The sequence below is a fragment of the Pseudomonas segetis genome (assembly GCF_900188155.1).
In the GTDB taxonomy this organism is placed as follows: Bacteria; Pseudomonadota; Gammaproteobacteria; order Pseudomonadales; family Pseudomonadaceae; genus Aquipseudomonas; species Aquipseudomonas segetis.
Genome location: NZ_FZOG01000009.1, coordinates 57,672 through 112,013 on the forward strand (window position 1 = coordinate 57,672; position 54,342 = coordinate 112,013).

The following is a 54,342-nucleotide window of genomic DNA, read 5'->3' on the forward strand; positions in this document are numbered from 1 at the left end:
TTATCCGCAGGGTGAGGAACTGGCCCATGTGGACATCCAGGAATTGGTTCCGGATTACCCGGTCAATCTGGTGTGCATCGACCGCCATAGCCTCACTGCGCCCGCAGAAGAGCTATTCCATGAGCTGAAGGCACGCTTGTTCGCCAATCCCCAAGGCTGACTGACAGAGGCAACTGTTGTCCTTCTAGGCTGAATCGGCTCCAGGACCCTGAACATTTTGTGAAGAACTGATTGTTAATTTGTTCATGCTATGCCAAACAGTTAATTGAATTTTGCCTGGCACTTGTCAGCTGGGTTTATATGACTCATTAACGGCTGGGTAGCGTGAAGGATGGAAACCGATTCCGCGGCGCAAGCCTGTCGAGCGCTGGGCCAACTTGGGGCGCGGGCCTTGCCTTGTGCGTATTATGCGCCGCAATGCAGCAAGCTAGAGCCTTTTTGCCCGAGCAAGTTAACTAAAAGCTAATCCCTGGCCGAATGTGCATGTGTATTGTTTTTCCGTTTACCAGATAGTGATTTCACAACAACTACGGTGATGGAGATAGGCACTTATGCAAGCGCAAACACTATCAGTCACGGGTGTCGACAGTCCGGCTGCACCGGCACGCCAGCGCGAGAGAAAAGCGGTGATTGCGTGTTCGCTCGGTAACGCGCTGGAGATGTACGACTTCACGATCTACAGCTTCTTTGCGGTATTAATCGGCAAGCACTTCTTCCCGTCCGAGTCGGCAGTGGCCTCGCTATTGTTGTCGCTTACGACATTTGGCGTGGGGTTCCTGATGCGCCCGGTCGGTGCGGTGTTGATTGGCCGGTTTGCCGATCGCAAAGGGCGCAAGTCGGCCTTGAGCCTGACTATCGGCCTGATGACCCTGGGCACTGCGCTGATCGCCTTTGCGCCGACCTATCAACAGATCGGGCTTTTCGCCACAGTGATGCTGGTCTGCGGGCGCTTGATTCAGGGCATATCGGCGGGGGGTGAAATCGGCACTGCGTCCGTGTTCCTGATGGAGTCCGCCCACACTTCCCGGCGTTGCCACATGGTCAGTTGGCAAGCGGCCAGCCAAGGTTATGCTGCTTTGCTCGGTGCAGGGTTCGGTTTTACCCTGAGCCAAGTATTGGATACTTCGGCGCTCGAAAGCTGGGGCTGGCGCATTCCTTTCATCTTTGGCTTGTTGATCGGCCCGGTCGGCTGGTACATCCGCACCCGCTTGCCTGAAACCCATGATGATCAGGCCCCGGCACCAGCAGCTGACGGCTTTGCAGCCTTGTGGCAGCGCATAGCCTTGGGTATCGGGCTGATGGCCAGCGCCACAATCGGCATGTACTTGTTCGTGTTCTACATGCCGACCTACTTGATCACTGCATTGAATTATCCGCAGAGCAGTGCCATGGCCATCGGCTGCCTGGCAGGCGGTTGCATGGCGATTATCACGCCGTTGGCCGGGCGCTTCGCCGATCGCTATCAACTGCGTAAATCACTGCTGGGCTGGACGGTTGCGCTGCCGGTGGTGCTGGTGATCCCGGCTTTCTATGTGCTGGGCCATACCACCCAACTCTATGTGGCCATGCTGGTGGTCGCCGCTTTGGTATTACCTAGCTGTGTGGGTGCCGGCGCATTTTTCTCGCTGATCATGGAAGGGTTTTCCAAGGAGAACCGAGCCCTTGGAACCTCGGTCAGCTATAGCTTTGGGGTGACGTTGTTCGGTGGTTTTTCACCGCTGATTGCAGCATCCCTGACGGCTGCTTTCGACAGCCCAATGGCTCCGGCGTTCTACCTGGTGGCCGGTGGTGTCGTCAGTTTGATTTGCCTCAAATACTACCCAGAACATAAAGGACGTGAGTAATGAATATGCATGCCCTGCACAAGACGTCTGCAACGCCAGACACTGCATCTTTCATCGATATCCGCCGCCAGATCCACGCAGCCCCCGAGCTAGGAGGCGATACGCCTCACACCGCTGCGCTGGTTGCCGAAATGCTTGAGAGCTGGGGCTACGAGGTACATCGTAATATCGGGGGGCATGGCCTGGTTGGCGTTTTGCGTAATGGAGATGGCAGTCGCACCCTGGGCATTCGGGGTGACATGGATGCGCTGCCCATGGATGAGAAAAACCAGTTCGCGCACGCAAGCCGTGTGCCCGGGCGTATGCATGCCTGTGGCCATGACGGGCATACCACTATCCTGCTTGCCGCCGCCGCTCAGCTCGCGGCCACGCGTCAGTTCAATGGGACGCTCAACCTGATCTTCCAGCCCGATGAAGAAGGCCTTGCAGGCGCCAAAGCCATGATCGACGATGGATTGTTTGAGCGATTCCCCTGCGATGCGGTATTTGCCTTGCACAATATGCCCGGTATTCCTGTGGGAACTTGCGTGGTGCAGGCCGGGCCAACCATGGCGTCCTCCGAACGGGTCAAGATCAACATCACCGGCAAGGGCGGTCATGGTGCCATGCCGGAATTGACCATCGATCCCGTGCCTGTCCTGGCCAGCCTGATCAATGCCATCCAGACCATCAAGTCGCGGGTGTTGGCAGTGGAGGAATATGCGGTGATCAGCATCGGTTCAGTGCAGGCAGGCACGGTCTACAACATCATTCCCGATGAAGCCTCGATGCTGATCAGCGTGCGTACCGATACCAGTGAAACCCAGCAGAAAATCAATAATCGCCTGACTGAAATCGTCAAAGGCCATGAGCAGACCTTTGGCGTAAAGATTGACCTGAGCATGGTGCAACTGGCGCCAGCGCTGGTCAATCATGAGCGGGAAACCGAAATCCTGCGCCAGAGCCTCAGCCCGCTTTTCGCTGAAGGGCAGTTGCTATCGAAGATGCCGAAGAAAGTCATGGGCACCGAAGACTTTGCCTACATGCTGGAAGAGCGTCCAGGCTGTTATTTCATGCTGGGCAACGGCACCGGCGAGTTTCATGGCTGTTCGGTGCACAACCCGCATTACGACTTCAACGACGAACTGATCGAACTGGGCGCACAGTGCTGGGTCAAGTTAGCCGAGCATTATCTGGCGTAGCTGTTTGGACGCCTGGAGTTTGGGTTGTCTAGCGTCCCACATTGGCTGAAATCGCCACGGCGGCTGCCGCCGTGCGCGTTTCCACGCCGAGTTTGACGTAGACGTGTTCCAGGTGTTTGTTCACCGTGCGCGGCGATAGGCCAAGGATGTCGCCGATGTCGCGGTTGGTCTTGCCGCAGGCGACCCAACTGAGTACCTCGACTTCGCGCTCGGTCAGGGAAAATCGCGCAGACAGGGTTTCGTAAGCCGTCTCATTGCTCAGGCTGATATCCCGTGGGGCAGCGGCCTCCCGGGCAGACTTGAGGATTTGCGCAGTGCGCAGGTGTGAGGCGACACGGGCGATCACCTGTTCGGGGTGAATAGGTTTGGTGACGTAGTCGATGCCGCCTGCAGCAAAACCCTCTATTACGTGCTCGCTGTCGGTCAGTGCAGTCATGAACAGCACCGGAATATCTGCCGTCTGCGCCTCGGCTTTTATCCGCCTGCAGGTTTCAAAGCCATCAAGGCCGGGCATCATGGCATCTAGCAGGATCAGGTCCGGGCGTCGGCGCTGGATACGTGACAGAGCGCTGAGACCGTCGAGCGCCACCAGCACCATATAGCCCGCATCATCCAGTGCATCGGAAAGCAGGGCCAGGTTATCCGGGGTGTCGTCCACAATCAGGATTACCCCGCGTGTGGCGGCCAGATGTTCATGGGGTGATGTCAGCGCGTTCATGGTCGGCCTCCTTGAGTTGGCGGGTGAGTTCGTCGAGCCGAAAGTTTTTCACCAGCAGCCGCAAGGGCGCGGTGAAGCCGATGAACTCGGGTGACTGACGATCAATATCATCGAGTTTTTCCTGTAGGCCACGCACATAGCCGAGCGCTGCCAGCTCATGCAGTGCCTCCAGGTCGCTGGCTGTCGGCAAGCGTGACGGTTTGGTTTTGGGGGCATGCGAACTGCTGGCGCGATGAAGCCACTGCAGGTCCAGTTGCTTCTGGATGCGCTCCAGTAGCTGCGGTGTATGCACCGGCTTGGCCAGGTAATCGTTGCAGGCACTGGTTACACTGCGCTCTCGATCATCGGCAAATGCGTTGGCGGACAGTACGATGATTGGCGCCTGCGACAGCGCATTTCGGCGGATCAGGCGGCTGGTTTCCCAGCCATCCATCTGCGGCATCGACAGGTCCATGAAAATCAGGTCCGGATGCAGCAGTGCGACTTGGCGAATCGCTTCGTGACCGCTGCCAGCCTGGGCGATGTGGAAGCCCAGCGGTTCGAGCATGCCAGCCAGCACGCGGCGATGCTCGATATGGTCATCGACCACCAGAATCAGTCGGCGCGGGCCTTGATAGCCGATGATGTCGTGCTCCACATGCACCACCGCCTGGGGCACGCGAACTTCGGAAAGGAACAGGCGGACCTGAAAGCTGGTGCCTCGGTCGAGTTCGCTGCGCACTGACAATTCACCGCCCATCAACGATGTGAGCATGCGGGTAATGGTCAGGCCAAGTCCTACGCCGTTGTCTTGGCGCATCAAGTCACCACGTTCGAATGGCTGGAAAATCCGTTCGATCTGTTCGGGGGCAATGCCGATGCCGGTGTCGATAATCTCGAAATTTGCCGTCTCGCGCAGGTAGCTGACGCGCAGGCAGACTTCGCCGCTGTCGGTGAAACGCACGGCGTTACCCAGCAGGTTGATCAGTATCTGCCGCACCCGCTTCTCATCACCACGTACGACACTTGGCATGCGCCCTGTGGTGTGCAGGCGAAAGCGCAGGCCCTTTTCCTCGGCTTGGGGGGTAAACATGCGTTCAAGTTGATGAATGAATTCAGGAAAAGGGATTTCCGAAAGCTCAAGGTTGAGCTTGCCAGCCTCAATCTTGGCCACATCAAGCAAGCCATCAATCAACGACAACAGGTGCGAGCCACTGCGAAAAATGGTGCCAAGCGCATCTTTATGCTGGCTGGGCATGGCGCCATCGCGTTGCAGTATCTGGGTATAGCCGAGAATGCTGTTGAGTGGCGTGCGCAGCTCGTGGGATAAACCGGTGACATAGCGGCTCTTGGCAGCGTTGGCGGCTTCACTGGCTTCCTTGGCCTTTTGCAGCTCCTCGTCGGTACGCCGGTGTGCTTCGATTTCCTGCATTAGCAACAAGGTTTGCCGGTCTGATTCCTTTTGCGCGACATGACGACTTTCGCGGGTCAGCACCACCCACCAGGCCAGAATCGCCGCGAACAATGAAAGCGTTAGCAAGGCCTTGAGAAAAGTCTGGTACAGGGTTTCCAGCATTTGTGGCGAATGGGGTACCAGGCCATGGGAAATCTGCCCGTAGATCAGTGCCAGGGCGCCGCTCAATACCAGGACCAGAACCGTCAGCAGCCCAAGGTATTGCGCAAGCCGGCTGTGCAGGCGTGGAATCGAGCCTTTGGGCAAGAGCCAGCGGGCAAAGTCATCCATCTGTTCACTGAGGCGCGCCTGCGGTTTGCAGGCATCGGCGCAGCGTGCATCCAGCGAGCAGCACAGTGAGCAAATCGGCGTGCTGTAAGCCGGGCAGAACGCCATGTCTGGCGCCTCGAAAGCATTGTTGCACAGGCCGCATTCCGAGGTTGCCTGTGGCCCGCTAGGGTAGAGCAGTTGCGGCACGCTGGAGCGAGCGATGTAGTAGCGGCCCTGGGTGAGCCAGGCAATCAGCGGGGCAAAGATGCAGGCACTGCCCAGCGCAACCATGGGCGAGGCGGCTTGCGCCATGGCACCAAACAGACCGGCGTAGGCCAGCCCCGACAGTAACGAGGCAATCAGCATGGCACCGACCCCAACCGGATTGATGTCGTACAGGTGGGCGCGCTTGAACTCAATCCCCTTGGGCGAAAGCCCAAGCGGTTTGTTGATGACTAGATCAGCCACCAGGGCGCCTATCCATGCGATGGCAATATTGGCGTAGAGGCCCAGCACCTGCTGGATGGCATCGAATACGCCGAGCTCCATCAGCATCAGTGCGATGGCAACGTTGAACACCAGCCAGACGACCCGGCCAGGATGACTATGAGTGACACGCGCGAAGAAATTCGACCAAGCCAGGGAGCCGGCGTAGGCATTGGTCATGTTGATCTTGATCTGCGAAATGATGACGAACAACACCATGGCCCCAAGCGCCCACTCAGGTGAGCTGAACACGTAATTGAACGCGACCAGGTACATCTGCGTGGGTTCGGCGGCGCGTTCGATGGGGATTTCATGCTGCAGCGCGAGAAACGCGAGAAATGCGCCCGCGAGCATTTTCAGTGCGCCTGGAATGATCCAGCCGGGCCCGGCCATGATCAAGGCTGCCCACCAGCGCTTGCGGTTGGCCTTGGTTTGTTCTGGGAGAAAGCGCAGGTAGTCGACCTGCTCGCCAATCTGGGTGACAAGCGACAGCGTCACCGTGCAGGCCGCGCCGAAATACAGCAGGTTGAAGGTGCCGCCCTCGCCGACCCGGCCGCCAAAGCTGGTGAGGTCGCTGAAGGCATCCGGGTTTTTCCACATCACAAAGAGGTAAGGCACCAGCAACAACAACAGCCACAAAGGTTGAGACCACATCTGCAGGCGGTTGATCAGGGTGACGCCGTAAGCCACCAAAGGAATGACGATGATCGAACAGATGACATATGCCAACGCCAGCGGGATCTTGAAATACAGCTCCAGGGCCAGCGCCATGATTGCCGCTTCCAGGGCAAAGAACAAAAAGGTAAAGCTGGCATAGATCAGCGAGGTAATGGTCGAACCGATATAGCCAAAGCCCGCGCCACGGGTCAGCAGGTCCATGTCGACACCATAGCGGGCAGCGTAGTAGCTGATGGGCAAGCCGGTCAGGAAAATCACCAGTGCCACCGCCAGCACCGCCCAAAGGGTATTGGTAAAGCCGTAGCTGATGGCAAGCGCTCCACCTATGGCTTCCAGCGCGAGGAAAGACACGGCACTCAGCGCCGTGTTGGCAATGCGCAGTTCCGACCATTTGCGGAATGACTTCGGGGTAAAGCGGAGCGCGTAGTCCTCCATGGTTTCGTCAGCGACCCAAGTGTTGTAGTCGCGGCGAATCTTGACGATGCGCTGGGTGCCGGTTGGTTGCACGACGCGGTTTCCTTGAGTAGCTGTGCGAAGGTTGTGCGGTCTGTACTGTTGCCAGCTGGAGCAGATGAGGGCTTGCAACAAGCATGCCCCGGGCCTGCAAGGGCCAGCCCACGCGCGCGAGCTTCTATCTGACCGCTTTCCAGGCGTGATCTTGCACCAGTGCGGGGCGTTTGCCTGTACGTCAGACGACGTATGCGCTTACGTCAAGCTGCGTATACCGCCACTGCTCCCCGAACCGCATGCTTGTTGCAACCCGACCCGGTACCCGCAAGGCGAGCCGGTGCGGCAACACCACAACGAGGAGCAAGACCATGGACTTAAGACTGACGGGTGCGAAACGAATGCTTCCCCGGCGCCTGACCCTGGGGGCTGCGGCGCTTTCATTGCTGGCCGCGAGCGTGCTCGGCCAAACCGCCATGGCGGATGACGCCAACACCACCGGCTTGGCGGTGACCGATACCACAGTAACCGTCGGCCAATTGCATTCGGCAACTGGCACCATGGCAATCTCGGAAACCGGCTCTATCCAGGCAGAGCGCCTGGCGATTGACCAGATCAACGCCTCGGGCGGTATCTTGGGCCGGCAAATCAAAGTCATCCAGGAAGACGGCGCTTCAGACTGGCCAACCTTTGCCGAGAAAGCCAAGAAACTCCTTGAAAGCGACAAGGTTGCCGCTGTCTTCGGTTGCTGGACTTCGGCATCGCGTAAAGCCGTATTGCCGATCTTCGAAAAAGACAACGGCCTGCTTTACTACCCGACCTTCTATGAAGGTTTGGAACAATCGAAGAACGTGATCTACACCGGCCAGGAAGCTACCCAGCAGATCCTTGCGAGCCTTGACTGGATCGCCAAAGAGAAAGGCGCCAAGACCTTCTATCTGCTCGGCTCCGACTACATCTGGCCGCGCACCTCGATGAAAATTGCCCGCAAGCACATTGAAAACGTGCTCGGCGGCAAGGTCGTCGGCGAAGAGTACTACCCGCTGGGCAATACCCAGTTCGGCTCGCTGACCAACAAGATCAAGCTGAAAAAACCTGATGTGGTGTTCGCCGCAGTCGTCGGTGGCTCCAACGTGGCCTTCTACAAGCAATTGAAAGCCGCAGGCATCACCTCCGACAAACAAACCCTGCTGACCATCTCGGTAACCGAGGATGAAATGCTCGGTATCGGCGGTGAAAACATGAAGGGTTTCTATTCGTCTATGAAGTACTTCCAGACCCTGGATAACCCCAACAACAAGAAATTTGTTGAGGAATTCAAAGCCAAGTACGGCAAGGATTCGGTCATCGGCGACGTGACCCAGGCGGGTTACCTTGGCCCATGGTTGTGGAAGGCGGCGGTTGAGAAAGCCGGTAGTTTCGACGTCGACAAAGTGGTCGCGGCCTCCCCGGGCATTGAGTTGACCACCGCTCCTGAAGGCTACGTGAAAGTCCATGACAACCATCACTTGTGGAGCAAGGCGCGCATCGCCGAGATCCAGGCTGACGGTACCTTCAAGGTGGTTCATGAGTCCGAGCTGATCGAGCCGAACCCATTCCCGAAAGGCTACCAGTAAGTCGCAAGCGCGGCGATGGCGGTTGGCGCCATCGCCGCCGCCTTTGCCCGCAGCGATTGTCGGGCGAAGGTTTATCTCCCTGTTTAATTGTCTACCCGCGGGAGCCTTCCAGATGGACGTATCACTCTCCGAATTCGGCGCGATTGCCGTGATGCAAGGCTTTAACGGCCTGTCGGTATTCTGCGTACTGCTGCTCATGGCCCTGGGCTTGGCGATTATCTTCGGCCAGATGGGCGTGATCAACATGGCTCATGGCGAGTTCCTGACCGTTGGGGCCTACACCACTTACGTGATTTCATCAGTCACCTTGCAATACTTCCCGGCGCTGCAGCCGTATTATTTTTTCTTCGCCATTGTGGCTTCGTTCCTGATTGCCGGAGCGCTGGGCTGGCTGGTCGAATGGTTGATGATCAGCAAGCTTTATCACCGACCGCTGGACACCTTGCTTGCCACCTGGGGCTTGTCGCTGGTGATGCAGCAGGCGTTTCGTTCGATTTTCGGTGCGCGTGAAGTTGGCGCAGAAATGCCGGAATGGATCATGGGGTCCTGGGCGCCTTCGGCAGCTATCGATATTCCTAAGAACGGCTTGTTCGTGATGGGGCTGACGGTGCTGTTGACCGCCACCATTTTCATCATGTTGTACCGCTCGCGCTGGGGCTTGCAGGTGCGAGCGACCATGCAGAACCGGGTAATGAGCCGGGCAGTTGGCATCAACACCAAAAAAGTCGACCGCATGACTTTCGCCCTGGGTTGCGGCGTGGCTGGTGTGGCTGGCGCGGCGTTTACCACTATCGGCTCGACTGGCCCAACCGCCGGTTCGCTGTACATTGTCGACACCTTCCTCACTGTGGTTTTCGGCGGCGCAGCCAGCCTCGTCGGGACCATCGCCTCGGCGTTCACCATTGCTCAAGCACAGTCGATCATGGAGTTCTTCCTGTCCGGCTCAATGGCCAAGGTGCTGACCTTGTCTGCGGTCATCTTGATCCTGATGCTGCGCCCGCAAGGGTTGTTCTCGATCAAGGTGCGCAAGTGATGCAGATGTCGCTTTTGAAAGGCGCCAGTGCGCTGGCGCAGGAGCTTGCAGTGATCCGCAGGGTCAGTGCAGGCGTGATGCAGAGCCGTAGGAGCCGTCCATGAAAAATGCATATGAAAGCCTGCTGGGTGGCAAGCAGGGGGCCATTGGCCTGCTGGTGCTGGCCGCATTGATTCTGCTGGTGTTCCCGCTGATGCTGGACACTTTTCGCCTGAATATGGTCGGCAAATACCTGACCTACGCATTCGTGGCCGTGGGGCTGGTGCTTTGCTGGGGTTATGGCGGCATTCTAAGTCTTGGCCAGGGCATCTTCTTCGGGCTGGGTGGCTACTGCATGGCGATGTTCCTCAAGCTTGAGGCGTCAGATCCCGAGAGCACCAAGATCCAGTCAACGCCTGGTATTCCGGATTTTATGGATTGGAACCAGATCACCGAACTGCCGATGATGTGGCAACCCTTCCACAGCTTCAGCTTCACCCTGCTGGCGGTGATTGCAGTGCCGACGCTACTGGCCTTGATCATTGGCATCGCCATGTTCAAGCGGCGGGTTGGCGATGTTTACTTTTCTATCGTGACCCAGGCCATTGCCGCGATCCTGACCATTCTTATCATCGGTCAGCAAGGCCTGACGGGAGGGGTCAACGGTATCACCGACCTGAAGACCTTGCTTGGCTGGGATATTCGTCCCGACAGCTCCAAGGTCATCCTCTACTTCGTCAATGCCTTCTTGCTGCTCGGCTGCGTATTGCTGGGGCGTTTTATCCTGACTTCGAAACTCGGTCGACTGTTGATGGCCATGCGCGATAAAGAAGAGCGTGTGCGCTTCTCCGGCTATGACGTGGCCAGTTTCAAGATCTTCGTGTTCTGCGTGGCAGCGGCTTTTTCGGCGATCGGTGGGGCGATGTTTGCTCTGCAGGTTGGCTTTATGTCGCCGAGCTTTGTCGGCATCGTGCCGTCGATCGAGATGGTCATCTTCGCCGCTGTTGGCGGACGCATGTCGTTGCTGGGGGCGGTGTACGGAACCTTGCTGGTGAGCTTCGGCAAGACCTACTTCTCCGAAAGCTTCCCCGAACTGTGGCTGTACCTGATGGGCGGGCTGTTTATTGTCGTGGTCATGTATTTCCCCAACGGCATTGCCGGCTTGTGGGAAAGCCATGGGCGTCGATGGCTTTCCCGGTCGTCGCTGGGCAACAAGCTGTTTGGTCGCCCAGAACCCAAGGTGCGGATGGCAAGTAAGGCCGCTGCAGTGCAACCCGTTCGTGAACTGGAGACCACGCCATGAATAGCCCAGCAGGATTTCAGGCTGCCAAGCCGGTACTGGCCGTTGAGGGGCTGACAGTATCTTTTGATGGTTTCAAGGCGGTCAACGACCTGAACCTCTATGTCGATCGCAACGAGGTGCATGTGGTGATCGGGCCGAACGGCGCTGGTAAAACCACGGTGCTTGACTTGATCTGCGGCAAAACCAAGTCAACCGCTGGCAGCATTGAGTTTGATGGTCGCGAACTGACCAAAATGCGCGAGTACGACATCGTCCGCGCCGGGGTCGGGCGCAAGTTTCAGAATCCGTCGATCTACGAAAACCTGACGGTGTTCGAGAACCTGGAGATGTCATATCCCAAGGGCCGCAATGTCTTCAGCGCGCTGTTCTTCAAGCGCACCGCGCAAGTGGTCGCACGGGTCGAGGAGGTCGCCGCTGAAATCTTCCTCAGTGACTTTCTCGATAAGCAGGCCGACCTGCTCTCTCACGGCCAAAAGCAGTGGTTGGAGATCGGCATGTTGCTGATGCAGGACCCCGCGCTGCTGATGCTCGACGAGCCGGTTGCCGGAATGAGCGTCAGCGAGCGGGTGCAGACCGCACAACTGCTCAATCGCATCAGCCAAGGGCGCTCGGTGCTGGTGATCGAGCATGACATGGAGTTCGTCAAAAGCATCGCTAACCGCGTCACTGTGCTGCACCAGGGCAAGGTACTGGCCGAGGGCAGCATGGAAGCGGTGCAGAGCAATCCGAAAGTAATCGAGGTGTACCTCGGCCATTGAGTGCCGGACCAAATTATCGACCAAGACAATCGAGCATCGGCTGGCCACGCCTTGCGTTGGACAGTTGAGCGTTACAGGGGATAGCCATGTTCACAATCAGTAACCTGGTGTCTGGTTACGGCCAGAGCCAAATCCTTCATGAACTTAGCCTGGACGTGGCGAAGAAGGAAATTGTTGCCGTCATGGGGCGTAATGGCATGGGCAAGACCACATTGTTCAAGAGCCTGATGGGCGTGCTGCCGCAGTGGGGTGGGCAGATCAGTATCGACGGCCAGGATGTGTCCAGGCTGGAAACCCATCAGCGAGTCGAGCGAGGCATTGCCTATGTGCCGCAGGGGCGGATGATCTTCTCGCACATGACCGTCCTGGAGAACATCCAGACCGGTCTGCCAGCCTCGGCCAAGGGCAAGGTGCCCGACGACCTTTATGCACTGTTCCCGGTGCTGCACGAGATGCGTTCGCGCAAGGGTGGCAATCTTTCAGGAGGGCAGCAGCAACAGCTCGCAATTGCCCGCGCGCTGGCAACAAATCCCAAGGTACTGTTGCTCGATGAACCGACAGAAGGCATTCAGCCATCGATCATCAAGGACATCGCCCACAAGCTCAAGGAGATTCGCAATTTGCGTGACCTGACCATAGTGGTGTCCGAGCAAGTGCTGTCGTTCACCCTGGAAGTTGCCGATCGGTTCCTGGTGATAGAAAAGGGCAAGTTTGTGATCGAGGAAACCCGCGACAAGGTCGACGAGGCAACCATCAGCCGGTATTTGTCGGTTTAACCACTGAACTCCGCGGTCGATCGTCGTGCCGGCACAGCTATGTTGTGCCGGCTTTTCTGCGTGGCCTGGTTTTGCCCTTGAAGCCCGGCGCAGTGCGGGTTTTGCCCATACGTCATTCAGCGTATTTCGTCATTTTCGTCGACGTTTAAGACTAGCTCCGTGTCAGGCGTTTTAGCGCTAAACCCTATCAATGGTCCCAGGAGTTCTGTCATGACCGAAACACTCATCAAGGTCGACCTCAACCAGCCAGCCACCGAGAACGAGCAAATTCATAACCGCTGGCATCCGGATATCCCAATGGCCTGCTGGGTTAAACCGGGCGACGATTTCATCCTGGAAACCTATGACTGGACTGCTGGCGCGATCAAGAATAATGACGATGCCAGCGACGTGCGTGATGTTGACTTGTCCACCGTGCATTACCTGTCGGGTCCGGTCGGCGTGCACGGTGCCGAACCCGGTGATTTGCTGGTGGTTGATTTGCTCGACATTGGCGCCAAGGCTGAGTCCATGTGGGGCTTCAATGGCTTCTTCTCCAAGAACAATGGCGGCGGCTTTCTTACCGACCACTTCCCAATGGCGCAGAAAGCCATCTGGGATTTCAAAGGCATGTTCACCAGCTCGCGACATATCCCGGGTGTGAACTTCGCGGGCTTGATTCACCCTGGCCTGATCGGTTGCTTGCCGGACCACAAGATGTTGGCCGACTGGAACAAGCGCGAGCAGGAGTTGATTGATACCGACCCGCACCGCGTACCGGCGCTGGCCAACCCGCCAATGGCGCCCACTGCGCATATGGGCAAGATGAAAGGCGAGGCGCGTGACCTGGCCGCGCTGACTGGTGCGCGCACTGTGCCGCCGCGCGAACATGGTGGTAACTGCGATATCAAGGACCTGTCCCGTGGCTCCAAGATATTCTTTCCGGTTTATGTCGATGGCGCTGGTTTGTCGGTCGGCGATCTGCATTTCAGTCAAGGCGATGGTGAAATTACCTTTTGCGGTGCCATCGAAATGGCCGGCTGGGTGCACATGAAGGTCGAGCTGATCAAGGGTGGCATGGCCAAGTACGGCATCAAGAACCCGGTGTTCAAGCCAAGCCCGGTTGTGCCGAACTACAACAACTACCTGATTTTCGAAGGCATCTCGGTTGATGAAGAAGGCAAGCAGCACTACCTCGACGTCAACATCGCCTACAAGCAGGCGTGCTTGAATGCCATCAACTACCTGACCAAGTTCGGTTATTCACCTGCGCAAGGTTATGCGCTGCTTGGTTCGGCGCCGGTGCAGGGGCATATCAGTGGGATTGTCGATGTACCAAACGCCTGCGCCACCCTGTGGCTGCCGACAGAAATCTTCGACTTCGATATCAACCCGAACGCCAACGGCCCGACCAGGTTCCTTGACGGCAGCATCGATCTGCCAATTGCGCCGGATCTTTAAACCATCGATCAACAAGCCGGTGTCGACCCGGCAAACGAGTTCTCCCCCCTGGCAGGTCTGGCGCTTTGGACGGCGGCCAGGCTTGTCAGGGAGGTGAACACTGAGTATTCAGGAGTCGTGCATGCCAATTTATGAATATGACTGCGTCGGTTGCGGCGATTTCACCATGTTGCGACCCATGGCCGAGCGTGATCAACCCTGTGATTGCCCATACTGCGGAGCCATAAGCAAACGGGTGATTCTCAGTGCGCCAGGCCTGGCAACCATGCCCGGCACTCAGCGTCGCGCCATTGCGGCCAATGAACGCAGCGCCAATGCCCCGCAAACCCTTGATGAATACAAGCAAAGCCGCAAGCACCCAAAGGGCTGTGGTTGCTGCACGCCGAACAAGCCACTGGCGCCAACCAAGGCCAACCCCCATGCCATGAAAGGCAAGCCTGCGGGGCGGCCCTGGATGATCAGCCATTGAATTTCAGCCAGTACAGGCGTTCAAGCGCCACCGCGAAAGCAAGACAATCCCCAGGCCGTGAGCTTAAAAGGCAAGTGGTAATGCTGCTGGGGATCGTCCAGCCCGAAGCGATAGACCAGCACATCCAGAAAAGGCACCTGCGGTAGCTGGATGCCCTGCGCCCGGTAGAAATCCGCTACGTCCAGACAGACCTCGTACTGGCCTGGCTCGAACATTTCGCTGTGATCCGCCAGCTCAGCGAACAGGCCATTGGCAGCGATCTGGCCTGCGCAGGTCAGTTCCCGGTTCCCGTCTTTTAGACGCTCGACGCTTACGGTCAATCCTTCGGCGACCTTGCCCGTTGCGACATCAACCACATGGATGGAGATGCCAGCATTCATTGCCAAAATCCCTGGTGTGGCTTGGCCGCTTCTTCTTCCAGCATCGGCCCCAATACCTCAACCTGGCGCTGGCCGCGGGCAAAGACTTCACGACACGGCAAGGAGAAAGTCGGGTTTTCCGGATGGTCGCCGGTCAGGCTCAGTAATGCGTGCTCGGAAAGGGCATATACCACTCGGCCGATACCTGTCCAATAGATGGCGCCGGAACACATGCAGCAGGGCTCGGCGCTGGTGTACAACGTACATTTGGCCAATTCATCAGGGCTCAGCAGCCTGGCCGCCATGGCCGCTGCAGCCAGCTCTGCGTGTTGGGTCGGGTCGCCTTCAGGCGGCATCGAATTGTTACCGGCTCGGGCAATGACATTGCCATGCTGGTCTGCGACCAGAGCCGCGAAAGGATGACGACCACGCTGCTTGGATTCTTCGGAAAGCTGGATCGATTGACTCAGCAGGTCCAGGTCGAGCGTGGAAACATTGGGGTTGGTCGAGCTAGTCATAGCGATTCCTGTCGTGATGGTTGGGGCTTCCTCTTGGCCAGGTGCAAGAGGAAGCTGGGCTTACTTGCTTGGCTCGGGTTGGGTATCGAGTACTGCTTCGTGCTCACTGTGCGGATTGCCGTTGAGCAATAGATTGAGAACAATCGCGGTGATTGCACCCAGGAAAATGCCGCTTTCCAAAATCAGTTTCAGGGTGCCACCGGCATGTTCGAACAAGGCTGGGAATGACATCGGCAGCACGCCAACACTCACGGATACCGCCACGATAATTGCGTTGCGCGTGCCCTCGAACTTGACCCGCGAAAGCTCCTGGATGCCGGCTACCGTGGTCATGCCGAACATCACGATGGCGCAGCCGCCCAGCACTGGAGTCGGTACTGCGGCGATCAGTGCGCCGAGCTTGGGGAACAGGCCCATGAGCACCATGATTGCGCCCGCCGCCGCGACCACGAAGCGACTCTTGACGTTGGACAGGGCGATCAAACCGGTATTTTGGGTAAAGGCGTTGTAGGGAAAACTATTGAACAGGCCGCCAAGCATGGTTGATAGGCCGTCGGCGCGAAAGGCGTTGGCCAAGGTCCGCTGAGTGGTCGGTTTGCCGGTCAGCTTGCCGATGGCCAGGCAGTTGCCGGTGGTTTCAGCCATGATCACCAGCATTGCCAAGGTCATGATCAGAATCGGCATCAGCGAGAATTCTGGCGCGCCGAAAGCCATGGGTGGACTCAGCTCGAACCAGGCCGCCTCGCCCACGCGGTTAAAGTTGGTCATACCGAAAGCCGCTGCAACCAGGCTGCCCAGAATCAGGCCGATCAACACGCTCAGGTTGCCGACGAACCCGGAAAACTTGGCGTACACAACCAGGGTAATGGCGACCGTCACCAAGCCAAGCAACAGGTTGGCAGGCGCGCCAAAGTCCTCGGCAGCAGGGTTGCCACCGCCCAGCCAGATGGCGGCGGCCGGCATCAGCGAGATGCCAATGATGGTAATCAGGCTGCCAATCACCACCGGCGGGAAAAAGCGCAGCAGGCGGCTGAAGATTGGAGCAAGAAAAATGGTGATCGCGCCAGCCGCGATAACTGCGCCGAATATCTGGCTGAGGCCGTACTCCTTGCCAATCATGATCATAGGGGCCAGCGCAATAAATGAGCAGCCTTGGATCAGCGGCAGGCGGGCGCCAAATTTCCAGAAGCCGATTGTCTGGATCAGGGTCGCCACGCCTGAGGTCAGCAAGTTGGCGTTGATCAGCAATATTACTTGGGCCGAGGTCAGCCCCAATGCGCTACCCAAAATCAGTGGAACGGCCACAGCCCCGGCATACATCACCAGAACATGCTGCAAACCAAAGGTGAACAATTGGCGGATGGGCAGAACCTCATCGACCGGATGGACTCGTGTGGCTTTCATTAGCGTGTCTCCTGAAGAGGGCAGCTTTATTTTTATAAGGGCCGGGCACGCTATCGGTTCTTCGACCAATTAGTGACTCTGTGCTGGCGAAGTTGATCTTCCCCGCTTGATCTCGATGGAACAAATGAATAACCATCGTTATTACCGATGGGTTAGTTGGACGATGCCATGCGTTTTTCACTGGATCAGCTACAGGTTTTCAGCCTCGTAGTGCAAGCGGGTTCATTCTCTGCGGCTGCACGTAAAATGGGGCGTACCCAGTCAACCGTGAGTGCTGCAATAGCCAATCTGGAAACCGATTTGGGCGTCGCCTTGTTTGATCGTTCAAGTCGAATTCCGACCTTGACTCCCGCTGGCCAGAAAATGCTGTTGCAAGCTGAGGCCGTGATCGAGCGTTGCCTGGCGCTGGAAAGCCACGCCGACGGCATGGCCGAGGATGTGGAACCCTGCTTGACGCTGGCCATTGAAGTGCCTTACACCACGGTGATGCCGGTTCTTGTTGAGTTCGAGCAACAGTTTCCTTCGGTCGACCTGATTGTCCGTCATCCTGTGGATGGCGATGTCCGCCAGATATTGCTCAAGGGTGATGCCGCCCTTGGCGTGGCATTTTCGCAACCTGACTATCCCCGTGATCTTGAGTTTATGCAGCTGGGCAAATTGATCATGGTGCATGTCACTCATAGGAATCACCCGCTGGCCCGGCACAAGCAAGTCAGCTTTGCCGAGTTGCATGCCCATCGTCGGCTGGCATTCAGTGCCCACGCCGACAAACTACCAAGTACGGAATACCTGCGTTCCACGCAAATGTGGCAGGCCGAAAGCTACATGGCGGTGATGGAAATGGTGCGCGCCGGATTAGGGTGGGCCACCTTGCCGCGCCAGCTTATCCTGCGTGAATTGAACAATGGTGAATTGGTCGAGTTACAACTGGCTGCATACCCGCACACCGACTGGTTGGTAGGTGTCGATCTGGTATGGCCGCGCCAGCTACGCCGAGGCAAGGCCGAGCGCTGGCTTAAACAGCGTTTGATGCAGAGCAAGGTGTTTGAACTGGATCGCAACGGCCAGTCAACCACGCTGTAGAGCATCCGTGGTTGCTGGGCGATTGCCAGGCCCTGCAATCGACTAACCACTGAACTTTAGCCTGCGGCCATTCTCAGAATCTCATACACCCACTGGCTTTTTAGCATCATGCTGGCACAGGTGTTTGCCTCATCCATCAGGCCGCGATGCATGCGAAAGCTTCAAGGCGCAAGGAGATTCAGGCATGAGTAACCCCCACAAACAGGCAACCATTTATCGAATGGTCATGGATGAGCACCTGTGTCCGTTCGGGCTAAAAGCCCTTGACCTACTCAAGAGAGAAGGATTCGAAGTCGAAGACAACTGGCTTCGTACGCGGCAAGCAACCGATGCATTTATGGATAAACACGGGGTCGAGACCACCCCGCAGATCTTTATCAACGGTGAGCGCATTGGCGGTTTCGATGCCTTGAGAAGACAGCTGGGCAAACCGGTTAGCGATCCGGACGAGGTGACTTACCAACCAGTTATCGCCGTATTCGTCACGGCTGCGCTCATGGCTTTGGCTGCCAGCTGGCTGGCCTTTGCTAGCCTGTTCAAGCTCCAGGCTGTGGAGTGGTTCGTGGCATTCAGCATGTGCATGCTGGCTTCACTCAAGCTACGCGACCTTGAGAGCTTTACCACCATGTTTCTGGGCTATGACTTGCTGGCGCAGCGGGTGGTTCGGTATGCCTATGCGTATCCCTTTGCAGAGCTGATTGCAGGTGTGCTGATGATCAGCGGCTCGCTGGTTTGGCTGTCTGCTCCCTTGGCACTCTTTATCGGCACTATCGGCGCCTATTCCGTGTTCAAGGCGGTTTATGTTGAAAAGCGCGAGCTCAAGTGTGCCTGTGTCGGTGGTGACAGCAATGTCCCGCTGGGGTTTATATCCCTGACCGAGAACCTGATGATGGTCGGCATGGGGCTATGGATGCTGATCGCGCATTAGGCACGTCCCGCCTATGTGCCCCGTGTCTTGTGCACACCCGTGCGAAAACGCCCTGGGGAAATATCGAAAAACTCGCGGAAGCATCGGCGGAAATGAGAAATGCTGATAAATCCGCTTGCCACTGCGATATCGGCGAGCGACCTGTTGGTTTGCTGGAGCAACTGGCGAGCATGGGTTAAGCGCAGCTCAAGGTAATAGCGGGGTGGCGTAACATTGACATGGCGACAGAACAGGCGCTCAAGTTGACGTCTGGACATACTCACATGAGCGACGATTTCATCAATCGTCAGGGGCTCTTCAATATTATTGTGCATCAACTCCAGAGCCAGTTTGAGCGGTTGTGGCAAGGTCAGGTTGTTGTCTAGCGTCAGTGCCGAAATATCCAGGGTTTCTTTGGTCTTATCGCAGCTGAGTACTTCCTCTATTGCATGGACTAAGCTGTCGCCATGCTCAAGCTTGACGAATTCGAGCATCATGTCCAATGAGCTGTTAGCGCCTGCGCAGCCTATCCTGTTGCGATCCAACACCAATGAGTGTTTTGAAAGCTGAACTTTAGGGAAAAGCTCAGCCATCATGGCCCGGCCGTCGGGATGAAAGGCGCAGTCGTATCCATCCAGGAGGCCTGCCTCAGCAATAAAATACGACCCATTCCAAAGGCCGCCAAGCGTTACCCCGGCAGAATCGGCTGAGCGTAACTTGGTCCTGATACCCTGTTGTGCCTGTAATGCAACACGAAATCCACCGCAGACCAGGATGAGGCTTTGTTGACGTTCATCCAAGTCACCTAAGCTGCAATCTACTGAGATCGAGATACCAAGGTCGCTGACGACCAGGTCTTTACTCCCGACCACCAATATTTCATAAAGTGGAGCCGTACTCATCAGGTTAGCCGTGACGAGCGCATCCACCGCACCGGTAAACGCCATCATCGAGAAATGATCGAGCAACAAAAATGCAACGCGTTGTACCGCCTTCTCCCGAGCGTCATCGATCAAGCCGTTGAGGTGCAAACGGTTTTTATCTTTCAGGACGCTCTCGAACGACGATCTCATTATTTTGCTACTCAATAATTGCTGTACAGCTTGGTCGGAGCGGTATTGATGGTGCGGATAATCATATTGATCTGTACCGCCTACGAAAATAGCAGTGCAATCACTCCAGCAGTCGGTAGGTTTGAGTCGCCCTGGCGTAAAGGCGCACGCCCACCTACGCTCGCCCTCAACAGCTAATGCTATTTGTCACTGACAGGCACCTTATCCCCACTTTTCCGCTTTGTAACGGATATTTTTCGCTGCACAGAAAAAGCCAGGTGCTCGACAAATGTTGGTTTGTCGAGTTTCGGTAATAAACCCTGGTGTGGTGTTTTTGCCTAGGCGAGTCGGGCTTGGCTTGTGATCAGATGCGCGGGGAGATCCGTCACGCCGCAAAGAGCCTGCCTTGGCATCTGCGCTTTATCAACGGGCTTGTTCCCCTTGCTCGAAACCTTCCCGGGTCGACAGGGGCAATGTCGTCCTGCAGCGGTGCATGGGTAGCTAACGCCAAGGTACAGGGCTTAAGTCCCAGTGAGACGCATACACAGATGCGCAACCTGTGCTGGACCATTAATTGAGTGGTTTTTTTGAGGTCTCAGGCAGCGCGAGGCCACCGATAAGGGCGAGCAGAGCAATAACGATTAAATAATAGGCAGGCGCCATTTGGTTGCCCGTCTCTGCAATCAGCCATGTGGCAACCAGGGGCGCCGTTCCACCGAACACCGTGTAGGCCATGTTGTATGTGAAGGCTGATGCGGTATATCTGACTTGGGTTGGAAATTGTTCGGATAAGAGAACCGCTGTGACCACGCCGCATATCACCGCCCCGATTGCAAGCAGCGAAGCCCCTAGGATCAAGTAAACCAACTGTCCAGAAGCCGCCATTGCAAACGCCGGATACACCGAGCCGATAAGGCAAACACAGGCGGTCATGATCGTTTTTCTGCGCCCGACATAATCCGAGTACCGACCAACAAACGGGCACAGGCAAGCAGCAAAGATAAGGGCAGAAAATACCGCGAGCAATGCGGTTGATCGACTAGCACCCCCTACAACTTGCATGTAAGTGCTTAAGTAGGTTGTGAACATATAGAAAGAAAGCGCGGTAGCGGAAATAAAAGCCATTAGGCAAGTAATGCTCTGCCAATGGTTTTTAAAGGTGTCTTTTAATGGTGAATGCTCTGCTACAGGCTGTGATTTTAATGCTTTAAACGCTGGGGATTCATCTAGATGCAAGCGCATGTATAAACCAATTAGGCCTAGTGGCGCTGCGACCAGGAACGGGATACGCCATCCCCACTGGCTCATGTCGGCTTCAGATACGAAAAAATTAAGGCCATAAACCAATGCTGCAGCCAAGGCGAACGCAATGAAGGTAGAGACCGGAATAAAACTCCCGTACCTGGGCTTTTGCTCCACTGGCGCATGTTCTATTACATAGGCGCATGCACCTGCATACTCACCACCTGCGGAGAAGCCTTGCGCACACCTTGCGAGTGCCAAAAGCACTGGCGCATATATGCCTATGGCGGCATAGGTGGGTAATAGGCCTATCATCGCTGTTGCGCCAGCCATCATAAGAACTGTAATTGCTAAAACACGCTTTCTGCCGATCTTGTCGCCAAGGGTTCCGAAGAAAATGCCACCGAGCGGGCGTAGTGCAAAGGACACCGCAAAGACAGCAAATGTTTGCAGTAATGCTAATGCTGCGTTGCCGGCAGGAAAGAAGAGACTGGCGATAGTAACAGCGAGAAATCCATAGACCGCGAAGTCGAACCACTCGACAAAGTTCCCGATTGCAGAGGCTGCGATTACCTTCTTCAAGGTCGCGATGTCTACAAGTCGTGCGCCTGTTATCTGTTCATGGCTTGTCATGGATTACCTTGTTTTTGTTCGTTGCCAGCTTATGCAAGTCAACTTTCAAAATACCCACCCCATGGTTTGAGCAGGGGTACTCCTTTCGCCAAAAAACTACCCATACACGACGTCTAGGCTGCCGGTTTAGAGCCGGAAGAGGGCTCAGGTTAGCTGTGTCTTTCGTGCAGCATTCGTCGCCAATAGTGGTGACTGCTCACATTGGGCCGTGGAGGATGATCGGTAGGGACTAGCAAGTAATAGGCAGAGGACAGGGGCGGGGCGTAATAACAACTTACCCAGGAACAGGCCTGGACTAGGCCTTTCACTCGGTGGAAAGACCCTTGGATTTCCAGTACATAGACCCCGCAGCGGCGAGGCAGTCGCTTTAGTCTGCGGGAGGGAAATCAGTACGGTTTTGCAGCCAATGACCGGGGCTTGTTGTAAGTCCCTACACGAAATACTCGATCGGGCCTGGGCTGGATATGGACAAGCCTGTTACGCCTCGCGCACCAGGCTCATGCGGTTGATGACTGGTATTTTCGCAAGCAAGCGGAAAATGGGCGCGGTGGCTTTAAGCCACAGGCTGCTGGCAATGGCTGCAAATGGCGTGTAATAGCCCCAGCCCAGGGCGAGAAATGCGATTAACAGGCCGCCGATGTAATCGTCCTGGCCCCAGTGAGCTCCTGCGACCAACCGTGGCAGCATAAACAGCAGTGCCAGTCCCCAGATCAACACACGCTGCAGCAGTGTGCGGCTGAACACTGACAAGAACATTGCCCAAATGAGCAGCACCGAAGCATGGTCGCCCGGAAAGCTCTGGCTGGAGCGATCCTTGAGTTCCCAGGTTTTTTCCAGAGTCGGAAAAATGTCACTCAAATGCACTGCGCCTTCAAGCACCATGGAGGGGCTGTCATGCTGAAGGCCGGAATGGTCAAGCCATTTGGAAAACAGCGTGCGGATAATCAACAACAGGATCAGGATCGAAACAAATCCAAACATCGCTGCCCGCACCTGCGCAGCCTTGAGCACCCAGTCTCCCTTGATCAGCAGCGCCAGCAGGATCAAGCCGACCAACACATCGAAAGGCCGCAGGCTGGCGACCGTCCAGATATGCAGCCACACCACATTGTGTCCAAGCGGACGATTAAGAAGATGAAAAAACCAGGTATCAAACTGGTTGAACAGTGCCTGGCCGGTCGGCCAGACCCAGACGCCAAGAAGCCCTAAGGCTATAAGGTTGCACAGCAACAGCCTGCGGATACTCCACTTGGCGTGAAAGAGGGTCTGATCGGCCATAAAAGCTCCAGGTTACATGCGGTTGCGCCACTTCCTTGGGGCGCGTAGCGGGGCTTTATAACGCCTTGAAACAACTTTGTCATCAGCGCTGGCAGGCTTTTGGGACAGGTTTTGCGCCATCGCAGGCGGAAGCAGAACAGGCTTGGCATTCTGCTGGCAGGGGCATTTGGCGCGAAAGTGAAGGGTTGCGGCGGGCTGTGCAATAGCTGTGAGTTAACGGGAGTATTGGCACAGGGGGAAGTGGGCCGGAAGAAACCGGGGGAAAACGGAAGACCCCGGATCGCGGGGCTTGTATCGCGAGGATCGCTAGCAAGTTGTGCCAAAGACTTGCAAACACGAATTTCATGAAGAGCCCGCTTTTTGCGGGCTCTTTGGCACTTATACCCAGCCGCCAGCCCAGACTACGCGACCGACAATTTGTAGCTCGGCCAGGCGATCCTTGGGAACTGTCATGGGTTGGTACTCCTTGTTGTGGCTGATGATCAGAACTGAGCCGTCGAACTGGCGCTGCAGGCGCTTGGCATAGAGATGATCATCGAGAAGCACAACATAGACACCCTCACCCTCTAGGGTGTTGCGGCTCTGGTCGATCATCACCGTGTCGCCATCTTCAAGCAGGCCCGTCATTGAGTCTCCATCCACGCGCAAGCACGCTAGGTCGCTTGGAGAGAGGCCCTTTTTCCGTAAGCTGTAGCGGGTAAATCCTAACTGCACCAAAACCTTGCAGCGATCATTCCAGGCCCCATCACCGGCACTACAACGGGCATCGTATAAGGGGACATAGGCATATATGTCGTCTTCGATAATCGAGGTGACGCCAAACGCTAGCCACATTGGATCGACGTTGTTTGCTTGGGCTATCTGAGCAAGGCGGTCAAGAGTTGGAAACGTCTCGCCACTCAGATAACTGCGTATAGCCCCCTCAGAAAGTCCGCTAGCCCGCGCAAATCCGCGCGCACCAGCTCCGGACATGATCTCTTTAAGCCTGTCTTTGAAGCATCCGATTCCACCAAGGGGAATCGGATGTTTGGCAGTAGGATCATCCGATTCGTCCGATTCTATGTAAGTCATTGATTTATATAGCCCCGCTCTTTTATACGAGCAAGTAGTTCATAAAATTGAATCGGATACGCTTTTTTCTGTTTGACATACATTTTTTTAAGCGTATGTTTATCCGTAACAGGCAGTTAGACAGCCTAAAAAAACCACCCGCCAAGATGGTTGTTACCGATGAACATCACCGAAATGCCAAAAGACCCAGCTCAGCGCTGGGAATGGATCAAGTACCAATTACGTATCCATGGTTGTTCGCCAGCCGAACTGGCTCGCCAACTCGGTATTACCGACCGAGCTATTCGCGCAGTGAAGCACGCGCCGTACCCACGTATAGAACGCGCTATTGCCAAAAAGTTGGGCGTGTTCCCAATGCAATTGTGGCCAGAGCGTTGGAGCAACGACGACACCCCCCTGCGGCAGCGTCCGAATCGTGCGGAATCCTTACAGCGTAGCACTGACAAGGATAACCGTTACTCTCCTGTTTCGCACCGTATAGCCAGCGCGGAGGTGTGAACATGCGTCACGGAAAAGACGATAAAACCTTCGATTTATTCGAAGTTCCTCAGCCGACGTTGGCCGCTCCTGGTCAAGGCAACTACTCAGTGCAGATCAGCGAGCTGGTCGGTGAGCTGCTTAAAAGCAGTGAGCACGATCGTTATGAAGTGGCCGCACGGATGTCACGCCTTTCGGGTGACGACGTGAGTAAGGCCATGCTTGACGCATGGTCGAGTCCCGCTCGGACTGATCACAACCTTCCTTTATATAGAGTGCCGTTGCTTGAGGAGGTGTGCGCCAGTCACCTGTTGACCAATTGGCTGGTTGGCTTGCGCGGTGGCCGGGTTGCCTATGGACGTGATGCGCTGCTTGCCGAGTTGGGTCGCTTAGAACGCACCCGCGACGAATCGGCGCGTAAGGCACGTGAACTAAAACGGCAGATGGGTGTGCAGCAATGAGAAAGCTGGCGACCATGCACAAGTGGTTCACCGCTAAAGAGCTGGCAGGATTGCCCGGAATGCCGACTACTGATCGCAATGTCAGGTTGATGGCTGATCGTGAAGCCTGGGAAGGCCAGCGGCGCATAGGCTCTAAAGCTCTCGAATATAACTTTGCTGTGCTGCCAGCTGAGACACAAACAGGGCTACTGGCCCGTTTAGTACAGCAAGAAGAACCCAGTCAAGCCGAAACTCAAGTTGTAACTCATTCGTTAAATGAGCCTAAGCGTGATGCGATTTCCGCGTCACGCTTAAATGATGATCAGCGCTCGGTGATGGGGGCAAGAGTTTCGATCGTTCGCGAACTTGAGCGCATGAGTCAAATGGTCAGCCAACAACGGGCGATCATCACTCTTGTCGGCCTGGCACGTGACGGAAAATTAAGCCCGTATCTGACCGATAAGGTTGAGCGGGCCAATGATCGTAAAACTGCTGACCGAAGCTTAAGCGAGCGCACCCTCAAGCGCTGGCTGTCGGACTTTCGCAAGCACGGTGAAATTGCACTGGCCCCGGCCCGCCGCAAGCCAGACATGAGCATGCCCGCTTGGGCTCCTGTCTTTCTCAGGCATTACCAGCGCCCACAAAAGCCAAGCGCAGAAGCGGCTTACTCTGCATTCAGTGCTGAATATCCGGGCTGCCCAAGCATTCACGCGGTGCGTCGGTTTCTTGCCAAGCTGAGCCCCGAGGCCCGCGAAGTTGGCCGTATGAGCCCGCAGGAATTGAAGTCATTGAAAGGGTTTAATCGCCTTAGCAGCGACCACCTGTGGCCGAACGATGTGTGGGTGGCCGACGGTCACGCCTTTGACGCGGAAGTACTCGACCCCCGGACGAATAAGCCATTCAGGCCAGAGGTCACCACATGCCTGGACTGGCGTACTCGCCGCATCGTTGGGTACGCCATCAACTTGGCAGAGTCAGCGCTGGCCACGCTGGACATGTTGTGCAGCGGTATTTCCCGGTGCGGCATGTTCCGCGAGTTCTATGTCGATAACGGATCTGGTTTCGACAACGCCCAAGTGCGCGAGGTGATTGATCGCCTCGGTGGCTCCATGACCAATGCATTGCCTTATAACTCACAGGCTCGCGGCATTATCGAGCGTTCACACCGATCTGTTTTGGTACGTCTGGCGAAAGAATTCGATAGCTATATCGGCGCAGACATGGACAAACATTCGGGCACACGGGTGCACAGGATCACGCGTAAGGCCCTAAAAGCAGGCGAACAGCCAAAAGAAATCCCGACCCTATTTGAGTTCTGGACACGCTTGGCAGGCGCGCTGGATGCATACAACGACACGCCACATCGCAGCTTGCCGAAAGCACGTGACCCGGAGACAGGAAAATTACGCCACCAAACTCCAAACGAAGCTTGGGCGGGAGCGCTGGCCGAAGGCTTTGAACCGCTAATGGCATCGTTCGACATCACTACGTCGCTAACCCGGCCGCAGGATGTACGACGCACCAATCGTGGTGAGGTGCGCATTAACGGCGGGATTTACTACCTAGAAGAACTCGTGGCACTGCACGGCGAACAGGTGAAGGTTGCTTGGGATTATCGGGACGCTAAGCAAGTGGGCATCTTCACTTTAGAGGGTGAGCACGTTGGCGAAGCCAAGCTGGATGGCAATGCTCGAAAAGTCTTCTCTCGCTTGGAGAGGGACGAAGACAAGCGCGTTAAAGGCCAATTGGCCCGACTCGGAACCAAAGGCGAAACGCTCACAGGTAAAGAGGTCGAGGTTCGTGTGGTTGAGCGGCCAACATCCGACGATGCCGTGTACCAAGATCGCCTGCTTGAAGCTCAACAGTTCACCGCTCGATTAGTCCAGGCCGCGCCAGCCTTCGAAGTTCCTGGTGATGACATGGCCCGTTACCGCTTGTGGCAGAAACTTGATGCCCGCCTGCAGGCTGGTGAATCCCTCTCTGATGACGAAGCACGCTGGCATGACCGCTATCCGGCTCACCCTAGCTATGTCTCGATTAAACGCATGTATGACTTCGTGGGCGAACAACAGGCCCGCGCTTGACCTTGGGAGCTACAACAATGAGTGTTTCTAAAATCGTCCCCCTGACCAATATCGGTCTGCTCTCTGCAGCGGTTGACCGCGCATTGCAACGCCCCATTGGCCTGCCCGGTTTGGTGGTCATGTACGGGCCGAGCGGCTTGGGTAAATCTGTATCAGCAGCCCACACGGCCAACCAGCACCGCGCCTACTACGTGGAATGCCGCGACACTTGGAGCAAAAAAGCTTTCCTGCTCGCCATCTTGCGTGAGATGGCCATTACTCCAGCTCGTACTTTGTCAGAGATGGTTGATCAGGTTGCCGAGCAACTCAGCCTTAGCGGCCGCCCGCTAATCGTTGATGACGTGCAGTACCTACTGGATAAGAGCGTGGCCAATATATTGACCGATCTCTACAACGCCAGTCTGGGCACCATCATATTGATCGGTGAAGAGCGTGTGCCGAGCACTTTGGGCAAGCTGGAACGTTTGCATAACCGGGTGCTTGAGTGGGTGCCAGCACAGCCAGCCACTCTGGATGATGTGCAGCAGTTGGCACGCAGCGTCTACCCAAGCCAACACATGGCAGATGATTTGCTCGATGACTTGCGCAAGGCAACCCGTGGCTGTCTGCGTCGCATCGCCGTGAACCTTCACCGAGTACACAGTGAGTCTCAGGCCCTGTGTCTGGATGCCATCGATTTGGCTACTTGGGGTAATCGCGGCTGGTTCACAGGCCAGGCCCCAGTACGGAGGGACCGCTAATGGCTGCAGGTCGCAAGCAGATCCACCTTGAAATGCAGGGCGGAAAAGGTAACCGCCAGCGTATCTGGGAAGCGATCCGGGCCAACGCGCAGGGCTTCAGCGCCTACGTTGTTGCTCGCCATGCCAACTGCCATGACGAAACCGTGCGCAGTTACCTGCAAGCCCTGATCAACGGCAAATATGTAGAGGTACTCAGCGGCGGGCAGTTCGAGACGCAAGAGCTGCGTCTGATTAAAGACGTAGGTGCCGAAGCGCCAAGCATCACCCGCAAAGGTAAGCCCATTACCGCTGGTAAAGGCACCGAGGCCATGTGGCGCACCCTGCGCATTCTTGGCGAGGTTGACGCCGACGAACTGGCGCAGCAAGCCTCTGTCGTCGTCAGTACCGCCCGCTGGACTGCGCGCTCCTACCTAAAATGGCTGCACCGTGCGGGCTACGTACAAGAGGTAAGTAAAGGTAAACCGGGGCGCTTGGCTCGTTATCGACTTGTACCAGGTAAATACACCGGCCCGCGCCCGCCAATGATTCAGCGCATAGGCCAAGTGTTTGATCCGAACCTTGGTGCGGTTGTTTATAGCCAGTCAGCGGAGGTCGATCAATGAGTCAGGCAGCCCGTGTTGATGTATCTGGCTGGGGTGATCAGCCGCCGCTTTGGATCAACCTGCTGGCCCGTGAGGTTGAGCAAAGCAACCGCACGTTGGCCGGTGAGCGCATTGGTATGAGCCGCAGCGCCGTAACCCTAGCGCTGGCCAACCGTTATCCATCGCCCAGCACCGCAGCAGTAGAGCGCCGGGTGCTTGACGCACTCAGCCAAATTGAGTGCGTGGCCATCGGTGAGACGGTCACCGCACCGCAGTGCCAAAGCTACCGCGAACGCCAAGCCCCAACCCATAACCCGATGGCTATGCAGTGCTGGCTTGCCTGTCAGCGCTGCCCGAACAACCCCAACTGCGCGACAAAGGAGACTCCCCATGCACGCGTCCATTGAACGCCCGTTCAACGTGTTGACCCCATCGCACCGCGCAATGGTCGCCAACTTTAACCAGGTATGCCGAGACTTACAGGCGCAGCAGATCCGCCTGCGCTGCATCGACCTTGGTGGTAACCGCTTGGTGATCGATCACGAGCACGGTCGCCGCCTTGTGGTGCAACGCAAGGTTGTAGGCCTGACCCGTATGCCAACGGCTGGCAGCACTCTCTACACCGCGCAGTTCCACGGCGTGACCTTGGAATGGCGCGAGCCGATCAGCCACCACCGTCCGGCCGAGTACGCCGATCAAATTACCCACTGAGTAATCGCCATGAATACACAAATACAAGTTCCAGCGGGTTACCGCTCCGATGCCCAAGGTCGCCTCGTACACGAAGCCATGATCAAGCCCATAGACTGGGAGCGCGATCGCCTTGTGCAGCAGTTGGTTGGCCGTGCCAGTAAGTTGAATAGTCAGTTAGCTGACTTTAAGGCCGCTGCTTTTGGCGATGTGCGTGCCTTTATTGAAATGAGCTTTGAAGAGTACGGAGCCAAGGTCGGCGGCAAAAAGGGCAATGTAACCCTGTTGAGTTTTGACGGCCGGTACAAGCTGCAGATTGCCGTGCAAGACAGCATTAGCTTTGACGAACGCCTGCAGGCTGCTCGCTCACTGATCGACGAATGCCTGGCCGAGTGGATCGAGGGCGCCAGGCCAGAGGTCGTCACCCTGGTAAATGATGCGTTCCGTACTGACACCAAAGGTGAAATCCGTACCGCTCGCGTCTTGGCCCTGCGCCGTTTGGAAATTGCAGACGAACGCTGGCAGCGAGCGATGACAGCCATCGGAGAGGCGTGCCAGGTGACCAGCTCGAAAGAGTACCTGCGTATCTATGAGCGTATTGGAGATACCGACCAATACCGTCCGGTAAGCCTTGATATCGCATCTATTGCGCTACCGGAGGCGTGATATGCAACGCTATCACGATACCCGCAACGACCCGCTGCCGCTGCACTCGACCGAGCAAGACGCCGAGCGCCTGCGGCTTGAGCTGGCCACCGAGGCGTTTCTGGCCAAGGGTGGAAAAGTAAAGCAAGTCGGTCACCAGATGCGCGACGAGCTGCTGCCGTTCGTTATTAATCCAGCTTCGACGCCAGTCTATTCGCACCTGTTCGTCAAACCTGAGACCGAACAAGTACAGGCCAAACCTATGCCGAAACCTTCTGCTGTGTCGGTCAAGCCGCCAGTGATGGCCGAGGTGCTTCAACCGCTCCGGGTAGAGGGTCGTATCGTCGAACCTAAAACACCACGCGCCGAGCTTACTGCGCAGCAGATCGCCGCCCGTTTGATGGCCCAGGCTGCTCTGGGCGCATCACCTAGCACGGCCGCAGACATTATCGGGATCACAGAAAAACATGCGCGTCAGGTGGCGCGTGACTTCCACATCATCTTTAAACGCCAGCGTTAGGAGGCCCCAATGGGCAAATACACCATCACTATTTCGGACGAATCCGGCGCAGTAAGCGTGGGCATGGAAGGCGCTCGACAAGATAAGACCACCGCTTTTTTCGTGGCCAAGGCGTTGATGCGCTTGGTGCCCGATGTCGTTATCAGCGCTGCTCGTGCGGCCTCCAAACACGGCAACTGTCCGTGCCCTAAGTGCGAGGCAGAACGCAGTAACGCCGCGCAAGACCCTACAACCGATTCAAAACCCACCCTGCATTAAAACGGAGCAATACCATGAATCTGACTAAACAAGCCCTCATCGACACCATCACTCAAGAGCTTGGTGCCTCGGGTACTCCCATTAGTAAAACCCAAGTAGATGCTGTGTTGATGCGCTACTCGGTGGTTGCTGCTCGCACCATCAAGGCCGGTGGTGAGCTGCCTTTGCCGGGCATTGGCAAGCTCAAGACAATCCAGCGCGTTGCCCGTACTGGTCGTAATCCTGCCACCGGAGCACCGATTGATATCCCGGCCAAGACGACAGTGAAACTGACTGTCAGCAAGGTGCTGGAAGAAACCATCAACGAAATCTAAGCGAAACCAGCCCGGCTTGCCGGGTTGGTCTGCCCAGCGTGGTTGCTGGGTACTGATGAGCAGCCGAGGACGATATGGATCACAAGAAAGCGTTAGAGAAGATCAAGAAATGTTTGCGTATGGCCGCAAGCAGTAATCCCCATGAGGCAGCTGCTGCAATGCGTCAGGCCCGCGCCTTGATGGAGAAATTCCAGCTTGAAGAAGACGATGTGTTGGCATCCGAGGTGCAGGAATGCGCTACCCGCAGCGGTGCAAAGAATCGTCCGGTTGCATGGGAAGTAAAGCTCGCTGCCATCGTTAGCCGTGCATATAGCTGCAGCTTCCTATTCATGGCAGGCGTTGGCGAATACCGCTTTATCGGTGAGATGGCCGAGGTAGCCAGCTACACCATGACCCTGCTACTGCGCCAAGTGCGCCAGGCACGACGTGACTACATTGCGGCCAACTTAACCCGCTGCAAGGCTGCGACCAAAACCAAGCGTGCGGATGTGTTTTGTGATGCATGGGCATACACAGTACACAAAAAGGTAATTGAGTTTGCGGGCGGTGAGCCATCCGCAGCAGTAAATGCATACATCGCCAAGAACCATCCCGAGCTTGAGACAGGAAAAGCAACCGAGCGCAACAGCAGCAAGGGCTTGACCCAGCGCAATGTCAAAGACGCCATGCACGGCATTGCCGCCGCGAGTGATGTTCGCCTGAACCATGGTGTTAAGGGCGAAGAAACTCTGGCACTTCACTAAGCGAAACTACGCCCACCAGGGCGTGGTCTGCCGGGTGTGGTTGCCCGGTACTGATGAGCAGCCAATATGACAACTGAAACAAAAACAGAGCGCAAAAGACGCCTGGCCCGTGAGCGGTCAGCACGGCGTCGTGCGCGTGAACGTAAGCGCCGTGAAGTCATTGGCGAACGTAAATTCAAGATCAAGATAGGCGCTGGAATAGCGGCCGATATCGAATGCATCACTCTAGCAGGTGGATTCGAAGAACAAGACGAAGCCGTAACGCGGGCAATTCGCCATGTGGCGAGTATTGCCCGGCGCAGCCCTACAGCATTCCGAAAAGCTATGAACCTGAGGAGTCCTGTATGAGTAGCCTGGCTAAAATTCACATCGCCAAGTCACAGTTGGGTCTTGATGATGAAACTTATCGTGCCTTGCTTGCGCGAGTGGCTGGCGTGCGGTCAGCCAAAGAGTTGAATCCGCGCCAGATTGGCGCCGTGCTGGCTGAGTTTGAGCGCTTGGGGTTCAAGCCTACTGCGGCGAAGCGATCGGGTCGCGCTGCGCCCAAGCCAGCGGTGGATCGAAAAGCACTGATAGGCAAGATAGAAGCGCAGTTGGCCGATGCCGATCGCCCCTGGGCGTATGCCGATGCAATGGCGAAACGCATGTTCAAGGTTGAACGCGTTGAGTGGTGCGACTCCGACCAGTTACGCCGTTTGGTCGCCGCCTTGACCTATAACGCGAAACGCAATGGGAGAACGGTATGAGCCATAGTGACCTGTTCGGCGATGAGATGCCGACCGATGCCCTGGAGCACATGCAAGATCCCGAAATCCGCTCCAAGTGGCCGCAAGCCTTGGCCGATATGGTCGAGGTGATTGAAGCCGCTCACCGTCGTGCGGGCGATGATGAGGCCACAGCACGTAAGCGCGCACTTGTAACCGTGCGGGCACTTTCGCGCCTTGCCGGTGGTCGATTGATATACGTCCCCAAAGGTGATGCGCTGGATCGTGCTCTGCGTGACCGCGATATCTGGCAGCGCCACGGCGGGCAGAACACCGTTGAGACGTTGGCCTCGGACTACGACCTGACCGTCACGCGGGTGTATTCGATTCTGGCTGAGCAACGGGCGCTGCACCGCAAACGCTCGCAGCCTTCGCTATTCTAGGCGGATCGGTGCTTTACATGAGCCGGTATCCGGCGTTGAATAGATTGCCCCCTGATTTTCGAAGGCCCGCCAAATGGTGGGCCTTTTTCATAAAAGGGCTTTAATCCCAGCCGTACCTCCTCACTCAGTATCGTCAGTGCTCAAGATCATTGGAGCCTGACAGCATGTCTTCCAACCAGCCCACAACTCCCCGAGACTATGCGGCGGCCATTCTGGCCGAGCCTTCGCTCGACCGGCGCAAGCTGTTGATGGAGCGCTGCCCACAAGAGTGGCGCAGCTTGGTCGAAGAGCACGTCAAAACGGCTTTCAACAAGGTTGTTGCCTACCGCCAACACCGTTCTGGTCGCGCCCAACTTTCTCAGCAGAAGCCCCCAGCTGCTCCGCGCCGTGAAGATCAGCCCCAGCCCATCGACTACCGTCGCTCGGCGCCCGAAGTAGGCAATGCACACTTGGCCAAACTCCGTGCGGCTATCGGCAAGGGGGCGGCATGAGCCTGAGAGCGCGCATTGCAGGTGGCACGCTGGTACTTGCCAGCGCGGGTCTAATGACCTTTCTAGGCACTTGGGAGGGTGAAGGCCAGAGCACGGTTTACCCGGACAAACTGGCTGCAAATATGCCGACGGTTTGTAAAGGCATCACCAATTACACAAGCCCTTACCCCGTTGTGATCGGCGACTACTGGTCGGACGAACGCTGCGCTGAGGTCGAGCAGCTTGTGGTCAGCAAGGGCCAACTCAAGCTCGCTGACTGCATCAGCAACCCCAGTATTACCCAGAACACATTCGACGCCCTGAGCAGCCATGGCCACAACGTTGGGAACCCTAATACCTGTGCGAGCCGGGCGGTCGGTCTGATCAATACGGGACGGGTGGCAGAAGGTTGTGACGCTCTGGCATGGGGCAACAACGGCAAGCCTGTTTGGGCCTATGTATCTGACGGTCAGGGCGGCAAACGTTTTGTGCGCGGCCTGCATAGGCGCCGCTTAACCGAGGTTCAACTCTGCAAAAGAGGGCTGCCCCAATGAAGTGGATTGACTACCTACGCCCGTTTTTCCCTCTGGCGCTGCTATTGAGCTTCGTCGTGTGGGTCAACTATTTGGAGTCGGCAGCATTCGACGATGGTTTCAGTCAAGCCAAGGCCGAGGGCGCGCTTGCACTGGAAAAACTGCGCGGTGATCACCAAGCGCAGGAACTGGAGCGCGCCAAGACTGCCGAGGCCAGTGCCAAAGATGCCGCAAAACGCCTGCAACAAGTGCAAGCCCAAAACGACAAATTGACCGTAGATCTTGCCAACCAGCGCCGCACGTATCGTAAAACCACCGACCAACTCATTGGGGAGATAGCCCGTGTTAACGACCTCTATCGCAAGGCGCTCGATGCTGAGCCGGAGCCTTTGCCTGCTTGTGTGCTCACTCGTGGCTGGGTGCGGGTCTACGACCAAGCGACTGGAGCCATCCTGCCCAGCCCCGTCGATTCCAGCGGAGCTGTTACGCAAAGCGCCGAAAGCCGAGCCATTGAGCAACTCGATTCAGGCATCGGCTCGACCGCTCTCTTGGCCCACCACGTCCGCTATGCCGAACAGTGCAAAAGCACAGCGGCTCAGTTGGACGCTCTAATCGACGTCGTACAAGGAACCCCGTGATGCCTTTGCCGCTTGACCTCACAGAAGTGATCGGGTGGGCAATTTCCCTGCTTTCGATCTTTACCGGCCTTGTGTTTGGGTTGGTCAAATTGCTGCTCGCTCAGTTTGAAAAACGCTTAGATCAGCGCTTCACCGCCCAAGATCAGGCCCGTAAAGCCGCGACCAAACATTGGGAGGAAAGCTTCGAAAAAGTGCTCAAGCGTCAGGATAAGGACGCGGAATCACTGGCCCAGTTGGAGCGCAACTTTATGCGCTTTCAGGCTGAGCTGCCGCTGGAGTACGTGCGCCGCGAGGACTGGGTGCGCGGGCAATCGGTGATCGAGGCCAAGCTTGATGGATTGGCCCTGAAGTTTGAGAACATTTTGCTCAAAGGAGTGCGACATGATTGACCCCGCCAAGGCGCGCCGCGAGTCGCTTCGCTGGTATTTGCTGCTCACCCTCAATACATCCCGCCCAGTCGATCCGCACGAAGCCGTAGTGCTGTCGACGATTCAGGGTATTTATCCAGATTGCACGCTATTGGAATTACGCCGCGAGCTGGACTACATGGCTGACCGCAGCCTGGTCACGCTGAACAAGCAGCCGAGCGGCCACTGGGTGTGCGGCCTGACTCATTACGGCGTCGATATTGCCGAGTACACCGTGGATTGCCGCCCCGGTATTGCCCGCCCGGAAAAGTATTGGAGCACTTGATATGCCGCCGCGCAGCAAGGTCACCGCTTTACCTAGTGAAGTCAAAGCTTGGCTCGATCAAGCGTTGGTCGAGAATAACTTCTCAGGCTACGAACTGCTTTCTACCGAGCTGGCCGAGCGCGGTTACAGCATTGGCAAGTCTGCTCTGCATAGCTATGGCCAAGGCTTCGAGGAACGCCTATCCGCTTTAAAAATGGCCAGTGAACAGGCCAAAGCCATTGTGACAGCCGCTCCAGATGATGAAGGGTCTGTCAACGAAGCATTGATGCGCTTGGTGCAGGAACATCTGTTCAAGCTGCTGATGAGTGAGGACGGCAAGATCGATCTCCCCAAGGTGGCCAAGGCTGTGGCCGAGCTAGGCCGTGCGAGTGTTGTGCAGAAGAAATGGGCGGCGGAGGTAGAAGTCCGTCGGGCAGCTCTGCAGGAAGCCGCAGACCGTATCGATGCGGCTGCTGTTGCACGGGGACTCAATGCCGAAGAAGCCAGTTTCTGGCGCGAACAAGTCCTGAAGGGAATGTAACCATGGGGGTTCCCGCACCACTTTCTGATACCGAGCGGCTAGTCGATTGGGACGAGTTGCCAGAAAGCGTCCGTTCAATTCCTGCTGATTTTAATCCACTTGCCAAGGGTGTGCTTATGGCACATCAGAGCGAGTGGATTTCCATGCAACAGGATCTCGACATCGCTGTTTGCGAAAAAGGACGCCGTACCGGAATTACCTTTGCCCAAGCTATGACCGACACAATCACAGCCGCATCAGCCAAAGAGGCCGGTGGTGACAATATCTGGTACATGGCAGATACGCGGGAAAAAGGTCTCGAATATATTGGTTACGTTGCCAAGTTCGCCCAAATCGTTGCCCGTGGCCAAGCAACCATGGTCGAGCAGCATATCTTTATTGACCAACTTGAAGACGGCAGCAGCCGTAACATCCAAGCTTTTCGAGTTCGCTTCGCAAGCGGGTACCGAGTCACCGCCTTGTCGTCTAGGCCCGAGAATATTCATGGCTTGCAAGGCCTGGTAAGTATCGACGAGGCGGCATTGCATAAAAATGTTGGCCACGTGCTGGAGTCAGCAACTGCGCTGTTGATCTGGGGCGGTCGTATTCGTATCTGGTCTACTCACCGGGGCAAGAAAAATCCTTTTAATCAGTTCGTTCAGGACGTGCGCGCAGGTCGCTACGGTAAGCGTGCGAAGGTAATTCGCATTGGGTTTGATGATGCGGTGGCCAACGGTCTGTTCGAGCGGGTCTGTTTCATGCGCGGTACCACGCCGACCGAGGAGGCAAAAAAGGAATGGTATGAGGCCATTCGTGCTGCTTACGGCCCGCGTAAAGCAGCCATGCGTGAAGAATTAGACGTTATTCCGCGTGACGGTGAAGGCTCAGCGATTCCGGGTGTATGGATTGAGCGTGCAATGCCCGAAAATCGACCTGTGCTGCGTATCGTCTTTGATGACGAATTTCCCAAGCGGCCCGAGGCCGAACGTGACACATGGTGTGCTACCTGGATCGCATTACAGCTGCTTCCCGTACTGGAAGAGGCTACCAAAAACTTCAGCGGCCGCTGGGCAATCGGCATGGACTTCGCCCGTCACCGCCACTTCTCGGTCATCAAGCCTAGTCGAATCACTCAGGAGTTGCGGCGTGACGTGCCATTTCTGATTGAACTGGCTAACGCGCCGACTCGCCAGCAAGAGCAGATCCTGTGGGCGTTGCTCGACACGCTTAATAACTGGACATTCGCTGGCGATGCTACAGGCCCTGGCCAAACCCTTATGGAGTACACCGGTGATCGTTACGGCCGGGCCGAGTGGGATGAAGCAAAAGGTCGCTGGATGGGTGGCCCAGTGCACGAAGTGACGTTGTCACGCCCTTGGTACGGCGAATGGATGGGCAAGTACATCTCATTATTTGAGGACGGCTTTATCACGCTGCCTCGAGATGCCTCATTGGAAGACGATCACCGTGCTGTCGAGTTCATTGACGGTATACCGATGGTGCCAAGGATCGAGCGAAAAGACCTTAAAGACGCCGAGTTAGTGCGACATGGCGACGGTGCTATTGCGGGAGCTTTGATGAACTTTGCAGCTCTCAATCACGTCGGCGATTGGGTTAGCGAATTTACGTCAGCTTCGCGTTCCAGAGCGTTCTCAAGCTCTGATGGCGCGGACGAAGACGACACTGGTGATGGTTTTGGAGGCGGTGCATGGTAAATATCAAAGGCATGATCAAGTCGTTGTTTGGCGGCGATACGGCTGCACTCAGTGAGCAGCAGACTGATGATCAGGCCCGTATCGGCCAACTCAAGCGTGAGTTTGCCGAACACCCGAGCAAGGGGCTGACACCTGGGCGGTTGTATCAGATCCTAGAAGCCGCTGAGCAAGGTGACCTGCAGGCGCAGTCCGACTTATTCGAGGACATGGAAGAGAAAGACCCGCAAATTGGCGCAGACCTGCTCAAGCGCCGCCAGTTAGCCGCCGAGTTGGAATGGCAAATCATCGCGCCGGATAACGCCACGGCCCAAGAAAAGAAGGCAACCGAGCATGCTAATGAGGTGTTTTCGGCTATGGAGGTCGAGGACTTGGTGCTCGATCTCGGCTCGGGTCTGGGGCATGGTTGGGCGAACCTAGAGTTGAACTGGCAGCGTGACGGCGCTATCCGCTACATCGAACAACCAACCCTGCGCCCGCATAGCTGGTTTCGCTTGCACCCAGACGATCAAAACGTGCTGACTCTGCGCGACATGAGCGCCACGGGTGCCGAGCTGTGGCCATTGGGTTGGGTTGATCACCGGCATCGAGCACGGCCCGGTTATGTTGCCCGCTCAGGTTTGCACCGCATGTTGGCCTGGCCGTATCTGTTCCAAAACTATGCGCTGGGTGATCTGGCACAGTTGCTGGAGATCTACGGCATGCCTGCGCGCTTGGGAAAATATCCTAAAAACGCGACCGATAAAGAGAAAGCCACGCTGTTACGGGCTGTTGTGAGCATGGGTAAAGATGCCGCAGGTATCGTTCCCGAGGGTATGGCCATCGAGTTTCTGGAGGCCGCGCAAGGTCGCAGCGACGTGTACCTGGCGATGATGAACTGGTGCGAGCGCAGTAAGTCCCGAGTGATTTTAGGTGGCACGCTGACCAGCGGTACGGGCGAAGGCACCAACACTAACGCCTTGGGCAACGTCCATGAGCGGGGCCAGACCAGTTTGATCCGTTCAGACGTGCGCCAATACTGCAGCAGCATTCGCAAGTCGATTCTATGGCCTATGGCGGCGCTCAATTTTGGTATTACCCATGCTAACCGAGCGCCCCGGTTTGTTCTGGACATGGGCGAGACCGAAGATTTGCAGGCTCTGGCCACAACCTTACCGGTGTTTGTCGACATGGGCGCTAACATTCCAACCTGGTGGCTGCATGAAAAAACGGGCATCCCTAAAGCTGGCAAAGATGATGAGGTATTGCGGCCCGCGCCCCAAGCGCCAATGACTGCCATGCTGCGCCAACAACCGGCCAGACCTTTAGCTGCGCTGCGCCAGAGTAAAGGCCCGGCAACGCCAGCCGATGCCATTGCCGCCCGGCTTGCCCGTGAGGGTGACCCGCACATCGCGGGTTGGTTGGAGCGGATTGAGGCTATGTTGGAAGCAGCCAGCTCATTGGAAGAGTTCCGGAAGATGCTGTTAGCCGCCCAAGATGATCTTGACGAAGACAAGCTGGCCGAGCTGCTCGGTGACGGCTTGTCGGTTGCCGATCTGGCCGGTCGCAGCGACATCGAGGACGTTTCGGAGAGCAGCAATGGCAGATAACGGCCAGCCGACCTTGCGGCCGGTGTTGGGTCAACCATTCGCCGAGCAAGTGGCCTTCTTCCGCAACAAGCTGGGCAATCTGGTGCCGACCGCACGCTGGGACGATATTAAGCGAGACGCACATGACACCGGTTTCATGGTTGCGGGCGCTGCCAAGGCCGATTTATTGACCGATTTGGCCGTGGCGGTGGATCGAGCAGTAAGTGAGGGGCGCGGCCTTGGCGATTTCCGCAAAGACTTTCGCTCCATCGTCGAGCGTAACGGCTGGCACGGCTGGACAGGTGAAGGCACTCGAGCTGGCGAACGTTGGCGCACCCGCACTATCTATCAAACCAATGCCATGACCAGCTATTCAGCAGGACGTTTGGCACAACTGCACGATGGCGGGTTCGATTTCTGGGTCTACAAACACAATGACTCGGTGCGCAATCCAAGACCGGAGCACCAGAAACTTGACGGCCTAACTCTGCCTGCCAAGCACCCATTCTGGAAGCGATACTATCCGCCCAACGGGTGGGGCTGTCAGTGCTACGTAATCGGTGCGCGTTCTGCAGCTGGAGCACGTCGTCTTGGCGGTGACCCAGATAAACAGATTTTGGACGGTTGGGACGCTGATGATGCTCCGGGCATCGATGAAGGCTGGGATTATCAACCAGGTGCCCGTGTAGCCCAGACCGTAACCCATATGGCCGAAAAGTCCCGAGCATGGCCGTATGAGATCGCCAAGGCCTATATGACAGGCGTGCCCGAGTTACTGCGTGACCAACTGGCGAAAAGCTATCGAGCCTTGCCAAGTGTCGCCGACGATTCCAGGCGCTATGCGCAGCGCGTACTGCGCGGAGACAACCCGGATCAGTTGCCAGCGTATCGAACCATGGGTCTGCTGACGGCCGGTGATGTGGGGCAAGTGCACCAGATCAAGGATATTGCTGTAGATGGTTACGACTACGCCCTGGACGTGTCGGCAGTGCGCCATGTGCAGAGAAAACATGGCGGTAAGAGCGAGCATTCAAGGGGGCAGCGGCCAGTCACCGCAGAGGACTACGCCATACTGCCTAAATTGCTTAATGATGCTGGCCCGCTGATTGATGCTGGCCTGTCAGAGTCCACCAATTCGCCACTGGTTCGCCGGGAAATGACGGTAGATAACGAAACCTACGTGGCAGTGTTCGAGGTGCGTCGCAAGCGCAAGATGCTGGTATTGCAGACGTTCTATGTGCGGGTGCGGAAATGATGTGGCCCCGCCCTCGTCCTAACGCCCTAGGCGTTTCATGGTATGAGCATGACGGTGCGGTGCTCGGGGCCAAGCTGGAGTATAACCGATGATTGAAGTTCAGGTAGATGACAGCCGAGTGGCCGCGGCGTTGGCCGAGTTGGTTCGACGTGCGCATGATTTGCGTCCTGTGCAAGCTGACCTGGGCGAGTACTTCATCGAATCGACCAAGCGTCGGTTTGCCACAAAGACGGCTCCGGATGGCACCCAGTGGAAGGGCAACGCCCAGGTCACCATCGACGGTAAGGGCCGCGATGATTCGTTGATTGGTGAAAGTCGTAGGCTGTCCAACGAAATCCACTACCGAATCGACGGTACTCGCTTGTCCTGGGGCAGCAGCTTGGTTTACGCCGGTATGCAGCAGAATGGCGGCCTGAAGGCCGCTTACCCTCACTTGTGGGGGGATATCCCCGCGCGCCCCTATTTGGGTCTGTCTGGTGGTGACGAACAGGTGTTACTGGAAATTCTGCAGGAGCATCTGGCCGGTGCCGTTAATTGATCTTGTCTGTGACCGCGTTGGCGACGTTTTCAGGTGCGGCGCGCAACATCGGTGTAGCTTTGCGTTGCAAGGCGCGTTAGACCACCGTTAGATTCACTCACAGGCGCATGCGCGACGTGCGCGAGAGCCTGAGTCCTGCGCAATCTGATAACCTTGATGGCTCCTCCGGGCAATTCTGGCCCACCCCGAATATATAAAAATCCTTGAAACCCAAGCGTTTTCGTCTGCCACGCAATATGGCCGCATGAAAACGAAAACCCCTTATCCAGTCGCAGCCTGCTCCCTTGCCCTAAAAGTGGCGAGTGTGGACGGTTTGACTCGCCTGATTCCTGCGGGCCGCTTTGAGGCGCCACGCGGGGCTTTGGCTGGCAGTGGCCCTTGGTTTCTGGGTGCCGCCGCTGCCCAGTCGATTATCCAGCGTGCTGCCGCCCGCAGCACCGATATCGTCATCGACTACGAGCACCAGACCCTCCTAACCGAGCAGAACGGCGAGCCAGCTCCCGCGTCCGGCTGGATCGACCGCACCTCACTTCAGTGGCGCGACGACGGCCTTTACGGGCGGATTGACTGGAAGGCTCGCGCCCAGGCGGCAATTGATGCGGATGAGTACCGCTACTTGTCCCCGGTTTTCCCTTACGACCCCAAGACCGGCGACGTACTCGATCTGTTGCATGTCGGGCTGACCAACAATCCGGCAATCGATACCGCTATTCCCGCCCTTGCTGCGGCCCGCCTGGGCAGTGGCACCTATGACCCTACCCGAGAGGAAGACACCGTGGATCGTGAAAAACTGATCAAGCTTCTGGGGCTGTCTGCTGACGCCACCGACGAACAGATCGCCGAAGCCATTAACAAGCTGAAAACTACGGCCGACGGTGCTGAACAAGCTATCGCAGCGGCCCAAGACGCTGCGACCGTAGCCGCCACCAAGGCCGCTAAGCCTGACATGGGCCAGTTTGTGCCGCTCGCTGTGTTCCAGGAACAAGGCACCCAGCTTGCAGCCCTGCGCGCCGGTAGTGATGTGGCGCAGTTGGACGCGCTCATCGAAGAAGGTCTCAAGGATGGCCGTATTCCGGGCAAGGCGACGGCAGATTGGCTGCGGGAACAAGGCGTTGCGGCATGCAAAGCCCACCTGAAAGACGCCCCACCGGTCGCGGCGCTTCGTGGCTCCCAAACCACTGACACTCGTAAGCCAGACGATGCCGACAAGAAAGGCGACAAGCTCAGCGAGCCCGAACTTGCCGTCTGCCGTGCAACCGGAATCTCCCCAGCGGACTACCGCAAACACAACCCCGTAGAGGAATGACCCATGGTCGCCACAACCCAAAATCGCAACACCCCAAGCGTAGCCGGGCACCGTCGCGGCTATCCGGTCGCCGCTGCTGTCCTGTGCCTCGCCGGAACCATCGCAGTGATCGAAGCATCAGGCGCAGTTAAGCCAGGCGAGACCGGTGTCGGCCTAATTGCCGTCGGTATTTTCGAGCACCAGGTGGACAACCGCATCGGCGCTGAAGGCGAGCAGATGGCGCAAGTGCTACGCGGTTTTGCCCGCTTGGAAAACAGTGCTGATGCAGACGCCATCACTGCGGCTGAGACCGGTCAGCGCTGTTACATCGTCGACAACCAGACGGTTGCCAAGACCGATGGCGCCGGTACGCGCTCAGTTGCCGGGATTGTCGACCATGTCGATGACGTTGGCGTCTGGGTACTGATCGACCCTACCAGTGGCGTGCTGCTGGCTGACGCGGCGGCTGGATAAGCCACCACTTTCTATTTGTTGACCCACGAGGACATACGCAATGGATCTTACCCCCGCCAACCTGCAGGCGCTGTTCAAGGCCTACAAAACGAATTTCCAGCAGGGCTTTGCCTCGTTGGGCGATAACGGCTCGCTCTTTGAGCAAGTTTGCACTGTGGTGCCATCGAGCACTGCTGTCGAGGTTTACCCCTTTCTAAAAGGCCTTCCGCGCCTTCGTGAATGGATCGGTGATCGTGTGGTGCACAGTCTGGAATCGGGTGATTTCAGCATTAAAAACCGCAAGTTTGAACTGACCGAAGGCGTCAGCCGTGACGCGATCGAGGACGATACCTACGGTCTGTATGCGCCGGTTTATCAAGAGTTTGGTCGTTCCAGCCGTGAGCACCCGAATGAGTTGATGGTCGAAACCTTGACCAGCAACCCGAAGTGCTACGACGGCCGTGCCTTGTTCGGTAACCACACCGTGTTCAATGACAAGGGTAAGGAAATCCAAGTCAGCAACGACATGGGCGGCACCGGTGCAGCCTGGTACTTGATGGACTTGACCCGCGTGATCAAGCCGGTGGTGTTCCAGAAACGCCGCGATTACGCCTTCAAGGCCCTAACCGACCTCAACAGTGAACGTGTGTATATGACCGATCAATTCCTGTTCGGTGTGGACGCCCGTGCTAATGCGGGGCCTGGTCTGTGGCAATTGGCTGTGCGCTGTAACGAACCGTTTAACGCTGAAACCTACGAAGCGGCTCGTGCCCGCCTGCAGGAACTGAAGGGTGATCACGGCCGTCCGTTGGCCCTGCGTCACAGCCACACCATGGTGCCAAACGGTATGGAAGGTGCGGCGCTGCGAGTGTTGAACAACTCGCAGACCAGCAATGGCGCGACCAACGAATGGGCTGGCACCTCAAAACTGATCCTCAACCCTTGGTTGCCTAGCGCAGCTTAATGGAGCCCCTCATGCCCTACGTGACCGTGGATGCATTGGTCGAGCGTTTCGGCCGCAATGAGATTCTCGACATTGCCGAAGTCGAGGCCACTGGCGAGATCGATGAGCCCAAGGTCGCGCGGGCGTGTGAGGACGCTGCAGGTGAAATTGACGGCAGTTTGGCTGCTGGTGGGTATCGCTTGCCACTGGTCAAAGTGCCGCCAGTGATAGCCGCTTACGGTTGCGATATCGCCCGTTATCGATTGTATGACGATCGCGCAACGGAGCAAGTGACCAAGCGGTACGACGACGCTATTCGCTTCTTGCGTCTGGTGGGCAACGGCTCGGTAAAGCTCGGTTTGCCATCGGTCGATGACGAAATCCGAAGCGCCGGTGACGTGATGATGATGCCAGGACGGCGTAGCTTTCCAGGCGGGGTTTTCTGATGTTCGCCCAGATCGAGGACGAAATTATTGCGCGCTGCAAGCGGGTGGTCGGCCAGCATGTAAGAACAATTGAGGATCTGCCGGGCAACTGGGACGAACAGACCCTCAAGGCCGCTCGGCGCAACGTACCTGGTATCTACATCGCATGGTCAGGCGGACGTGGTTTACCCGGTAGTCGCGCCTCAATGACCAGCCGTTACGCCGTGTATGTGGTCACCGGCCAAGCCAGCGGAGAGCGCGAGCGGCGCCGGGGCAACAACCGTCAGGTGGGCGCTTATGAATTGCTGGAACGCATTGTGCCAGCGGTGCATGGGTTGGCTGTAAAGGATGTAGGCACGCTGCAGTTGGAACAAGTCGACAACCTTTATTCAGACCGGGCCGACCAGCAAGGCATCGTCATCTATGGCGCTGTTTACACCCTGAAAACACCTTTTCCAGCGCCACTGGATGCCAATGATTTGGCCGACTTTGAGACCTACCACGCCAACAGCCGGGTGCCGGACGGCCCGGATATAGAAACACATCTGACCCTGCCTTCGGGCGAGGAGCACCCATGAATCAACGAACAATTAAGCCCGCTGAAGCTGGGTTGATCGTGCGCAGGCCCGACAACGCCAAGCCGCTGGCCGCTCAAGGTGAAAGCGTTACCTGGTCGCCGTACTGGCAGCGTCGTTTGGCTGACGGCTCGGTCGTAGCAGTGCCAAAAATGGCGCAAGAAACACCCGCCAAAGAAAAGGCCCAGGCGGTGACTACTGCCAAGAATGAGGGGAAACAGTAATGGCCATCAGCTCTACAGTATTCAACGACATTCCGGCCGCGTTGCGGGTTCCGGGTTGGTATATCGAGTTTGACAACCGTCTGGCTGGCAATGCCGTGTTCCAAGGCAAGTTGTTGGTGCTCGGTCAAATGCTCAGCTCGGGCACGACTGAACCTCTGGTGCCCGTGCGTATCACCCGCGCCGAGGAAGGTGATGTGCTGTTCGGTCGCGGATCAATGTTGGCCGAGCAACTGCGCGCCATCAAAGCGGTCGACCTGTACACCGAAACGTGGGTCATTCCGTTGGAAGATGCTGCGCTGGCCCAAAAGGCAGCGGGCAGCATTCTGGTGACCTCCGGGCCTAGCGAGACTCGACCTCTGGCGCTGTACATCGCCGGTTACCGGGTTTGGTGCGAGATGGTTGCGGGGGCAACACCAGCGGTTACCGCCCAGGCGATTGTCGATGCGATCAATGATGACGGTCGCTTGCCTGTTACCGCCGCTCTGGACGACGTCACGCCCGAGCAGGTCAACATCGAATGCCGTTGGGGCGGACTGACCGGTAACGGTATTTCCCTGGGCGAATGCCTGAAAGGTGAAGAACGCCCGCAGGGTTTGATACTGACCTCGGTTGAACCAACCGGTGGCGCCGTTAACCCGGAACTGATGGGCGCTGTGGCGGCCATGGGTGATGAGTGGTGGAACTGGATTTGCCTGCCGTACACCGACACCACCTCTTTGGAGATGATCGAGGCCGAGCTAGTCAGTCGTTATGGGCCTATGCGCCAAAAAGGTGGCCGTGCATTTGCAGCATTCCGTGGCACGCACAGCGCTGCCGCCACGCTGGGCAATGGCCGCAATTCGCCGCACGTCAGCATCATGGGCATGGGGCTTGCGCCGAGCGCGCCGTGGATCTGGGCGGCGGTGAACGCCATTGTCGCAGCTAAAAACCTAGCGATCGATCCCTCGCGTCCGCTGCAGCGCCTGCCGTTGCCGGGGCTGATCGGCGCACGTGAAGGTCTGCGCTGGGATGACTCAGAGCGCAACCTGCTGCTGTATGACGGCATCGCTACCCACACGGTGGCCACCGACGGCACGGTGCAAATCGAACGCCAGATCACCACTTACCAGCGCAACTCGGCGGGCGTGGCGGATGACAGCTATCTCGACATCAACACGCCCGAAACCCTAGAGCGTATCCGCTATGAGCAGCGCAGCCTGTTCGCGCAAAAGTACGCCCGCCACAAGCTGGCCGAGGACGCAGATCGGGCGCTGTACGACCCGAGCCAGCCGATCATGACGCCAAAGGTGGCCAAAGCCGAACTGCTCAGTCTGTACCGCCAAACGTTGATGGGCGACCGCGCATGGGTGCGCGACTACGACGGCTACAAGGAAAGTCTGCAGGCCAGTATCGACCCGGCCGACCCGAGCCGCCTCAACGTGATCGATCAGCCGATGTTGATTGGCCAGTACCGCGTTCACGCCCAACAAACGCAATTTCGCCGTTAAGTCATAGGAGGCCGTATGAGCGGACAAGTTACCGGGATCGCCACTATCCGTGTTGATGGTGTCGAGTTCCCAACAGAGCGGGGGGCAACTCTCAACCCCGGCGGGGTTAACCGCACCACGCGCATGGCGGGCAAGCGGGTTTTCTACAACGAAGAGCCGGTGGCAGCAACGCTGCAGTGCACTGTGCTGCACACCGCCGAGGTTGACCCGATTGACCTCAATACCATCAAAAACGCCACTGTTTTGGTCGAGTGCGATAACGGCCAGGACTACATGTTGAGCGGTGCTTTTGTGACCGAAACGGCAGAAGTTAATACCGGCGAAGGTCAAGTGCGCTTGAACATGGCCGCCCGCCGCTGCGAAAGGATCTGATGATGAGCAATGCAAGTTATCTGGACACGCTGGATCTCTCCGACGAGGAACGCGCCCGTGTGCAGGATTTGGGCGATGAAGTGCAGGTCACCCTGCTTGAGCCCATCACCTACAAGCACAGCAAGTTCGATGGCGGCGATCGCACCCTGACCGAGCTGCGCCTGGTTAAGAAAGTTAAGGGCAAGCACATGAAGGCCATGGATCAGACAAAGGGCGATATCGGCCAAAGCCTTGCGCTGGTGGCCGCATTGTCGGGCACGCCAGCGAATGCAATGGACGAACTGGACTCGCGTGACATGGAGGTCGTACTGACGCTGGTTGAGCCTTTTTTGCCCAAGCGCCGTCGGACTGGGACGCCTTAGTTCGGGTAGTTGCGGTGTCGTTCACCGGCTTCAGCCCGCTGGAGCTGTTGGACATGGAACTTGATGACTTGCGCTGGTGGTACGGCCAGGCGGAAAAATTGGCCCAGGAGATGAAGCAACATGGCGGGTGATCTCAGAACATCGGTGATCCTTGATCTGGTTGACCGGATCAGCGGGCCTGCTCGGCGCGTAACCCAAGCATTAGGCCGACTGGCTCGCCGGGCTGGCCTCGACGGGCTCGTTCGCTCAGCCCGTGGGGTACAAACTGCGTTGGTTCGCACCATCCGGCATGCCGTTGCCCTGGGCAAAGGGTTGGCTGTGGTGGGCGGCGCAGCTGCTGCAGCTGGTTGGGCAATTACCCGCATGGTCGGTGGCGTGGCCACCCTTGGCAATGAAATCAAGATCACCTCCGAGCGTCTGGGTGTTGGTGCCGGTTGGATTCAAGAATGGATCTATGCCGGTCGGCAGTTCAGTGTTGAAAAAGACGCCCTAATTGATGGCTTTAAGGAACTGAGCCTGCGTACCGATGAGTTCGTGGTGACCGGCTCTGGTGGTGCCGCCGATGCATTTGGGCGCTTGGGCATCACCGTTAAAGACCTGCGGGCAACTGCCGGTGATACCGAGAAACTGCTCAACCTGGTGCAGTCGCGCATGGGCAGAATCAAGAACGACGCTGCCAAACAACGGATCTTCGACGAACTGTTCGGCGGCAGTGGCGGCGAGCAAATGGTTACCTTGCTCACCCAGTCACGCGAGCAACTGGACGCTTTGCGCCAAGCCGCCCGCGACAGTGGTTCTATTCTGAGTGATGAAGACATTGAGCAATCCCGGCGCTACGTGCGCCAGATGGACGAACTCAGCACGTCGCTAGGCTCAATCAAAACCGCCGTACTCAGCTCACTGCTGCCAGCGGTAAACCAGTGGCTCGGCGGGCTTCGTGATTTGACCAAAGCCAACCGCGCCATGGTGACTCAGCAGTTGCTGACCGGAATAAAGCAGCTTTGGACAGGGCTTCGGGCGGTGGGGAATGCTGTTGCGTGGGTTGCTAATCTGGTCGGCGGCTTTGGGAATCTTATCGTCATTCTGGCGGGGCTGCTGGCAACCAAGCTGGTCTTCTCTTTGGGTTTAACAACTATCGCTTTGGTCAAATTTGCTTGGAGTATGTCAGTTGCGGCCGTTAAGGGCGTTTTATCCTTTTCGAAAACCTTGCTCGGAATGGCAGCCCGCGCCATTCCTGCCGCGATTATGGGTATTCGTGCGCTGTCTTTGGCACTGCTCACCACACCGATTGGCTTAATCATCACCGGCATTACCGCTCTAGCTGGCGCGGTCTACTTGATCTATCGCAACTGGGACGGCATTTCGGTTTGGTTCGGCAACCTATGGGTACAGATCAAGGCGTTCTTTGACCGTGGCATCGGCGATATCGCTAAAGATTTGCTGTCGTTCAGCCCGGCTGGATTACTGCTCAAGGCTGTTGATGCCGTATTCGCCCTGTTTGGTGCGCGGCCTCTAAGTGAAGTCGGTAAAGAGTGGATCGGTGGCTTATGGGATGGCCTTCGTGAGCGCTTTGAGCCGCTCACTGGTTGGCTCAAGCAAAAGATTGCAACTCTATCCGACTGGATAGTCGGTGGCATTGGCGGCATTGCCAAAAGTCTGTTGTCGTTTAGCCCGGTCGGTCTACTGGTCAAAGCTATAGATGCTGTGTTCGAGCTGTTCGGCGCACGGCCGCTGAGTGAAGTTGGCGAAGAATGGGTGGGTGGCCTGTGGGACGGCATTCGCGGTCGCTTCGATCAGCTCACTAGCTGGCTGAAACAAAAGGTCACCGCCTTGAGCGGCTGGTTGCCGGACTGGATTACCAACGGCAGCGGTATATCGGCTCAAGTTGGCAGCATCACGTCACCCACTAAGTTGGTCGCTCCGGTCGCCAGCGTTGCGGCAGCAACCAAACTAGGCGCACCGGCCGCGAATGCACCGTTGGTTCCTAAGCTAGGTGACTCCGCCGTGGCCGGTCGATCGATGATGCTAGGCAACCAAGGGCGTACTGATGTGGGCGGTGAGCTTCGGATCAAGATTGATTCAGAAGGTCGGCCGCGTGTTGCGTCGTTGAAACGCAATGGCGGCCTAGATTACAGCGTAGAAAGCGGCACGCTGGGGGTGGTGCCGTGAGACTAGTTTTATTCACCGTCGGCTATTCTCGACTCTGCCATGCTCTTGATGAGCGCCGTGTGCACGCCTGCTGCAGACACGAACCCAATAGCCACCGGAGCCCACCAAGGGGATGCGCCGCCAGCCAAGCAAATGACAACGCCAACCGCTACCCCGGTTGCTACAGCGATAAGTGTCGCTTTCTCAGTTGGTTTCATGACCTGTACTCCAAATACGGGAAATGCATGGAGCCTAGCACATGAGCTGGCATACACGTATAGACCCTGAGCTGCGTGGCAGTTATCGAGGTGCGGATTTCTTCGTCGAGCGCTCTGATACCACTGTCGGTCGGCGCTGGTTGGTGCACGAGTATCCACGCCGGGACGTGCCGTATACCGAGGACATGGGGCGCCGGGCCAAGGAATGGCGCTTGTCGCTGTTCGTGGCCGGTGATGATTATGACCAGCAGCGCGACAAGCTGATTAAGGCGTTGGATGCGCCTGGTGCAGCGACCCTGGTGCACCCTTATATAGGCACAATGTCGGCGGTGGCCACCGACGCACGTTTCAGCGAAAGCACCCGCGAAGGCGGAGTGTGTGTGTTCGAGGTGACGTTTACCGAAAGCGGCCAGCAGTTAATGCCGGAAACCAGCATCGACACTCAACTAGAGGTCGGTCTGGCTGCTGAAATCCTTGAGGCTTTGACCGATCAAGACTTCCTTGACCGCTGGAGCATCGAGGGCCTTACAGGTTGGTCGCTTGCGTCTATAGAACGCGACTTAGCGTCGGTGATCGACGGCCTAGAGCAATTCATCGGTGGCATTGCCGAAGACATTACGAGCGTGATCCGCTTTCCGGCGAACATCGTTGGAATGATCCTGGGCGGCTACAACCAGTTGCGTAATGCCGTGATGCGACCGGTCAACGCGCTCGACCTGTACAGCGGTAATAGTCCGCTGTCGGGCAATGGCGAAAGTGACAGTTCATCGCGTAATGCGCTGAACCTGAGCACTAGCAGCCAGTCAGCGTCAGGCTTTGGCCGTTTGCGGCTCGCACCAGGTACACCTGTGCGTGCTGTACGAATGCTAACTGAAGCCAGCGCCAGCGGTTACGCTGTGGATATTCCGCCTATGGATACGCCCGAGAATATTCAGCGGGCCAATAACATTGTGGCCGCTGCCCAGCTCAATGGCCGCTTGGCCGCCGTAACGGCCGCCCGAGTGGTCGCGGAAACCGACTGGGTATCCCGCCAAGATGCTGACGCGGCCGGGACTGATGCGCTGAACTTGATTGATCAGCAGATACAAACTGTTGAGCCGATCAACGATGACGTGTTCAACGCTTTAATCGTGCTACGTGCGGCGCTGTCTACGGACTTGCGCAGCCGAGCGCTGGCTCTGCCAAACATCAGCACCTACACGCCGCAGGTAACTCTGCCCGCAGTAGTAATTGCCCACCGGCTATATGGTGACGCCACCCGAGCGGATGAAATCTGTGTGCGCAATAGCGTTCGGCACCCTGGCGCACTGCGCGGCGGTATGGTGTTGGAGGTGCTCAGTGATTGAACAAGAGCGCGTCATTCTGCAGATCGGTAGCGAGCTGCATGTCGGCTGGCAAGAGGTGCGTATTCGTATGTCCCTTGAGCAGATCGCCGATCAGTTCGAGCTCACATTGACCGAGCGCTGGGCCGAATCTGGTGAGGTTCGCCCGGTCTCGCCTGATTCGGCTTGCACCGTGTCGATCGGCAATGAGCTGGTGTTGACCGGCTATCTCGATGAAGTACTTCCCGACTATGACGCAGAGCAACACACCATTGCCGCTAGTGGGCGCAGCCGTGCGGCCGACCTGATTGATTGCAGCGGCCAAGAACAGCGCCTCGACGGTCGGACATTGCTGCAAATTGCGCGGTCTTTGGCACAGCCTTACGGCATTGAGGTCATCGACACCGTTAATGCCGGTAAGCCATTCCGGGCATTTGCTTTGGAAGATGGCCAACCCATTGCCGAGGCGATCGAGCGTGCTGCGCAAATTCGTGGTGCGCGGGTGGTCAGTGACGCCCAGGGCAACTTGGTGATCGTGCATGCAGTTCAGCGCAAGATCACTACAGCGCTGGTATTGGGCGTAAACATCCGCCGTGCTTCCGGGGTGTTCAGCAACCGCGATCGGTTTAATGAGTACATCGTCGAGGGGCAAACCCCAGGCGATAACGACTGGAACGGAACCCAAGCATCCAGCCCCCGTGGGGTAGCGCGTGATCCTCGGGTACGCCGCCCGCGCACCACTCTTGTGGTTTGCGATACACCGGCCGACAGCAGCGATTGCTCTGCACGGGCTGAGCTGGAGTCGCGTATGCGCTGGGCTAAAGGCCGTGGCGTGACCTACACCGTCAGCGGCTGGAAGCACGAACAAGGTATCTGGCGGCCAGGCGACCTGGTGCCCGTGCGCGACGCCTATTTGGGACTGGATGAGCCGCTTCTAATTAGCGATGTGCAATTGATTGAGGGTCTAGACGGGCGCTATGCCGAGTTACGCGTGGTGCCGCCCGCAGCATTCGAGCCGATCCCTATCGCTGAGCCTAAGCCGTCCAGCAGTAGCAGCGACGGCAAAAAGAAACCGGGCGATTGGGGCTGGTGATGAACGAAGAACGTAAGTGGCAACGAATGCTTGGCCCAGTTTGGCGCCGTATGCGCCTGCTGGTGAGCCGTGGTGTATTGAAGTTGGTCGACGATGCTCAGAGCCTGCAGTCCGTTCAAGTGACGCTTTTAGGTGAGTCGCCAGCCTGGGCCGAACGGTTCCAGTCGTACGGCCTGACGTCTAATCCGCACCCAGGCGCCGAGGGCATTGTCGCCTCGGTTGGCGGGGCTCGGGCGCACCTGGTTGCCATCGCTGTGGATGATCGACGCTATCGCTTGGCGTCTCTCAAGACTGGAGAGGTCGCGCTCTATGACGACCTTGGTCAGAGCGTACACCTGACCCGCGACGGCATTGTGATTAAGGGCGCAGGCTTGCCGCTTGCATTCGTTGAATGCCCAGTGGTGACCATGGACGGTGACCTTGAGGTCGCAGGCAATGTGCGTGACCACACCAGCACCATGCAGGACATGCGTGGCATCTATAACAGCCACAACCATGGCGGCGCTGGCCCAAATCAGGGGATGGTCTGATGGATGTCGCTCTGGTTTATGACGCCGAGGCAAAGGCCTTCGACCTAGCCATCGCCGACGGCGACCTGATCACCGATTCGACGCTGGAAACCGCAGTGTTGCTCTCGCTTTACACCGACCGCCGAGCGCTGGCCGAGGACGTATTGCCGGATGGCGGAACCGACCGGCGCGGCTGGTGGGGCGATGCCTATTCGGCCCAGCCACACGGCTCGCGCCTATGGCTGCTCAGTCGCGAAAAAGAACTGGATGAGGTTTTGCGCCGGGCGCGTGAGTACGCCAGCGAGGCGCTGGAGTGGATTACTGAGGACGGTATTGCCACCTCAGTTGAAGTTGATGCCATTCATCTGCGCCGGGGTGTGCTGCAACTAATTGTGGGCATTGAGCGCTCTGGAAACAGCGTACTAAATCGCCGTTTTGACTATGTATGGGGAGTTACCGATGGGATTTAAGCGGCCTTCGCTGCCCGAACTGATTGGGCGCGTCGACAATGACCTAGTCTCCCGTTTGCCTGGGGCCGAGGCCAGTTTGGCCCGGAGGCTGACTAAGTTGCTCGCAACTGGCGAGGCCGGAGTGGCTCACGGGCTGTATGGCTATCTGCAATGGTTGGAGCGCCAGCTGTTCCCGGAAAGCTGCGATGACGATTTGCTGCATTTGCACAGTGTTGGCGTACCCCGTCGCGAGGCGACCACCGCTAGCGGGCCGGTAATCTTCACCGGAACCGTAGGCGCGGTGCTCGATGCGGGCACTCTGGTACAGATCGATGGCTTGGAATACCGCACGGTTGAAGACGTTACCTTTGCAGCCAATACCGCAACCGTTGATGTAGAGGCGCTCGATGCCGGAAGTGCAGGCCGTCAATCGGAGGGCGCTCGCCTGACTTTGGTTGCCCCTATTGTTGGCGTCAACGCCAACGCAATTGTTGGGGGCACTGGCATCACGGGCGGTGCGGATATCGAGACCTTCGACAGTTGGCGTGATCGCATCATGTTGCGCCGGGCGCGCATACCTCGTGGCGGTGCAGAAGGTGATTGGGTCGAGTGGGCGTTACAGGTCTCGGGCGTTACCCGTGCCTGGGAAGATCCCATGGGTATGGGGCCTGGCACTATTGTTATTCGCATCATGGCTGATGACGCCGTGGACGGGCCGCTGCCTTCTCAGCAACTGCTCGACGACGTGTTTGCCTATATAGGCACGCGACGCAATGTCACGGCGCATGTGTATGTGATCGCGCCTGAGCCTGTGCCATTTATCCCGCAAATCAGGGTTACGCCGGATAATAGCCAAGTGCGATCTGCTGTAGAGCAGTCCCTGCGTGACCTCATTCTGCGCACCAGTTCTCCCGGCGCCACTCTGCCTATTTCACAGATTCGCACGGCCATTGGCACCGCTGCCGGTGTGACGGACTACGAACTGGAGACACCAGTGGCCAGCGTGCCCCATGCCCACGGCGAGTTAGCCATCTGGGGAGGTGTTGAGTGGCTGGTCTGACGGCTGACGACTATCGCCAGCAGCTTTTTGCGCTGTTGCCGCAAGGCATCGTCTGGAACTCAGCTTTGGACTCAACCCTGCAGCGCCTTCTGGGAGGTCAAGCCAGCGAGTTTGCTCGCATTGATGAACGCGCCGTGGCGCTTCTTCCCGAGGCTGACCCGCGCCAGGCGCTGTACACCTTTGAAGAGTGGGAAGCCAGTTATGGCCTGCCATCGTCATGCGCGCCTGCAGAACAATCGATGGCAGATCGAAAAGCCGCACTGATCGGGCGAATCGTCGGAGGCGGCGGCTTAATTGCCCAAGATTATTTGGATTTGGCAGAGGGCCTCGGCTATGCCGGTGCTCAGGTACTGGAGTTTCGCGAGGCGACGGTCGAGGTCGATACAGCGACCGGCCATACCGGGTCGGTAATAGGCGATGACATCAACGGTGCCCACTGGGATCTGACTTGGCGCGTGTTACTGCCCTCAGGTGTTGTACGTGAATCGATTATCGGTGAATCCGTGATCGGCGATCCGTTGCGTTCTTGGGGCAACGAACTTGTTGAATGCTCGCTGCGGCATGCCGCGCCGAGTTGGTTAATCCTGCAAATAGGGTATCTGGAGGAATAAATGGAAAAGGTAGGCGCATACACAGACCGGGTAACTGATGAGGGCGAGTGGCGCTCAGGAAACCCTGCGAGCGGGCAGCAGGCCACACCGATGCTGGCGGAGTACTTCAACATGCTGCAGCGGGAAGTGGTAGCGGTCGTTGAAGACGATGGGACTGCTCTGGATAAGGCTGATAATGGTCAGTTAGTGGCCGCTATCAAACGTATTGCTGGGAAGCTGTTTGGGGAGCGCATTGCGACACAACCCGAAGTTGATGCAGGCGCGCGTGATGATGTTTCAGTAAC

At 57.1% G+C, this 54,342-nt stretch carries 63 protein-coding genes and 2 other RNA genes (2 of these 65 running past the window's edge); 56 read left to right on the plus strand and 9 right to left on the minus strand.

Annotated features, from left to right (window positions below; genetic code table 11):
* The 3 genes from CHB79_RS20705 to CHB79_RS20715 form a co-directional block, all read left to right on the plus strand.
* Positions 1-160, plus strand: partial view of a LysR family transcriptional regulator gene (locus CHB79_RS20705; RefSeq protein WP_089361288.1) — the 3' portion only. 752 nt of this gene lie to the left of the window's left edge; only the last 160 of its 912 coding nucleotides appear in the window; its start codon lies off the left edge, out of view; the stop codon is at positions 158-160.
* A gap of 391 nt (positions 161-551) precedes the next feature.
* Entirely contained in the window at positions 552-1,844 is a 1,293-nt protein-coding gene (locus tag CHB79_RS20710; RefSeq protein ID WP_010485428.1) for an MFS transporter, read from the plus strand.
* Positions 1,844-3,025, plus strand: a complete 1,182-nt coding sequence (locus CHB79_RS20715) for a M20 aminoacylase family protein (protein WP_089361289.1) — start codon at positions 1,844-1,846, stop codon at positions 3,023-3,025. The genes CHB79_RS20710 and CHB79_RS20715 overlap by 1 nt, the downstream gene beginning before the upstream one ends.
* Positions 3,026-3,053: 28 nt before the next feature.
* On the opposite strand, the gene CHB79_RS20720 is transcribed toward CHB79_RS20715, so the two are convergent.
* Together CHB79_RS20720 and CHB79_RS20725 are read right to left on the minus strand one after the other, a co-directional pair.
* Positions 3,054-3,743: a response regulator gene (locus CHB79_RS20720; RefSeq protein WP_010485432.1), complete on the minus strand. Its 690-nt coding sequence runs from the start codon at positions 3,741-3,743 to the stop codon at positions 3,054-3,056.
* Complete coding sequence (locus CHB79_RS20725) at positions 3,718-7,116, minus strand: ATP-binding protein (RefSeq protein WP_089361290.1); 3,399 nt, start codon at positions 7,114-7,116, stop codon at positions 3,718-3,720. The genes CHB79_RS20720 and CHB79_RS20725 overlap by 26 nt, the downstream gene beginning before the upstream one ends.
* Before the next feature lie 341 nt (positions 7,117-7,457).
* Between CHB79_RS20725 and urtA the strand changes: the two genes are divergently transcribed.
* The 7 genes from urtA to CHB79_RS20760 all read left to right on the plus strand — a co-directional run bounded on the left by urtA (position 7,458) and on the right by CHB79_RS20760 (position 14,430).
* Positions 7,458-8,672, plus strand: coding sequence for an urea ABC transporter substrate-binding protein (urtA, locus tag CHB79_RS20730; RefSeq protein WP_425439618.1), 1,215 nt, complete (start codon positions 7,458-7,460; stop codon positions 8,670-8,672).
* A 112-nt stretch (positions 8,673-8,784) separates the two neighbouring features.
* Entirely contained in the window at positions 8,785-9,705 is a 921-nt protein-coding gene (urtB, locus tag CHB79_RS20735) for an urea ABC transporter permease subunit UrtB (protein ID WP_010485437.1), read from the plus strand.
* Positions 9,706-9,805: 100 nt separating this feature from the next.
* Positions 9,806-10,987, plus strand: a complete 1,182-nt coding sequence (gene urtC, locus CHB79_RS20740) for an urea ABC transporter permease subunit UrtC (protein ID WP_089361291.1) — start codon at positions 9,806-9,808, stop codon at positions 10,985-10,987.
* A complete protein-coding gene (urtD, locus tag CHB79_RS20745; protein ID WP_089361292.1) occupies positions 10,984-11,745 on the plus strand; it encodes an urea ABC transporter ATP-binding protein UrtD in 762 nt (253 codons plus the stop codon). The genes urtC and urtD overlap by 4 nt, the downstream gene beginning before the upstream one ends.
* Before the next feature lie 86 nt (positions 11,746-11,831).
* On the plus strand, positions 11,832-12,521 hold the full coding sequence (gene urtE / locus CHB79_RS20750; RefSeq protein WP_010485441.1) for an urea ABC transporter ATP-binding subunit UrtE: 690 nt from the start codon (positions 11,832-11,834) through the stop codon (positions 12,519-12,521).
* Between the two features lie 210 nt (positions 12,522-12,731).
* Positions 12,732-13,961: a formamidase gene (gene fmdA, locus CHB79_RS20755; protein ID WP_089361293.1), complete on the plus strand. Its 1,230-nt coding sequence runs from the start codon at positions 12,732-12,734 to the stop codon at positions 13,959-13,961.
* A 121-nt stretch (positions 13,962-14,082) separates the two neighbouring features.
* Complete coding sequence (locus tag CHB79_RS20760; RefSeq protein WP_089361294.1) at positions 14,083-14,430, plus strand: FmdB family zinc ribbon protein; 348 nt, start codon at positions 14,083-14,085, stop codon at positions 14,428-14,430.
* A gap of 20 nt (positions 14,431-14,450) precedes the next feature.
* On the opposite strand, the gene CHB79_RS20765 is transcribed toward CHB79_RS20760, so the two are convergent.
* From CHB79_RS20765 to CHB79_RS20775, 3 genes are read right to left on the minus strand one after another with little or no spacing between them, the layout of a single operon-like run.
* Entirely contained in the window at positions 14,451-14,810 is a 360-nt protein-coding gene (locus CHB79_RS20765) for a hydroxyisourate hydrolase (RefSeq protein WP_089361295.1), read from the minus strand.
* Complete coding sequence (locus CHB79_RS20770) at positions 14,807-15,307, minus strand: nucleoside deaminase (RefSeq protein WP_010485450.1); 501 nt, start codon at positions 15,305-15,307, stop codon at positions 14,807-14,809. The genes CHB79_RS20765 and CHB79_RS20770 overlap by 4 nt, the downstream gene beginning before the upstream one ends.
* 60 nt (positions 15,308-15,367) lie before the next feature.
* The gene (locus CHB79_RS20775) at positions 15,368-16,711 is read right to left on the minus strand and encodes a nucleobase:cation symporter-2 family protein (RefSeq protein ID WP_089361296.1); all 1,344 of its coding nucleotides are present in this window, start codon (positions 16,709-16,711) and stop codon (positions 15,368-15,370) included.
* A 168-nt stretch (positions 16,712-16,879) separates the two neighbouring features.
* Between CHB79_RS20775 and CHB79_RS20780 the strand changes: the two genes are divergently transcribed.
* The gene (locus tag CHB79_RS20780) at positions 16,880-17,794 is read left to right on the plus strand and encodes a LysR family transcriptional regulator (protein WP_089361297.1); all 915 of its coding nucleotides are present in this window, start codon (positions 16,880-16,882) and stop codon (positions 17,792-17,794) included.
* Between the two features lie 184 nt (positions 17,795-17,978).
* Positions 17,979-18,722, plus strand: coding sequence for a MauE/DoxX family redox-associated membrane protein (locus CHB79_RS20785; protein WP_089361298.1), 744 nt, complete (start codon positions 17,979-17,981; stop codon positions 18,720-18,722).
* Positions 18,723-18,733: 11 nt separating this feature from the next.
* Here the strand turns inward: CHB79_RS20785 and CHB79_RS20790 are convergent, their stop codons facing one another.
* The 4 genes from CHB79_RS20790 to CHB79_RS20805 form a co-directional block, all read right to left on the minus strand.
* The gene (locus CHB79_RS20790; protein ID WP_089361299.1) at positions 18,734-19,774 is read right to left on the minus strand and encodes a GlxA family transcriptional regulator; all 1,041 of its coding nucleotides are present in this window, start codon (positions 19,772-19,774) and stop codon (positions 18,734-18,736) included.
* 549 nt (positions 19,775-20,323) lie between these two features.
* On the minus strand, positions 20,324-21,628 hold the full coding sequence (locus tag CHB79_RS20795; protein WP_089361300.1) for an MFS transporter: 1,305 nt from the start codon (positions 21,626-21,628) through the stop codon (positions 20,324-20,326).
* A gap of 477 nt (positions 21,629-22,105) precedes the next feature.
* Positions 22,106-22,906 carry a phosphatase PAP2 family protein gene (locus tag CHB79_RS20800; RefSeq protein ID WP_089361301.1) on the minus strand — a complete coding sequence of 267 codons (801 nt, stop codon included), beginning with the start codon at positions 22,904-22,906 and terminating at the stop codon, positions 22,106-22,108.
* A gap of 378 nt (positions 22,907-23,284) precedes the next feature.
* A complete protein-coding gene (locus CHB79_RS20805; protein WP_089361302.1) occupies positions 23,285-23,977 on the minus strand; it encodes a LexA family transcriptional regulator in 693 nt (230 codons plus the stop codon).
* Positions 23,978-24,136: 159 nt separating this feature from the next.
* Here CHB79_RS20805 and CHB79_RS20810 point away from each other — a divergent pair, with 159 nt between their 5' ends.
* The 44 genes from CHB79_RS20810 to CHB79_RS21025 form a co-directional block, all read left to right on the plus strand.
* Complete coding sequence (locus CHB79_RS20810; protein WP_089361303.1) at positions 24,137-24,475, plus strand: helix-turn-helix domain-containing protein; 339 nt, start codon at positions 24,137-24,139, stop codon at positions 24,473-24,475.
* Positions 24,476-24,477: 2 nt separating this feature from the next.
* Positions 24,478-24,915: a hypothetical protein gene (locus CHB79_RS20815; RefSeq protein WP_089361304.1), complete on the plus strand. Its 438-nt coding sequence runs from the start codon at positions 24,478-24,480 to the stop codon at positions 24,913-24,915.
* A gap of 14 nt (positions 24,916-24,929) precedes the next feature.
* Positions 24,930-26,978 (plus strand): DNA-binding protein, encoded by a 2,049-nt coding sequence (locus CHB79_RS20820; protein WP_089361359.1) that lies wholly within the window; start codon positions 24,930-24,932, stop codon positions 26,976-26,978.
* 17 nt (positions 26,979-26,995) lie between these two features.
* Positions 26,996-27,718, plus strand: a complete 723-nt coding sequence (locus tag CHB79_RS20825) for an AAA family ATPase (RefSeq protein ID WP_089361305.1) — start codon at positions 26,996-26,998, stop codon at positions 27,716-27,718.
* Positions 27,718-28,320 (plus strand): hypothetical protein, encoded by a 603-nt coding sequence (locus CHB79_RS20830; RefSeq protein WP_089361306.1) that lies wholly within the window; start codon positions 27,718-27,720, stop codon positions 28,318-28,320. Before CHB79_RS20825 ends, CHB79_RS20830 begins: the two co-directional genes overlap by 1 nt.
* Entirely contained in the window at positions 28,317-28,706 is a 390-nt protein-coding gene (locus tag CHB79_RS20835) for a hypothetical protein (RefSeq protein WP_089361307.1), read from the plus strand. The genes CHB79_RS20830 and CHB79_RS20835 overlap by 4 nt, the downstream gene beginning before the upstream one ends.
* On the plus strand, positions 28,690-29,010 hold the full coding sequence (locus CHB79_RS20840; RefSeq protein ID WP_089361308.1) for a hypothetical protein: 321 nt from the start codon (positions 28,690-28,692) through the stop codon (positions 29,008-29,010). The genes CHB79_RS20835 and CHB79_RS20840 overlap by 17 nt, the downstream gene beginning before the upstream one ends.
* A gap of 9 nt (positions 29,011-29,019) precedes the next feature.
* A complete protein-coding gene (locus tag CHB79_RS20845) occupies positions 29,020-29,655 on the plus strand; it encodes a DUF3164 family protein (protein WP_089361309.1) in 636 nt (211 codons plus the stop codon).
* Position 29,656: 1 nt separating this feature from the next.
* Positions 29,657-30,154 (plus strand): hypothetical protein, encoded by a 498-nt coding sequence (locus CHB79_RS20850; RefSeq protein ID WP_089361310.1) that lies wholly within the window; start codon positions 29,657-29,659, stop codon positions 30,152-30,154.
* Between the two features lie 9 nt (positions 30,155-30,163).
* Positions 30,164-30,412 (plus strand): hypothetical protein, encoded by a 249-nt coding sequence (locus CHB79_RS20855; protein ID WP_089361311.1) that lies wholly within the window; start codon positions 30,164-30,166, stop codon positions 30,410-30,412.
* A gap of 14 nt (positions 30,413-30,426) precedes the next feature.
* The gene (locus CHB79_RS20860; protein WP_089361312.1) at positions 30,427-30,726 is read left to right on the plus strand and encodes an HU family DNA-binding protein; all 300 of its coding nucleotides are present in this window, start codon (positions 30,427-30,429) and stop codon (positions 30,724-30,726) included.
* An RNA gene (locus tag CHB79_RS20865) (hammerhead ribozyme type II) lies at positions 30,725-30,795 on the plus strand. Before CHB79_RS20860 ends, CHB79_RS20865 begins: the two co-directional genes overlap by 2 nt.
* A gap of 5 nt (positions 30,796-30,800) precedes the next feature.
* On the plus strand, positions 30,801-31,469 hold the full coding sequence (locus CHB79_RS20870; RefSeq protein WP_089361313.1) for a DUF2786 domain-containing protein: 669 nt from the start codon (positions 30,801-30,803) through the stop codon (positions 31,467-31,469).
* Positions 31,468-31,536, plus strand: an RNA gene (locus CHB79_RS20875) — hammerhead ribozyme type II. Before CHB79_RS20870 ends, CHB79_RS20875 begins: the two co-directional genes overlap by 2 nt.
* Positions 31,536-31,817, plus strand: coding sequence for a hypothetical protein (locus CHB79_RS21970; protein ID WP_141133446.1), 282 nt, complete (start codon positions 31,536-31,538; stop codon positions 31,815-31,817). Before CHB79_RS20875 ends, CHB79_RS21970 begins: the two co-directional genes overlap by 1 nt.
* On the plus strand, positions 31,814-32,215 hold the full coding sequence (locus CHB79_RS20880) for a gp16 family protein (RefSeq protein ID WP_089361314.1): 402 nt from the start codon (positions 31,814-31,816) through the stop codon (positions 32,213-32,215). The genes CHB79_RS21970 and CHB79_RS20880 overlap by 4 nt, the downstream gene beginning before the upstream one ends.
* Positions 32,212-32,616 carry a Mor transcription activator family protein gene (locus tag CHB79_RS20885; RefSeq protein WP_089361315.1) on the plus strand — a complete coding sequence of 135 codons (405 nt, stop codon included), beginning with the start codon at positions 32,212-32,214 and terminating at the stop codon, positions 32,614-32,616. Before CHB79_RS20880 ends, CHB79_RS20885 begins: the two co-directional genes overlap by 4 nt.
* A gap of 164 nt (positions 32,617-32,780) precedes the next feature.
* Positions 32,781-33,107 carry a hypothetical protein gene (locus CHB79_RS20890; RefSeq protein ID WP_089361316.1) on the plus strand — a complete coding sequence of 109 codons (327 nt, stop codon included), beginning with the start codon at positions 32,781-32,783 and terminating at the stop codon, positions 33,105-33,107.
* Positions 33,104-33,640 (plus strand): lysozyme, encoded by a 537-nt coding sequence (locus CHB79_RS20895; protein WP_089361317.1) that lies wholly within the window; start codon positions 33,104-33,106, stop codon positions 33,638-33,640. Before CHB79_RS20890 ends, CHB79_RS20895 begins: the two co-directional genes overlap by 4 nt.
* Complete coding sequence (locus tag CHB79_RS20900; protein ID WP_089361318.1) at positions 33,637-34,257, plus strand: hypothetical protein; 621 nt, start codon at positions 33,637-33,639, stop codon at positions 34,255-34,257. Before CHB79_RS20895 ends, CHB79_RS20900 begins: the two co-directional genes overlap by 4 nt.
* Positions 34,257-34,646, plus strand: coding sequence for a hypothetical protein (locus CHB79_RS20905; RefSeq protein ID WP_089361319.1), 390 nt, complete (start codon positions 34,257-34,259; stop codon positions 34,644-34,646). The genes CHB79_RS20900 and CHB79_RS20905 overlap by 1 nt, the downstream gene beginning before the upstream one ends.
* Positions 34,639-34,950 carry a hypothetical protein gene (locus tag CHB79_RS20910; RefSeq protein WP_089361320.1) on the plus strand — a complete coding sequence of 104 codons (312 nt, stop codon included), beginning with the start codon at positions 34,639-34,641 and terminating at the stop codon, positions 34,948-34,950. The genes CHB79_RS20905 and CHB79_RS20910 overlap by 8 nt, the downstream gene beginning before the upstream one ends.
* Before the next feature lies 1 nt (position 34,951).
* Positions 34,952-35,470, plus strand: coding sequence for a DUF3486 family protein (locus CHB79_RS20915; RefSeq protein WP_089361321.1), 519 nt, complete (start codon positions 34,952-34,954; stop codon positions 35,468-35,470).
* A gap of 2 nt (positions 35,471-35,472) precedes the next feature.
* Positions 35,473-37,164 (plus strand): hypothetical protein, encoded by a 1,692-nt coding sequence (locus CHB79_RS20920; RefSeq protein ID WP_217898877.1) that lies wholly within the window; start codon positions 35,473-35,475, stop codon positions 37,162-37,164.
* A complete protein-coding gene (locus CHB79_RS20925) occupies positions 37,158-38,750 on the plus strand; it encodes a DUF935 domain-containing protein (RefSeq protein WP_089361322.1) in 1,593 nt (530 codons plus the stop codon). The genes CHB79_RS20920 and CHB79_RS20925 overlap by 7 nt, the downstream gene beginning before the upstream one ends.
* Positions 38,740-39,984, plus strand: coding sequence for a phage minor head protein (locus tag CHB79_RS20930; RefSeq protein ID WP_089361323.1), 1,245 nt, complete (start codon positions 38,740-38,742; stop codon positions 39,982-39,984). The genes CHB79_RS20925 and CHB79_RS20930 overlap by 11 nt, the downstream gene beginning before the upstream one ends.
* Positions 39,985-40,072: 88 nt before the next feature.
* A complete protein-coding gene (locus CHB79_RS20935) occupies positions 40,073-40,522 on the plus strand; it encodes a phage virion morphogenesis protein (protein ID WP_089361324.1) in 450 nt (149 codons plus the stop codon).
* A 304-nt stretch (positions 40,523-40,826) separates the two neighbouring features.
* Positions 40,827-41,828 (plus strand): phage protease, encoded by a 1,002-nt coding sequence (locus tag CHB79_RS20940; RefSeq protein WP_176443238.1) that lies wholly within the window; start codon positions 40,827-40,829, stop codon positions 41,826-41,828.
* Between the two features lie 3 nt (positions 41,829-41,831).
* Positions 41,832-42,281, plus strand: coding sequence for a hypothetical protein (locus CHB79_RS20945; protein ID WP_089361326.1), 450 nt, complete (start codon positions 41,832-41,834; stop codon positions 42,279-42,281).
* Positions 42,282-42,321: 40 nt separating this feature from the next.
* A complete protein-coding gene (locus CHB79_RS20950; protein ID WP_089361327.1) occupies positions 42,322-43,224 on the plus strand; it encodes a Mu-like prophage major head subunit gpT family protein in 903 nt (300 codons plus the stop codon).
* Between the two features lie 11 nt (positions 43,225-43,235).
* Positions 43,236-43,649 (plus strand): gp436 family protein, encoded by a 414-nt coding sequence (locus CHB79_RS20955; RefSeq protein WP_176443239.1) that lies wholly within the window; start codon positions 43,236-43,238, stop codon positions 43,647-43,649.
* Positions 43,649-44,206 (plus strand): phage protein Gp37, encoded by a 558-nt coding sequence (locus CHB79_RS20960; protein ID WP_089361329.1) that lies wholly within the window; start codon positions 43,649-43,651, stop codon positions 44,204-44,206. Before CHB79_RS20955 ends, CHB79_RS20960 begins: the two co-directional genes overlap by 1 nt.
* Positions 44,203-44,427, plus strand: a complete 225-nt coding sequence (locus CHB79_RS20965) for a DUF2635 domain-containing protein (protein ID WP_089361330.1) — start codon at positions 44,203-44,205, stop codon at positions 44,425-44,427. The genes CHB79_RS20960 and CHB79_RS20965 overlap by 4 nt, the downstream gene beginning before the upstream one ends.
* Positions 44,427-45,914 carry a phage tail sheath subtilisin-like domain-containing protein gene (locus CHB79_RS20970; protein WP_089361331.1) on the plus strand — a complete coding sequence of 496 codons (1,488 nt, stop codon included), beginning with the start codon at positions 44,427-44,429 and terminating at the stop codon, positions 45,912-45,914. Before CHB79_RS20965 ends, CHB79_RS20970 begins: the two co-directional genes overlap by 1 nt.
* Before the next feature lie 15 nt (positions 45,915-45,929).
* A complete protein-coding gene (locus CHB79_RS20975) occupies positions 45,930-46,286 on the plus strand; it encodes a phage tail tube protein (RefSeq protein WP_089361332.1) in 357 nt (118 codons plus the stop codon).
* A gap of 2 nt (positions 46,287-46,288) precedes the next feature.
* Positions 46,289-46,648, plus strand: coding sequence for a phage tail assembly protein (locus tag CHB79_RS20980; protein WP_176443240.1), 360 nt, complete (start codon positions 46,289-46,291; stop codon positions 46,646-46,648).
* A 120-nt stretch (positions 46,649-46,768) separates the two neighbouring features.
* A complete protein-coding gene (locus CHB79_RS20985) occupies positions 46,769-48,817 on the plus strand; it encodes a phage tail tape measure protein (protein WP_089361334.1) in 2,049 nt (682 codons plus the stop codon).
* A 238-nt stretch (positions 48,818-49,055) separates the two neighbouring features.
* Positions 49,056-50,360, plus strand: a complete 1,305-nt coding sequence (locus CHB79_RS20995; protein ID WP_089361336.1) for a DNA circularization protein — start codon at positions 49,056-49,058, stop codon at positions 50,358-50,360.
* Positions 50,353-51,429, plus strand: a complete 1,077-nt coding sequence (locus tag CHB79_RS21000) for a phage baseplate assembly protein (RefSeq protein ID WP_089361337.1) — start codon at positions 50,353-50,355, stop codon at positions 51,427-51,429. The genes CHB79_RS20995 and CHB79_RS21000 overlap by 8 nt, the downstream gene beginning before the upstream one ends.
* Positions 51,429-51,959: a phage baseplate assembly protein V gene (locus CHB79_RS21005; protein ID WP_217898878.1), complete on the plus strand. Its 531-nt coding sequence runs from the start codon at positions 51,429-51,431 to the stop codon at positions 51,957-51,959. Before CHB79_RS21000 ends, CHB79_RS21005 begins: the two co-directional genes overlap by 1 nt.
* The gene (locus CHB79_RS21010; protein WP_089361338.1) at positions 51,959-52,408 is read left to right on the plus strand and encodes a phage GP46 family protein; all 450 of its coding nucleotides are present in this window, start codon (positions 51,959-51,961) and stop codon (positions 52,406-52,408) included. Before CHB79_RS21005 ends, CHB79_RS21010 begins: the two co-directional genes overlap by 1 nt.
* The gene (locus CHB79_RS21015; RefSeq protein WP_176443241.1) at positions 52,398-53,447 is read left to right on the plus strand and encodes a baseplate J/gp47 family protein; all 1,050 of its coding nucleotides are present in this window, start codon (positions 52,398-52,400) and stop codon (positions 53,445-53,447) included. Before CHB79_RS21010 ends, CHB79_RS21015 begins: the two co-directional genes overlap by 11 nt.
* Positions 53,435-54,058, plus strand: a complete 624-nt coding sequence (locus tag CHB79_RS21020) for a YmfQ family protein (RefSeq protein WP_089361340.1) — start codon at positions 53,435-53,437, stop codon at positions 54,056-54,058. The genes CHB79_RS21015 and CHB79_RS21020 overlap by 13 nt, the downstream gene beginning before the upstream one ends.
* A protein-coding gene (locus CHB79_RS21025) for a hypothetical protein (protein WP_089361341.1) crosses the window boundary here: on the plus strand, positions 54,059-54,342 show its 5' end (the start). 301 nt of this gene lie beyond the right edge of the window; only the first 284 of its 585 coding nucleotides appear in the window; its start codon is at positions 54,059-54,061; the stop codon falls past the right edge of the window. It abuts the gene before it with no gap.

What these genes read in the sequence shown, in the direction of transcription:
- CHB79_RS20955 (WP_176443239.1), top strand. Translation starts at nt 43,236, where the DNA reads ATGCCCTACGTGACCGTGGATGCATTGGTCGAGCGTTTCGGCCGCAAT.
- CHB79_RS20825 (WP_089361305.1), top strand. Translation starts at nt 26,996, where the DNA reads ATGAGTGTTTCTAAAATCGTCCCCCTGACCAATATCGGTCTGCTCTCT.
- CHB79_RS20795 (WP_089361300.1), bottom strand. Translation starts at nt 21,628, where the DNA reads ATGACAAGCCATGAACAGATAACAGGCGCACGACTTGTAGACATCGCG.
- CHB79_RS20950 (WP_089361327.1), top strand. Translation starts at nt 42,322, where the DNA reads ATGGATCTTACCCCCGCCAACCTGCAGGCGCTGTTCAAGGCCTACAAA.
- CHB79_RS21015 (WP_176443241.1), top strand. Translation starts at nt 52,398, where the DNA reads ATGGGATTTAAGCGGCCTTCGCTGCCCGAACTGATTGGGCGCGTCGAC.
- CHB79_RS20885 (WP_089361315.1), top strand. Translation starts at nt 32,212, where the DNA reads ATGAGCCATAGTGACCTGTTCGGCGATGAGATGCCGACCGATGCCCTG.
- CHB79_RS20965 (WP_089361330.1), top strand. Translation starts at nt 44,203, where the DNA reads ATGAATCAACGAACAATTAAGCCCGCTGAAGCTGGGTTGATCGTGCGC.
- CHB79_RS20895 (WP_089361317.1), top strand. Translation starts at nt 33,104, where the DNA reads ATGAGCCTGAGAGCGCGCATTGCAGGTGGCACGCTGGTACTTGCCAGC.
- urtC (WP_089361291.1), top strand. Translation starts at nt 9,806, where the DNA reads ATGAAAAATGCATATGAAAGCCTGCTGGGTGGCAAGCAGGGGGCCATT.
- CHB79_RS20855 (WP_089361311.1), top strand. Translation starts at nt 30,164, where the DNA reads ATGGGCAAATACACCATCACTATTTCGGACGAATCCGGCGCAGTAAGC.
- CHB79_RS21005 (WP_217898878.1), top strand. Translation starts at nt 51,429, where the DNA reads ATGAACGAAGAACGTAAGTGGCAACGAATGCTTGGCCCAGTTTGGCGC.
- CHB79_RS20770 (WP_010485450.1), bottom strand. Translation starts at nt 15,307, where the DNA reads ATGACTAGCTCGACCAACCCCAATGTTTCCACGCTCGACCTGGACCTG.
- CHB79_RS20870 (WP_089361313.1), top strand. Translation starts at nt 30,801, where the DNA reads ATGGATCACAAGAAAGCGTTAGAGAAGATCAAGAAATGTTTGCGTATG.
- CHB79_RS20805 (WP_089361302.1), bottom strand. Translation starts at nt 23,977, where the DNA reads ATGACTTACATAGAATCGGACGAATCGGATGATCCTACTGCCAAACAT.
- CHB79_RS20985 (WP_089361334.1), top strand. Translation starts at nt 46,769, where the DNA reads ATGGCGGGTGATCTCAGAACATCGGTGATCCTTGATCTGGTTGACCGG.
- CHB79_RS20845 (WP_089361309.1), top strand. Translation starts at nt 29,020, where the DNA reads ATGAATACACAAATACAAGTTCCAGCGGGTTACCGCTCCGATGCCCAA.
- CHB79_RS21970 (WP_141133446.1), top strand. Translation starts at nt 31,536, where the DNA reads ATGACAACTGAAACAAAAACAGAGCGCAAAAGACGCCTGGCCCGTGAG.
- CHB79_RS20975 (WP_089361332.1), top strand. Translation starts at nt 45,930, where the DNA reads ATGAGCGGACAAGTTACCGGGATCGCCACTATCCGTGTTGATGGTGTC.
- CHB79_RS20710 (WP_010485428.1), top strand. Translation starts at nt 552, where the DNA reads ATGCAAGCGCAAACACTATCAGTCACGGGTGTCGACAGTCCGGCTGCA.
- CHB79_RS20780 (WP_089361297.1), top strand. Translation starts at nt 16,880, where the DNA reads ATGCGTTTTTCACTGGATCAGCTACAGGTTTTCAGCCTCGTAGTGCAA.
- CHB79_RS20715 (WP_089361289.1), top strand. Translation starts at nt 1,844, where the DNA reads ATGAATATGCATGCCCTGCACAAGACGTCTGCAACGCCAGACACTGCA.
- CHB79_RS20815 (WP_089361304.1), top strand. Translation starts at nt 24,478, where the DNA reads ATGCGTCACGGAAAAGACGATAAAACCTTCGATTTATTCGAAGTTCCT.
- CHB79_RS20720 (WP_010485432.1), bottom strand. Translation starts at nt 3,743, where the DNA reads ATGAACGCGCTGACATCACCCCATGAACATCTGGCCGCCACACGCGGG.
- fmdA (WP_089361293.1), top strand. Translation starts at nt 12,732, where the DNA reads ATGACCGAAACACTCATCAAGGTCGACCTCAACCAGCCAGCCACCGAG.
- urtE (WP_010485441.1), top strand. Translation starts at nt 11,832, where the DNA reads ATGTTCACAATCAGTAACCTGGTGTCTGGTTACGGCCAGAGCCAAATC.
- CHB79_RS20970 (WP_089361331.1), top strand. Translation starts at nt 44,427, where the DNA reads ATGGCCATCAGCTCTACAGTATTCAACGACATTCCGGCCGCGTTGCGG.
- CHB79_RS21010 (WP_089361338.1), top strand. Translation starts at nt 51,959, where the DNA reads ATGGATGTCGCTCTGGTTTATGACGCCGAGGCAAAGGCCTTCGACCTA.
- CHB79_RS20860 (WP_089361312.1), top strand. Translation starts at nt 30,427, where the DNA reads ATGAATCTGACTAAACAAGCCCTCATCGACACCATCACTCAAGAGCTT.
- urtB (WP_010485437.1), top strand. Translation starts at nt 8,785, where the DNA reads ATGGACGTATCACTCTCCGAATTCGGCGCGATTGCCGTGATGCAAGGC.
- CHB79_RS20930 (WP_089361323.1), top strand. Translation starts at nt 38,740, where the DNA reads ATGGCAGATAACGGCCAGCCGACCTTGCGGCCGGTGTTGGGTCAACCA.
- CHB79_RS20790 (WP_089361299.1), bottom strand. Translation starts at nt 19,774, where the DNA reads ATGAGATCGTCGTTCGAGAGCGTCCTGAAAGATAAAAACCGTTTGCAC.
- CHB79_RS20835 (WP_089361307.1), top strand. Translation starts at nt 28,317, where the DNA reads ATGAGTCAGGCAGCCCGTGTTGATGTATCTGGCTGGGGTGATCAGCCG.
- CHB79_RS20760 (WP_089361294.1), top strand. Translation starts at nt 14,083, where the DNA reads ATGCCAATTTATGAATATGACTGCGTCGGTTGCGGCGATTTCACCATG.
- CHB79_RS20945 (WP_089361326.1), top strand. Translation starts at nt 41,832, where the DNA reads ATGGTCGCCACAACCCAAAATCGCAACACCCCAAGCGTAGCCGGGCAC.
- CHB79_RS20830 (WP_089361306.1), top strand. Translation starts at nt 27,718, where the DNA reads ATGGCTGCAGGTCGCAAGCAGATCCACCTTGAAATGCAGGGCGGAAAA.
- CHB79_RS20925 (WP_089361322.1), top strand. Translation starts at nt 37,158, where the DNA reads ATGGTAAATATCAAAGGCATGATCAAGTCGTTGTTTGGCGGCGATACG.
- CHB79_RS20960 (WP_089361329.1), top strand. Translation starts at nt 43,649, where the DNA reads ATGTTCGCCCAGATCGAGGACGAAATTATTGCGCGCTGCAAGCGGGTG.
- CHB79_RS20775 (WP_089361296.1), bottom strand. Translation starts at nt 16,711, where the DNA reads ATGAAAGCCACACGAGTCCATCCGGTCGATGAGGTTCTGCCCATCCGC.
- CHB79_RS20810 (WP_089361303.1), top strand. Translation starts at nt 24,137, where the DNA reads ATGAACATCACCGAAATGCCAAAAGACCCAGCTCAGCGCTGGGAATGG.
- CHB79_RS20980 (WP_176443240.1), top strand. Translation starts at nt 46,289, where the DNA reads ATGAGCAATGCAAGTTATCTGGACACGCTGGATCTCTCCGACGAGGAA.
- CHB79_RS20995 (WP_089361336.1), top strand. Translation starts at nt 49,056, where the DNA reads ATGAGCTGGCATACACGTATAGACCCTGAGCTGCGTGGCAGTTATCGA.
- CHB79_RS20850 (WP_089361310.1), top strand. Translation starts at nt 29,657, where the DNA reads ATGCAACGCTATCACGATACCCGCAACGACCCGCTGCCGCTGCACTCG.
- CHB79_RS20800 (WP_089361301.1), bottom strand. Translation starts at nt 22,906, where the DNA reads ATGGCCGATCAGACCCTCTTTCACGCCAAGTGGAGTATCCGCAGGCTG.
- CHB79_RS20765 (WP_089361295.1), bottom strand. Translation starts at nt 14,810, where the DNA reads ATGAATGCTGGCATCTCCATCCATGTGGTTGATGTCGCAACGGGCAAG.
- CHB79_RS20920 (WP_217898877.1), top strand. Translation starts at nt 35,473, where the DNA reads ATGGGGGTTCCCGCACCACTTTCTGATACCGAGCGGCTAGTCGATTGG.
- CHB79_RS20915 (WP_089361321.1), top strand. Translation starts at nt 34,952, where the DNA reads ATGCCGCCGCGCAGCAAGGTCACCGCTTTACCTAGTGAAGTCAAAGCT.
- urtA (WP_425439618.1), top strand. Translation starts at nt 7,458, where the DNA reads ATGCTTCCCCGGCGCCTGACCCTGGGGGCTGCGGCGCTTTCATTGCTG.
- CHB79_RS20820 (WP_089361359.1), top strand. Translation starts at nt 24,930, where the DNA reads ATGCACAAGTGGTTCACCGCTAAAGAGCTGGCAGGATTGCCCGGAATG.
- CHB79_RS20890 (WP_089361316.1), top strand. Translation starts at nt 32,781, where the DNA reads ATGTCTTCCAACCAGCCCACAACTCCCCGAGACTATGCGGCGGCCATT.
- CHB79_RS20840 (WP_089361308.1), top strand. Translation starts at nt 28,690, where the DNA reads ATGCACGCGTCCATTGAACGCCCGTTCAACGTGTTGACCCCATCGCAC.
- CHB79_RS20905 (WP_089361319.1), top strand. Translation starts at nt 34,257, where the DNA reads ATGCCTTTGCCGCTTGACCTCACAGAAGTGATCGGGTGGGCAATTTCC.
- urtD (WP_089361292.1), top strand. Translation starts at nt 10,984, where the DNA reads ATGAATAGCCCAGCAGGATTTCAGGCTGCCAAGCCGGTACTGGCCGTT.
- CHB79_RS20900 (WP_089361318.1), top strand. Translation starts at nt 33,637, where the DNA reads ATGAAGTGGATTGACTACCTACGCCCGTTTTTCCCTCTGGCGCTGCTA.
- CHB79_RS20785 (WP_089361298.1), top strand. Translation starts at nt 17,979, where the DNA reads ATGAGTAACCCCCACAAACAGGCAACCATTTATCGAATGGTCATGGAT.
- CHB79_RS20880 (WP_089361314.1), top strand. Translation starts at nt 31,814, where the DNA reads ATGAGTAGCCTGGCTAAAATTCACATCGCCAAGTCACAGTTGGGTCTT.
- CHB79_RS20910 (WP_089361320.1), top strand. Translation starts at nt 34,639, where the DNA reads ATGATTGACCCCGCCAAGGCGCGCCGCGAGTCGCTTCGCTGGTATTTG.
- CHB79_RS20935 (WP_089361324.1), top strand. Translation starts at nt 40,073, where the DNA reads ATGATTGAAGTTCAGGTAGATGACAGCCGAGTGGCCGCGGCGTTGGCC.